This is a genomic window from Streptomyces sp. NPDC054849 (assembly GCF_053610945.1).
In genome coordinates, this window is record NZ_JBSGZI010000061.1 from 1 (window position 1) to 48,082 (window position 48,082).

The 48,082-nt window shown below is 72.3% G+C and carries 33 protein-coding genes; 23 read left to right on the forward strand and 10 right to left on the reverse strand.

All coding sequences use genetic code 11. The features are described from left to right. Positions 1 to 90 precede the first annotated feature (90 nt). Positions 91 to 504: an STAS domain-containing protein gene (locus tag ACWGIF_RS24070; protein ID WP_453500551.1), complete on the reverse strand. Its 414-nt coding sequence runs from the start codon at positions 502 to 504 to the stop codon at positions 91 to 93. A gap of 387 nt (positions 505 to 891) precedes the next feature. On the opposite strand from ACWGIF_RS24070, the gene ACWGIF_RS24075 reads away from it, so the two are divergent. Beyond that, positions 892 to 1,332: a DUF5133 domain-containing protein gene (locus ACWGIF_RS24075; RefSeq protein ID WP_453500552.1), complete on the forward strand. Its 441-nt coding sequence runs from the start codon at positions 892 to 894 to the stop codon at positions 1,330 to 1,332. A 132-nt stretch (positions 1,333 to 1,464) separates the two neighbouring features. On the opposite strand, the gene ACWGIF_RS24080 is transcribed toward ACWGIF_RS24075, so the two are convergent. Beyond that, the gene (locus ACWGIF_RS24080) at positions 1,465 to 2,412 is read right to left on the reverse strand and encodes a methionyl-tRNA formyltransferase (protein ID WP_453500553.1); all 948 of its coding nucleotides are present in this window, start codon (positions 2,410 to 2,412) and stop codon (positions 1,465 to 1,467) included. A gap of 269 nt (positions 2,413 to 2,681) precedes the next feature. On the opposite strand from ACWGIF_RS24080, the gene ACWGIF_RS24085 reads away from it, so the two are divergent. From ACWGIF_RS24085 to ACWGIF_RS24120, 8 genes are all read left to right on the forward strand, one after another. Further along, positions 2,682 to 4,037, forward strand: coding sequence for a lysine N(6)-hydroxylase/L-ornithine N(5)-oxygenase family protein (locus ACWGIF_RS24085; RefSeq protein WP_453500554.1), 1,356 nt, complete (start codon positions 2,682 to 2,684; stop codon positions 4,035 to 4,037). A gap of 120 nt (positions 4,038 to 4,157) precedes the next feature. After that, positions 4,158 to 5,216 carry a FecCD family ABC transporter permease gene (locus ACWGIF_RS24090; RefSeq protein WP_453500555.1) on the forward strand — a complete coding sequence of 353 codons (1,059 nt, stop codon included), beginning with the start codon at positions 4,158 to 4,160 and terminating at the stop codon, positions 5,214 to 5,216. After that, complete coding sequence (locus tag ACWGIF_RS24095; protein WP_453500556.1) at positions 5,213 to 6,274, forward strand: FecCD family ABC transporter permease; 1,062 nt, start codon at positions 5,213 to 5,215, stop codon at positions 6,272 to 6,274. The genes ACWGIF_RS24090 and ACWGIF_RS24095 overlap by 4 nt, the downstream gene beginning before the upstream one ends. A gap of 38 nt (positions 6,275 to 6,312) precedes the next feature. Then, positions 6,313 to 7,152, forward strand: coding sequence for an ABC transporter ATP-binding protein (locus tag ACWGIF_RS24100; RefSeq protein WP_453500557.1), 840 nt, complete (start codon positions 6,313 to 6,315; stop codon positions 7,150 to 7,152). 114 nt (positions 7,153 to 7,266) lie between these two features. Continuing rightward, the gene (locus ACWGIF_RS24105) at positions 7,267 to 8,325 is read left to right on the forward strand and encodes an iron-siderophore ABC transporter substrate-binding protein (protein ID WP_453500558.1); all 1,059 of its coding nucleotides are present in this window, start codon (positions 7,267 to 7,269) and stop codon (positions 8,323 to 8,325) included. Between the two features lie 2 nt (positions 8,326 to 8,327). Further along, positions 8,328 to 10,130, forward strand: a complete 1,803-nt coding sequence (locus ACWGIF_RS24110) for an ABC transporter ATP-binding protein (RefSeq protein WP_453500559.1) — start codon at positions 8,328 to 8,330, stop codon at positions 10,128 to 10,130. Positions 10,131 to 10,267: 137 nt separating this feature from the next. Then, positions 10,268 to 21,211 carry an amino acid adenylation domain-containing protein gene (locus ACWGIF_RS24115; RefSeq protein WP_453500560.1) on the forward strand — a complete coding sequence of 3,648 codons (10,944 nt, stop codon included), beginning with the start codon at positions 10,268 to 10,270 and terminating at the stop codon, positions 21,209 to 21,211. Next, positions 21,198 to 22,898: an ABC transporter transmembrane domain-containing protein gene (locus ACWGIF_RS24120; protein ID WP_453500561.1), complete on the forward strand. Its 1,701-nt coding sequence runs from the start codon at positions 21,198 to 21,200 to the stop codon at positions 22,896 to 22,898. The genes ACWGIF_RS24115 and ACWGIF_RS24120 overlap by 14 nt, the downstream gene beginning before the upstream one ends. A 129-nt stretch (positions 22,899 to 23,027) precedes the next feature. Here the strand turns inward: ACWGIF_RS24120 and ACWGIF_RS24125 are convergent, their stop codons facing one another. Further along, a complete protein-coding gene (locus tag ACWGIF_RS24125; RefSeq protein ID WP_453500562.1) occupies positions 23,028 to 24,146 on the reverse strand; it encodes an alpha/beta hydrolase-fold protein in 1,119 nt (372 codons plus the stop codon). A 93-nt stretch (positions 24,147 to 24,239) separates the two neighbouring features. Between ACWGIF_RS24125 and ACWGIF_RS24130 the strand changes: the two genes are divergently transcribed. Both ACWGIF_RS24130 and ACWGIF_RS24135 read left to right on the forward strand, forming a co-directional pair. Beyond that, on the forward strand, positions 24,240 to 24,452 hold the full coding sequence (locus ACWGIF_RS24130) for an MbtH family protein (RefSeq protein WP_453500563.1): 213 nt from the start codon (positions 24,240 to 24,242) through the stop codon (positions 24,450 to 24,452). A 66-nt stretch (positions 24,453 to 24,518) separates the two neighbouring features. Beyond that, positions 24,519 to 26,096: an amidohydrolase gene (locus ACWGIF_RS24135; RefSeq protein ID WP_453500564.1), complete on the forward strand. Its 1,578-nt coding sequence runs from the start codon at positions 24,519 to 24,521 to the stop codon at positions 26,094 to 26,096. A 22-nt stretch (positions 26,097 to 26,118) separates the two neighbouring features. Here the strand turns inward: ACWGIF_RS24135 and ACWGIF_RS24140 are convergent, their stop codons facing one another. Beyond that, the gene (locus tag ACWGIF_RS24140) at positions 26,119 to 26,514 is read right to left on the reverse strand and encodes a hypothetical protein (RefSeq protein WP_453500565.1); all 396 of its coding nucleotides are present in this window, start codon (positions 26,512 to 26,514) and stop codon (positions 26,119 to 26,121) included. Between the two features lie 320 nt (positions 26,515 to 26,834). On the opposite strand from ACWGIF_RS24140, the gene ACWGIF_RS24145 reads away from it, so the two are divergent. Next, a complete protein-coding gene (locus tag ACWGIF_RS24145) occupies positions 26,835 to 27,692 on the forward strand; it encodes a 2OG-Fe(II) oxygenase (RefSeq protein WP_453500566.1) in 858 nt (285 codons plus the stop codon). Positions 27,693 to 27,794: 102 nt separating this feature from the next. Here ACWGIF_RS24145 and ACWGIF_RS24150 read toward each other — a convergent pair whose 3' ends face one another. Beyond that, complete coding sequence (locus tag ACWGIF_RS24150) at positions 27,795 to 28,097, reverse strand: YybH family protein (RefSeq protein WP_453500567.1); 303 nt, start codon at positions 28,095 to 28,097, stop codon at positions 27,795 to 27,797. On the opposite strand from ACWGIF_RS24150, the gene ACWGIF_RS24155 reads away from it, so the two are divergent. Continuing rightward, positions 28,096 to 28,371, forward strand: coding sequence for a winged helix-turn-helix transcriptional regulator (locus ACWGIF_RS24155; RefSeq protein ID WP_453500568.1), 276 nt, complete (start codon positions 28,096 to 28,098; stop codon positions 28,369 to 28,371). The two genes, ACWGIF_RS24150 and ACWGIF_RS24155, sit on opposite strands and share 2 nt — an antisense overlap. Here the strand turns inward: ACWGIF_RS24155 and ACWGIF_RS24160 are convergent. The 4 genes from ACWGIF_RS24160 to ACWGIF_RS24175 all read right to left on the reverse strand — a co-directional run bounded on the left by ACWGIF_RS24160 (position 28,368) and on the right by ACWGIF_RS24175 (position 31,999). Further along, the gene (locus ACWGIF_RS24160; protein ID WP_453500569.1) at positions 28,368 to 29,204 is read right to left on the reverse strand and encodes a class II glutamine amidotransferase; all 837 of its coding nucleotides are present in this window, start codon (positions 29,202 to 29,204) and stop codon (positions 28,368 to 28,370) included. The genes ACWGIF_RS24155 and ACWGIF_RS24160 overlap by 4 nt on opposite strands. A 341-nt stretch (positions 29,205 to 29,545) precedes the next feature. Then, entirely contained in the window at positions 29,546 to 30,055 is a 510-nt protein-coding gene (locus ACWGIF_RS24165) for a hypothetical protein (RefSeq protein ID WP_453500570.1), read from the reverse strand. 181 nt (positions 30,056 to 30,236) lie between these two features. Further along, entirely contained in the window at positions 30,237 to 31,178 is a 942-nt protein-coding gene (locus ACWGIF_RS24170) for a DMT family transporter (RefSeq protein ID WP_453500571.1), read from the reverse strand. 86 nt (positions 31,179 to 31,264) lie between these two features. Then, the gene (locus ACWGIF_RS24175) at positions 31,265 to 31,999 is read right to left on the reverse strand and encodes an ArsR/SmtB family transcription factor (protein ID WP_453500572.1); all 735 of its coding nucleotides are present in this window, start codon (positions 31,997 to 31,999) and stop codon (positions 31,265 to 31,267) included. Positions 32,000 to 32,355: 356 nt separating this feature from the next. On the opposite strand from ACWGIF_RS24175, the gene mdlC reads away from it, so the two are divergent. The 10 genes from mdlC (at position 32,356) to ACWGIF_RS24225 (ending at position 47,316) form a co-directional block, all read left to right on the forward strand. Continuing rightward, a complete protein-coding gene (gene mdlC, locus ACWGIF_RS24180) occupies positions 32,356 to 33,972 on the forward strand; it encodes a benzoylformate decarboxylase (protein WP_453500573.1) in 1,617 nt (538 codons plus the stop codon). Between the two features lie 89 nt (positions 33,973 to 34,061). Further along, entirely contained in the window at positions 34,062 to 35,492 is a 1,431-nt protein-coding gene (locus ACWGIF_RS24185) for an FAD-binding oxidoreductase (RefSeq protein ID WP_453500574.1), read from the forward strand. Next, positions 35,489 to 36,844, forward strand: coding sequence for a cytochrome P450 (locus tag ACWGIF_RS24190; RefSeq protein ID WP_453500575.1), 1,356 nt, complete (start codon positions 35,489 to 35,491; stop codon positions 36,842 to 36,844). The genes ACWGIF_RS24185 and ACWGIF_RS24190 overlap by 4 nt, the downstream gene beginning before the upstream one ends. Positions 36,845 to 36,864: 20 nt before the next feature. Further along, positions 36,865 to 38,274: a hypothetical protein gene (locus ACWGIF_RS24195; protein ID WP_453500576.1), complete on the forward strand. Its 1,410-nt coding sequence runs from the start codon at positions 36,865 to 36,867 to the stop codon at positions 38,272 to 38,274. 10 nt (positions 38,275 to 38,284) lie between these two features. Then, positions 38,285 to 40,234 carry a peroxidase family protein gene (locus ACWGIF_RS24200; RefSeq protein WP_453500577.1) on the forward strand — a complete coding sequence of 650 codons (1,950 nt, stop codon included), beginning with the start codon at positions 38,285 to 38,287 and terminating at the stop codon, positions 40,232 to 40,234. Further along, positions 40,231 to 40,491 (forward strand): hypothetical protein, encoded by a 261-nt coding sequence (locus ACWGIF_RS24205; protein WP_453500578.1) that lies wholly within the window; start codon positions 40,231 to 40,233, stop codon positions 40,489 to 40,491. The genes ACWGIF_RS24200 and ACWGIF_RS24205 overlap by 4 nt, the downstream gene beginning before the upstream one ends. Before the next feature lie 121 nt (positions 40,492 to 40,612). Continuing rightward, a complete protein-coding gene (locus ACWGIF_RS24210) occupies positions 40,613 to 43,537 on the forward strand; it encodes an AfsR/SARP family transcriptional regulator (RefSeq protein WP_453500579.1) in 2,925 nt (974 codons plus the stop codon). Positions 43,538 to 43,704: 167 nt separating this feature from the next. Continuing rightward, complete coding sequence (locus tag ACWGIF_RS24215; protein WP_453500580.1) at positions 43,705 to 44,370, forward strand: response regulator transcription factor; 666 nt, start codon at positions 43,705 to 43,707, stop codon at positions 44,368 to 44,370. A gap of 119 nt (positions 44,371 to 44,489) precedes the next feature. Continuing rightward, positions 44,490 to 45,128, forward strand: coding sequence for a DUF4255 domain-containing protein (locus ACWGIF_RS24220; protein ID WP_453500581.1), 639 nt, complete (start codon positions 44,490 to 44,492; stop codon positions 45,126 to 45,128). Further along, positions 45,121 to 47,316, forward strand: coding sequence for an ATP-binding protein (locus ACWGIF_RS24225; RefSeq protein ID WP_453500582.1), 2,196 nt, complete (start codon positions 45,121 to 45,123; stop codon positions 47,314 to 47,316). The genes ACWGIF_RS24220 and ACWGIF_RS24225 overlap by 8 nt, the downstream gene beginning before the upstream one ends. Positions 47,317 to 47,390: 74 nt before the next feature. Here the strand turns inward: ACWGIF_RS24225 and ACWGIF_RS24230 are convergent. Further along, the coding region (locus ACWGIF_RS24230) for a peptidoglycan-binding domain-containing protein (RefSeq protein ID WP_453500583.1) at positions 47,391 to 48,082 on the reverse strand (692 nt) is incomplete at its 5' end.

Genomic DNA, 48,082 nt, shown 5'->3' on the forward strand with positions numbered 1-48,082 from the left:
GATCCATGGCCGCGACTGACGTTTCCCCACGGTCAGACCAACGACCATCCGAACCGAAAGTCACATGATCAACAGCTTCTGTTAGGACCTCTAAGGCCGGGACGGCAGGTCGGCGAGGAGGCCGGCGGCCCCGCTCCGCCGGCGCTCGGCGCGCTCCTCGATCAGGCGGCGGAAACCCGACACGGCGTAGCGCTCGCCCGCGGCCGAGCCCGGGCCGGGGATCCCCGCGACCTCGGCCATGAGCTGCTGGGGCTGCGGCTGCCAGCCCACCACCAGAACCCGCAGGCCCATGCACTCCGCGCGCCGGTGCAGGTCGAGGACGAGCAGCAGGCCGGCCACGTCCATGAACGGCACCTCGTGCGTGTCGATCATGGCCACGGAAATGTCCTCGGTGACCGCGTCCAGGGCTCGCCTCAAGGGGTGTTCGGCGGCGGCGTCCAAGTCGCCCACCATGCTGATCAGAACCGTACTGCCGTTACGCTGCGCCACTGTCTCCAAGGCCATGACCGCAACCTTCCCGTCTCCTGCCTGTGCACCCGGCCGGGCGCATCGGTCCGGACGTCCCCTGCCGGAGGCGGTGTGGCCTCTTGTGTGCGGGAACGGCAGGCCGGGGCGGACGGCGGCCCGGTGCGGGGCACGATAACAGAATGTCATCTTTCTGCCTCGCCGGGTGAGGGTGTCGGGGTTCGCGGCGAAGTGACCAAGCGTATGCGCGTGCATACCGGGCGCGTCGGGGTACATCATCCATAGTTCCCGATCGGCTCCGCCGGCCTTCGCTTGAAGGGATGATCCCGCTTGGCTCCTCACATTTCTTCCCCGACGATCGAAAATCCCTCCGATGTAGCCGGTGTGGCCAGGGTGCGGGCCACGCCTGTCGGCGGGGATCCGACGGTGGCGCGGGCCATCGGGATGATCATGGCCATCACTCCGTGTTCGGCGCGCGACGCCCGCCTCGTCCTCGCGTCGGCGGCCGCCGCGGCCCACGTGTCCGAGGCCGAACTGGCCGCCGCCATGGTGGCCGCCACACAGGGAGTGGCGACCCCCGTCCACGTCGAGCGCGCGCTGCGCCACGCCGTGGACTGCGCCCGCAGCCCGGAGTCGCCCTCGCCCGCGGTGACCGCGCCGGTGGCCATGCGCGCGAGCCGGGCCGGGACCGAGGAGGTCCTGGCCCGGTTCAGGGCCTGTCAGGCGCGCCTGGCCGCGGAGCCCGGGAGCGAGGAGGCGCGCCGGGAGATGGACGACGTGACGTACACGTTGTGCGTGCTGATGGGCCGGTCCCGCGCCCACGAGGCGGTACGGGTCGCGATGGACCGTCTCGCGATGTCCACATAGCACCGCGGCGCGGGGCGGTCACCCGGCCGGAACCCGCCGCGCGGACCGGGGTACTCGCGGCGGGTTCCGGGGCGTCGGGCGTCGGCTTCGGGATGCCGCGGACGTCGGGGGGCGGGTGTCGGCGTCGCGGGGTCAGGGCCGCCGGGTCAGATATCCGCCCATGGAGGTGAAGTACTCGGACGCGGGCAACTCCCGGCCGTCCTCGGTCCGTACGCGCGTGATGGCCAGGCCGTGGTTACGGCCGGTGCGGGCGTCGGCGCCCGCCACGATCACCACGCCGTCGCCCTCGCGGTAGAAGATACGGCCGGGCGTGCCGCCGTACCGGCCCTGGGACACGAAGGCCGCCAGGACCTCCAGCCGCCTGCCCTTGTGGAAGGTGAAGGCGCTGGGGTACGGCTCGGACTGGGCGCGGACCAGACGGGACAGGTCTTCTGCGGGCCAGGTCCAGTCGATGCGGATGTCCTCGGTGGACCGCTTGTGGAAGAAGCTCGCCTGGGACCGGTCCTGCTTGGTGAACTCCGTGTGCCCGGAGGCGATGAGGTCGAGCGCGCCGACGGTGACGGGGGCGATGAGGTCGACGGTCTTGTGGAAGAGGTCGGTGGCGGTGTCCGTCGGGCCCACCGGCACGGACTCCTGCCGCACGATGTCACCGGCGTCGAGTTCGTCGTTCATCATGTGCGCGGTGACGCCCACTTCGGTCTCACCGTTGATGAGGGCCCAGATCAGGGGCGAGAAGCCGGCGTACTTGGGCAGCAGCGAGTCGTGCACGTTCAGCGTGCCGTGGCGCGGGTGGCCGAAGATGCGCGGAGGGAGCCACGTCCGCCAGTTGTTGGCGACGATGATGTCCGGGTCGGCCTCCTTGAGCCGCTCGAACAACTCGTCGTCGTCGGGACGGTTGCGGATCAGCACCGGGACACCGTGTTCCTCGGCGAGGTCGGCTACGGAGTCGCTCCAGATCTTCTCGTAGGCGTGCTTGCTCTTGGGGTGTGTCACCACCAGAACCACGTCGTGCTCGGAGTCCAGGAGGGCTTGAAGGGTTCGGTGCCCCCAGGTCTGGTAACCGAACATGACGACCCGCATAGGTTCCTCCTCAGGACAGGGATTGACCAACGTCAAGTAAAGCAAGGCTTGCCTAAGTGCGCAATGGCCCCTATCTGTAGGCGAGTTGACGGGCGCAGGCGTTCGGGCGCCCGATTTGTCCATCGACAACTTCCGCGGGATCAGCTTAGCCTTGCCTAAGTACCGGGTCGTGGTTCCGTCGGCATGCCCGACGTCCGTATGTCCCGGTGCTCGACCGACGGCTGCCTGCCCGCCCGGCACGGCGGCTGCCCTCGCACGATGGGAGTGACATGGCACAGGCTCGTCCTGACGACGTCCCGTTGATTCACGACTTCATAGGCATCGGCTTCGGGCCGTCCAACGTGGCCATGGCGATCGCGGTCAGCGAGCACAACGCACGCGTCGGCGGGCCGGATGCGATCAGCGCTCGGTTCTTCGAACAGCAGCCGAACTTCGGCTGGCACCGCGGCATGCTCATCGACGACGCGACCATGCAAGTGTCCTTCCTCAAGGACCTGGTGACGCTGCGGAACCCGGCCAGCGAGTTCAGCTTCCTGTGCTACCTGAAGAGCAACGGACGGCTGATCGACTTCATCAACCACAAGAACCTCTTCCCGCTGCGCGTGGAGTTCCACGACTACTTCGAGTGGGCCGCGGCCAAGGTCGACGACATGGTCTCCTACGCCCACGAGGTCGTAGGGGTCACGCCCGTCACCCGCGACGGAGTCGTCGAGTACCTGGACGTGACCGTGCGTTCGGGAGAGGGGCTCGCACGCCACCGCGCCCGCAACCTCGTCGTCGGCACCGGCCTGCGTCCCGTCATGCCGGACGGCGTGGAGCGCACCGACCGCGTCTGGCACAACTCGGATCTGCTGACGAAGGTCGACGCCCTGGAGGGGTCCGCCCCCTCCCGGTTCGTCGTCGTGGGCGCCGGGCAGAGCGCCGCCGAGAACGTCGCCTACCTGCACCGGCGTTTCCCCGAGGCCGAGATCTGCGCCGTCTTCTCGCGCTACGGGTACAGCCCCGCCGACGACAGCGGCTTCGCCAACCGGATCTTCGACCCTGCGGCGGTGGACGACTACTTCACGGCTCCCGAGAGCATCAAGCGCAGGCTGATGGACTACCACGGCAACACCAACTACTCCGTGGTGGACATCGACCTGATCGACGACCTGTACCGGCAGATGTACCAGGAGAAGGTCCTCGGCACCGAGCGTCTGCGCTTCCTCAACGTCTCCCGCCTGACCGATGTCAAGGAGACGCCGGCCAAGGTCCACGCCACGGTGCAGTCCCTCGTCACCGGAGAGGAGACACCCCTGGACGCGGACATCGTGGTCTTCGCCACCGGTTACCGCCCCGCCGACCCGCTCGGCCTCCTCGGCGAGGTCGCCGACCGCTGCCTGCGCGACGAGGAGGGCCGCGTGCGGGTCGAGCGCGACTACCGCATCGCGACCGACGCCGGCCTGCGCTGTGGCATCTACGTGCAGGGCGGGACCGAGCACACGCACGGCATCACGTCATCCCTGCTGTCCAACACCGCCGTCAGGGTGGGCGAGATCCTGGACTCACTCCTCGGCCGGAGTCTCAAGCCGGTGTCCGACGAGGCGCGGACGGTCGTCGAGGAGACCGGGAGCACGGCCCGCTAGCCGGTCCGTCCACTACCGGCTCGGGCCCACACCGCCTCGCCGTGGAGAGCCGGGCCGGCCGGTGGCGGATTCCATTGACCAGGCGTCCTCCGGTGGATCGAAGGGATAACGTACAGCGACATGGGCACGATTGCAGTGGAGCGCCCCGTGCCCAAGGGCACAACCACGGCCCGCAGGCGACGGGTTGTGGGTACGGTCACGCTCGTGTTGGTCCTCCTGACCGCAATGGTGGTGTCGTTGGGCGTCGGTGCGCGCGGGCTCAGTCCGTCCGAGGTATGGAACGGGTTGTCGGCGGCGCCGGGCTCCGACCCGCGGCTCACCGAGATCAGACTCATCGTGCACACCGTGCGGGTGCCCCGGACCGTGCTGGCGGTCGTGGCGGGCGTGGCCCTGGGGGTCGGTGGGGCGCTGATCCAGGGGTACACGCGCAACCCGATCGCCGACACGGGCCTGCTGGGGGTGAATGCGGGTGCCTCGTTCGCGGTGGTGTCGGTGATCGCCGTGTTCGGGTTCGCCAACCCCTTCCATTACGTCTGGTTCGCCTTCCTGGGGGCGGCGGTCTCGGGTGTCGTCGTGTTCGGGCTGGCGAGCATCGGCCGCGGGGCCGGCAACCCGTTGACGCTCGCACTCGCCGGGCAGGGGGTCACCGTGTTCCTCGCGGCGATGACCATGGCCGTCGCGCTGTCGGACAAGGCGTCGCTGAACGCGCTGCGCTTCTGGAACTCGGGCTCCGTGGCCGGCGTCGGATTCGACGTCATCTGGCCGGTGACGGCGTTCATCGCGGCGGGTCTGGTGCTGGCGCTGACCACGTTGCCCGCCATCAACCTGCTCAACCTGGGCGACGACGTCGCGCGGGGCCTGGGGGTGAACATCGCACTGAGCCGGAGCATCGGCATCATCGCCATCACCCTGCTGGCGGGCGCCGCGACCGCGGCATGCGGCCCCATCGCCTTCCTCGGTCTCATGGTGGCCCACGTGGCGCGTTATCTGACCGGGCCGGACTACCGCTGGCTGGTGCCGTACGCGGGGCTGCTCGGAGCCGTCGTCCTGCTCGTCTGCGACATCGCGGGGCGCTTGGCGGTGCGCCCGGGCGAGTTGGACGCGGGGGTCGTCGTGGCCCTCCTCGGCGCCCCGTTCTTCGCGGCTCTGGTGTGGCGCGGAAAGTTCAAGAGCGCATGAGCGGAACCGACGTGAAGCCCTCGCTGGCGCCGGGCGTGCGGCTCGGCCGTGTGTCGTTCGTATGGCGGCCTTGGCTCGTGTGCGTGACGCTGCTGCTAATGGCGGCGACCTTCCTGGTGTTCTGCCTGTCCATCGGCGTCGGGGACTTCCCCGTCGCTCTGCCCCAGGTGATCAGCACGATCCTGGGCGGGGGTGAACACGTCGACAAGTTCGTGATCATGGACCTGCGGATGCCACGCGCCCTTGCCGGATGTGTCGTGGGCATCGCGCTCGGAGTGTCCGGGGCGATCACCCAGGCCATCGCGCGCAATCCGCTGGCCAGTCCGGACATCCTGGGGATCACCGGCGGCGCCGGCGCGGTCGCGGTGTTCCTGGTGACGGTGTCGGGCGGCACCGCCGCGGCGGTCGTCGACTCGGTCGGTTTGTCCGGGGCGGCGCTCACGGGCGGTCTCGGCACGGGTCTCCTCGTCTACTTCCTGGCGTGGCGGCGCGGCGTCGACGGATTCCGGCTCATCCTCATCGGCATCTCGGTGAGCGCCGTGATGGAGGCCATCACGACCTGGCTGCTGGTCACCGCCGACATCCGGGACGTGGCCCGTGCCCAGGCGTGGCTGATCGGCTCCCTGGACAACCGGTCGTGGGACGACGTCCGCGTGGCGCTCTGGTGCACGGTCGTGCTGACGGCCGTCGTGGCGTTGGTCGCGTTCCAGTTCAAACCGCTGCACCTCGGCGACGACGTGGCCGCGGGCCTGGGCGTCCGGTACGCCAGGGTGCGCGCCGTCCTGCTGCTGTGCGCGGTTCTGCTGGCCGGCGTGGCGGTGAGCGCGGCCGGCCCGGTCCCGTTCGTCGCGTTGGTGGCGCCGCAGGTGGCGATGCGTCTGGCGAGGTGCCCGACACCGCCGATGGTGGCCTCCGGCATGGTGGGAGCCCTGCTGCTGACCGGCGCGGACCTGGTGGCGCGCACGGCGCTGCCGATCTCCCTCCCGGTCGGCGTGGTCACCGCCGCGATCGGCGGCCCCTTCCTCGTGTACCTGCTGGTACGGGCGAACATCCGATAGTCGACACATCTTCGAGCAGGCTTGGATCAGGGGGACTTGTGGCCGTTTCACACCTCACCGGGATCGCATCCGCGAGTGATGACACCACACGGCTGGCGGCCAGGGGAGTCACCGTCGGGTACGGCGGACGAATCGTCATCGACGATCTGCACGTGGCGATCCCGCCCCGGGTGATCACCACCATCATCGGCTCCAACGGCTGCGGGAAGTCGACTTTGCTGCGGACCCTCTCGCGGCTGCTCAAGCCGACCAAGGGGACGGTGGTGCTGGACGGCGACGACATCGCCCGGCTCAAGACCAGGGACGTGGCGAAGAAGCTCGGCCTGCTGCCACAGGCGCCGGTCGCGCCGGAGGGGCTCACCGTGGCCGACCTCGTCGCCCGTGGCCGCCACCCCCACCAGAGCTGGCTTCGGCAGTGGTCGTCGGACGACGCCGCCGTCGTGGAGCGTGCGCTGGCCATGACCGGGGTGTCCGACCTGGCCGACCGTCCGGTCGACGCGCTGTCCGGCGGGCAGCGGCAGCGCGTCTGGATCTCGATGACGCTGGCTCAGGGCACCGATCTGCTGCTGCTGGACGAGCCGACGACCTACCTGGACCTGGCGCACGCGATCGACGTGCTGGACCTGGTGGACGACCTGCACGAGTCGGGATGCACGGTGGTCCTGGTGCTGCACGACCTCAATCTCGCCACGCGCTACAGCGACAACCTCATCGTGATGAAGGCGGGGTCGATCCTGGCGCAGGGGCACCCGCGCGACGTGATCACCGCCGAGTTGCTGCACGAGGCGTTCGGGCTCCGGGCCAAGGTCATCGACGACCCGGTGGGGGACAGGCCCCTCATCGTGCCGATCGGCCGGACCCACGTCCAGCTCGGCTAGATTGGACAAAGATACGCCCCAAGTAAGGCTAGGCTAGCCTCACTTGACGCGATACTGTTTGCCTGCCCTCGGGCGGGGGTGCAATGGACACAGCACGAAAGCAAGGGATTGCGGATGCTTCTCCATCGAACGACTCGTAAGACGTCCTGGGGGCGGCTGACGGCGGTACTGACCGCCGCGGCCCTCGGTGTCGGCCTCCTCGCCGGCTGTGGTTCCGACAAGGCGGACCAGGCCGACAAGAAGAGCGACAACGCCCCGGCTGCCGCGGCCGGAACCTTCCCGGTCACGGTGGAGCACGCGTTCGGATCCACGGAGATCACCAAGGCTCCCCAGCGGGTCGTCTCCGTCGGCTACACCGACGATCAGGCCATCCTGGCGTTCGGCATCAAGCCGGTCGGCATGGTCGACCAGTACCCGAACCCGCCGGGCACGACTCCCGACATCAACACCCAGTGGCCCTGGGTGAAGGACAAGTGGGGCGACACCCGCCCCGAGGTCGTCATGAACAACGGCGACGCCGGCCCGAACTACGAGAAGATCGCCGCCCTGCGACCGGACCTGATCATCGCGGTCTACTCGGAGATCGACCAGGCCGCCTACGAGAAGCTGTCCAAGATCGCACCGACGGTGGGTCGCACCAAGGCCGAGAAGGAGCCCTTCAGCGCTCCGTGGCAGGACAACGCGGTCCACATCGCCAAGGCGCTGGGCCAGGAGTCCAAGGGCACCGAGCTGGTGAAGGGCATCCAGGACAAGCTCGACACGGCCAAGAAGGCGCACCCCGAGTTCGCGAACCAGACCGCCGTAGCGCTTTCCTGGTACAAGGACTCGGTGGCGCCGTTCACCACCACCGACGTGCGCGGACGGCTGGTGACGGGTATCGGCTTCAAGGGCCAGACCGAGATCGACAAGATCGCGGACGGCAAGTTCTACACCACGCTGTCCCCCGAGCGCATCGACCTCGTCGACGTCGACCGCATCTTCGTCATCGCCGACAAGGCGGACCAGGAAGCACTGAAGAAGTTCGAGCTGTTCACCAACCTGAACGCGGTCAAGAACGGGAAGGTCTCGTACCTCCTGGACAGCGAAGGCCCGGCGGTCGGCGCGGCCATGTCCCAGGGCACCCTGCTCTCCCTGCCGTACGCGATCGACGAACTCGTCAAGTCGGTCGGCTAGGTGTGAGCATCACCGATACGCGCGTCGCCCCGTCGACCCTGCGCACGACGACCGGACGCGAGGCCACCCGCTGGGTCGTCGCGCACTGCCGCGAAATTCCGTGGCTGACGTCCGCCACCGTGCTCACCACGGTCGCCGGGGCGGCGCTCCAGATCCTCCCGCTCCTGCTGCTCGGGCGGGTCGTGGACGGGGTCGTCGAGGGTGCGTCCCGCTCGATCCTGGTCACGACAGGGGTGTTGATGGTGACCGCCGCGCTGCTCGGCGCGGCGGCCACGGCGGCGTCGACCTACCTGATCGGACGGCTGGGCGCGGACCTGCTCGCCCGGCTGCGCGAAGGCGCGGTCCGGGCGGTGCTGGGGATGCCGAGCGCACGGATCGAGCAGGTCGGCCGGGGGGACGTGCTCTCCAGGGTCGGTGACGACGTCGCCGTGCTGTCCCGGGGCATCCGGACCGCCGTCCCCACCGTGTTCTCGGCGGGAGTACTCGTCGTCATCGCCACGGTCGGCATGTTCGGCCTGGACTGGCGGCTCGGTCTGGCCGGCGCCGGCGCGCTGCCCGCGTACGCGCTCGCCCTGCGCTGGTACCTCCCGCGCTCCGCCCCGCTCTACCAGCGGCAGCGGTCGGCCCAGGCCGACCGCGCCCAGGCGCTGATCAGCGGACTGAACGGGATCGACACGGTCCGGGCCTACCGCCTCGAAGGGGCCGTCCGCGAGAAGGTCACCACCGAGTCGTGGCGGGTGCGCGAACTCGGAATCGAGGTGTTCCGGCTCTTCGGCCGGTTCGTCGGCCGCGAGAACCGCGCCGAGTTCATCGGACTGGTCCTGATCATCGTGGTGGGGTACGCCCTGCTGGAGGCCGATGCCGCCACCCTGGGCGAGGTGTCGGCGGCCCCGCTGCTGTTCCACCGTCTGTTCACCCCGTTGGGCTCCATCATGTTCACCTTCGACGAGGCGCAGAAGTCGGGCGCCAGCCTGACCCGTCTGGTCGGAGTACTGGGGGAGGACGCGGAGGACCGGCTGGTGGGCGCCCTGGCCGTCGCGCCGGCGGGCGATCCGCCGACGGACGACGTGCCGTACCCGGTCACGGTGGAGGGACTGACCTTCACCTATCCCGACACCGAGGAGCCGGTCCTGCGGGACGTCAGCCTGACGATCCCGGTCGGCGGCTCGCTCGCGCTCGTGGGAGCGACGGGCGCGGGCAAATCGACGCTCGCCGCGCTGATCGCGGGCATCGGGACCCCGCAGGCCGGATCGGTGCGCATAGGGTCCACCGACCTCTCCGGACTCGACGAGGCCGGGGCGCGGGCCCTGGTGAGCATCCTGACGCAGGAGACACACGTGTTCTCCGGTCCGCTCGCCGACGACCTGCGGCTGGCCGCGCCGGAGGCGACCGACGACGAGCTGATGGACGCCCTGCGCACGGTCGGCGCCGACGGATGGGTCGACGCGCTGCCCGACGGGCTGCACACCCTGGTCGGCGAGGGCGGCGAACGCCTGGACGTCACCAAGGTCGCCCAGATCGCCCTGGCCCGGCTGGTGCTGGGCCGGGCGCCGGTGGTGGTGCTCGACGAGTCGACGGCGGAGGCGGGCAGCGAGGGTGCGGCCGAGCTGGAGCGGGCCGTGATGGCGGCCTGCGCGAACCGGACCACGCTGTTCGTGGCGCACCGGCTGACGCAGGCGATGGCGGCGGACCGGATCGCCGTCCTCGACGCGGGACGTGTCGTGGAGCACGGGACCCACGAGGAGCTCGTGGCCCTGGGCGGCCGGTACGCACGACTGTGGCGGGCCTGGCGAGAGGGCAGCTAGGTGCGCATGGCGAGAGGGCAGCCGGATGAGCAGGGTGAGCCGGTGAGCCGGGTGGGCTGGGGGCCGGCCAGGTCGGGGAGCCAGGTGAACCTGGTGCGGATTGGGTCAACTTTCTTATCTGGAAGGTGCGTTGAGTCTTGAGGACGGAATCGACCGCTGGTCTCGTGCTGCTCTCTCCCGCACGCCTGGCAGGCGTGCGCCGACGAGCCGGTGACTACTCCGACAGGACCATCGCCGAAGCGTGCGCCATCGGGCTGTCGTTCTGGGCGACGGGCCGCAGCCCCGAGGGTATGGAGCTCACCCCCGCCACCCCGTTCGCCGACCTCCTCGGATGGGCTGACAACGGCGGCTCCGGACCAGCCGGTTGGGAGACCGGCGCCGACGGCCGGAGCATCGCCGTCCCGGAAGGCGTCGCACCGGCCGCCGCGCAGCTCGCGCTGGACGACCTCGCCGACTTCCCGGACCGGCCCGTCGGCACCATCGGCCCGTCCGGCGTGCCGGCGAGGATCGAGCTCCTGGCCGAGTGGAACGACACCCGGGCGGACCGGGTCCGCCCGACCATCGTGGAGATGTTCCGCGAGCACGCACGGACCAGGCCGGAAGCGGTCGCCGTCGTCGACGAGCACCGGACGCTGACCTACCGTCAGGTCGCCGAGCGGTCGAGCCAGCTCGCCCACCACCTGATCGAACGCGGCCTCGGCCCCGAACAGGTCGTCGGCATCTCACTGGGCCGCTCCGCCGACATGGTGGTCGGACTGCTCGGCGTCCTCCAGGCGGGGGCCGCGTTCGTGCCGCTCGACCCGCAGTGGCCGGCCGCGCGCCGAGCCGTCGTCGTCGCCGACGCCGGCGTCGTACTGCAGCTCAACGACTCGGGCCAGCACGACCCGGGCGAACCGGAAGCCGTGGCCGTCGACCTCGGCGCCTGGCGCTTCGGTTCCCACCCCCGCGAGGGGACCGGGATCACCGTCCCCGGCGACGCCCTCGCCTACGTGATCTTCACCTCCGGCTCGACCGGCCGGCCCAAGGGCGCGATGATCCGACACGAAGCGATCAGCGAGCGCCTGCTGTGGCAGGTCGACGAGATCCTGCACTTCGGCCACGACGACGCCTCGCTCTTCAAGGCCCCGCTCTCCTTCGACATCTCCATCAACGAGATCTTCCTGCCGCTGGTGTCCGGCGGCAGGCTGGTGGTCCTGCGGCCCGGCGGCGAACGCGACCCGCACCACCTGCTGAGCGTGATCGCCGAGCAGCGCGTCACCTTCACGTACCTGGTGTCGTCCATGCTGGACGTGCTGCTGGAGATCGCGGGCGACTCCGGACGGCTGGACAGCCTGCGGCACGTCTGGTGCGGCGGAGAGGTGCTCACCCCGGAGCTGTACGAGAGGTTCCGCACCCGGCTCGACATACCCATGTACCACGGCTACGGCCCTGCGGAGACGACGATCGGCGTTTCGCACGTCATCTACCGCGGCGCGGCGGAACGCCTGTCCACGTCGATCGGCAGGGCCAACCCCAACACCCAGCTGTACGTGCTGGACGCCGAGCTGCGCCCGGTCCCCGTCGGCGTCGGCGGCGAGCTGTACGTGGGAGGCTTCCTCCTGGGGCGCGGATACGTGGGCGCGCCCGGCCTGACGGCCTCCCGGTTCGTCGCGAACCCCTTCGCCGCGGACGGGTCCCGGCTGTACCGGACCGGTGACCTCGCGCGGTTCGCCCCGGACGGATCGCTGGACTTCCTCGGCCGCGCCGACAACCAGATCAAGATCCGCGGCATGCGGCTGGAGATCGAGGACGTCGAGGCCGGCCTCGCGGAGCACCCCGGGGTACGCCACAGCTGCGTCGTCGCGAAGAAGAACACGGCGGGCGGCACCTACCTGGTGGGCTACGTGATCCCCGCCGCCGGGAGTGAGGACCTGCGGACGGACGAGGTCAAGTCGTGGGCCGCCGGGCACATGGTGGAGTACATGGTGCCCGCCCACATCGTCGTGATGAAGGAGTTCCCGCTCACCGCGAACGGCAAGCTCGACCGTGGCGCGCTGCCGGAGCCCGCGGTCACGACGGGCGCGTCCGTCCCGCCCGCCACGGAGAACGAGCGCCTGGTGTGTACGGCGGTCGCGGCGCTGCTGCGGCTGGACGAGGTCGGCGTCGACCAGGACTTCTTCCAGCTCGGCGGGGACAGCATCCTGGCGATATCCCTGCTGAGCGCGCTGCGTGCCGTAGGGCTGCACGTCACCGCGCGGCAGATCTTCACCCACAGCGTCGTCGGCGCGCTGGCGGCCGTCGCCGGCCGCGAGGGCGCCGCCTTCGTGGACCACGGTGACGTCCCGACCGGTTCCGTCGTGGGATCACCCATCGTGCAGTGGCTCGGCGAGACCACGGACGCGATCGACGGCTTCGTGCAGTCGGTGGTGCTGAACACCCCGGAAAACCTGACCGCAGACGCCCTGGGGGAGATCCTCTCCGCCGTGGTCGCACGGCACGACATGCTGCGCGCCAGGCTGGTGCGCGGCGACCGCTGGAGCTTCGAGATCCCGGAGGCGGACCGGGCCTTCGACGGATGGCAGGAGAGCGACCGGCCGCTCGACGAGTGCGTCGTGCTCGCCACGTGCGCGCTGGACCCGGCGGGCGGCGCGATGCTGCGCGCCGTCTGGCGCCGTGACGATCGGCAGCTGGTCGTGGTCGTCCACCACGTGGTGATCGACGGCGTGTCCTGGCGGATCCTGATGGAGGACTTCGCCACGGCGTGGGAGAGTATCGCCTCGGGCACGCCGGTCGAACTGCCGCCGGTGGGCACGTCGTTCCGGCGCTGGACGCAGCTGCTGGAGCGTGCGCCGTTCGACGCGGACCGCGCCCACTTCCAGCGCCCCCTGCCGGGGCCGGACGCACCCGTGGGCAGGCGGGGCCTGTCCGAAGCCGACACCGTCGCACGGGAGCGGACGACGGCCGTCTCGGTCGGCCCCGACGTCACGGCCGCGCTGCTGGGCGAGATTCCCGCGAAGTTCCACGCGGGCGTGAACGACGTGCTGCTGACCGCGCTCGCCGTCACCCTCGCCCGGTGGCGCCGCGACCTCGGGCAGGACCAGACCTTCGCGCACATCGAACTGGAGGGCCACGGCCGCGAGGGACGGTTCGTGGCGCAGGCCGCGGGCTTCGAGCCGGACCTGTCACGGACCGTGGGCTGGTTCACCACCCTGTTCCCGGTGACCGTGGACCCCGGTGCCGCCGAGGACCTCACCGCTCCCGCGTACCTGGCCGCCGCCCTCAAGGCGGTCAAGGAGGACCTCGCCCGGGTGCCCTCCAACGGTCTCTCCTACGGCGCCCTGCGCTACCTGAACGAGACCGGGACCGACGCGCCCGCCCCCCAGGTGCTCTTCAACTATCTGGGCCGCTTCGACGCGGGAGCTTCGGGCGACTGGGAACTCGCCGGAGCCACCGGTCAGTTGGGAGAGAAGCGCGACCCGCGGATGCGGCTCCCGCGCGCCCTGGAGTTCAATGCGATCGCCGAACCCGCCTCGACGGGCCAGTACGAGCTGGTCACCACCATCTCCTGGCCGGACGGGATGCTCACCGACGAGGATGTCGCCACCATCGGCGCGTACTTCCGGGAGGCCCTGACCGGGCTCGCCGCACTCGACGGGGGCGGTCACTCTCCCAGCGACTTCGGCCTGGTGGCGCTCACCCAGGCGGACGTCGACGAGCTGGACGGACCGGCCCTGCGGGACGTCCTGCCGCTGACCCCGCTGCAGGAGGGTCTGTACTTCCACTCGGTCTTCGACGACGACTCCGCCGGCCACTACGTCGAGCAGCAACTGCTGACGCTGGACGGAGAGGTGGACGCCGACCGGCTCGCCGCGGCGGCCACCCGGCTGTTCACGCTGTTCCCCAACCTGGCCGCGCGCTTCACCGCCCTCTCCGACGGCCGCGTGGTCTCCGTACTGGAAAGCGGCGTGGAGGCGTCGTTCATCACCCTGGACCGCCCCGGCATCACCGACGACGAGATCCGCGACCACGCCGAGCGGGACCGTCGCGCGGGCTTCGACCTGGCCACAGGCCCGCTGATGCGGTTCACCCTCATCCGTGCGGGCTCCGGCCGCAGCGTCCTCGTGCAGACCGTGCACCACGTCATCGCCGACGGCTGGTCGGTGCCGCCGATGCTCCGTGCGCTGCTGACCGAATACCACGCGCCGGGCACCGTCCATGCGCGCGGCGGCTTCACCGACTACGTGCGCTGGCTCGCCGAGCGCGACGACGACGAGAGCGACCGGGTGTGGCGCGAACAGCTCGCCGGCCTGCCCGGGGCCTCGCTGGTCGCCGAGGGGCACACGCCCTCCGACCGGTTCGCCGACACATCCGTGGAGGCCGGGGACGACATCGACGAGGCCGCCCGGTCGGCCGGTGTGCCGCTGAGCGCGGCCGTGCACAGCGCCTGGGCGGTGGCGCTGGGCGAGGTCATGCACAGCAGGGACGTCGTGTTCGGTTCCACGGTGTCCGGGCGCGACGCGGACGTCCCCGGCATCGAGGACATGGTGGGTCTGTTCATCAACACGATCCCCGTGCGCGCCGGATGGGCGGCGACCACCAGCGCGCGCGACCTGCTCGCCTCGGTGCGGGAGCACCAGAGCGCGGTGCTGGCGCACCAGCACGTCTCGCTGGCACGCATCAGCCGCCAGGCCGGCGCCGGCCCGCTGTTCGACACTCTGGTGGTGTTCGACGTGGCGACCGATGTGGAAGGCCTGCGCGGGCCCGACGACGCGCTGGTCATCACCGACATCGTGAACGAGGGCGCCCCGCACTATCCGCTGACGCTCGTGGTCGAGCGCGCCTCCGACGGCCGTCCCCGCTTCAACCTGATCTACGACGGCGCGCTGCTGCGGGAGGCGAGCGCCCGAGCGCTCCTGGAGACGTTCACCCGGACCCTCACCGGCCTGCTCACCCGCCCGGACGCCCTGGTCGACGACCTGGCGGCCGGGGGCGCCCGGCGTCCCGCACCGATCACCCCGACGACCCTGGGCGCACTGTTCGACGCCGCCGCGCACCGTGACCCGGCCGCCACGGCCGTCACCCGGTGCGCCCTCGACGGCGGTACCCGGTCGTTGACCTACGGCGAACTGGCGGACGCGAAGAACGAGCTGGCCCGGGCCCTGCGCGCGGCAGGTGTCGGGCCGGGCGAACGGGTCGCCGTGGCCGTGCCGCGCTCCCTCGAACAGGTCGTCGCCCTGGTCGCCATCGTCACCGCGGGCGGCGCGTACGTGCCGTTGGACCTCGCGTACCCGGACGAACGGCTGGAGTACGTACTCGCCGACGCCGCTCCGCAGGTCGTGCTCGTGGACCGCGAACAGCGTGACCGCTTCACGGAGCTGCTGGCCCGGGCGGGCGTGCCGGCCCGCGTGCTCGTGCAGGGGGAACAGCCGCCGCACGACGCCAGGGACGCCCGGGACGCCACCGGCCCCCGGGACGCCGCCGGGCCCGAGGCCGCCTGGCACGACCCCGCGTACGTCATCTACACGTCCGGCTCGACCGGTCGGCCGAAGGGCGTCGTCGTCCCGCACTCCAGCGTGGTGACGCTGCTGGCGAACACCCGGCCCGCCATGGACTTCGGCCCGCACGACGTGTGGGTCCAGTTCCACTCCTACTCCTTCGACTTCGCGGTCTGGGAGCTGTGGGGCGCACTGGCGCACGGCGCCGAACTGCTGGTACCGGAGTACGGGCTGACCCGCTCCCCGGTCGACTTCCACCGGCTGGTGCGCGAGCGCGGAGTGACCGTGCTCAACCAGACCCCCTCGGCGTTCTACCAGTTCATCGAGGCCGACCGGCACTCCGGCGAGCCGCTCCCCGCCCTGCGCCGGATCATCTTCGGAGGCGAGGCGCTGGACCTCGGGCGGCTGCGCGGCTGGGTCGACCGGCACGGAACCGCCTCACCCGAGCTGGTCAACATGTACGGCATCACCGAGACCACCGTCCACGTCACCCACCGGGTGCTGACGGACGAGGACTTCGGCTCCGGCGACGGCGTCAGCCCGATCGGCGCTCCGATTCCCGGACTGGTCACCTACCTGCTCGACGACCGGATGCGACCGGTGCCGCCGGGCCGCGTGGGCGCCATCTACGTCGCCGGCGACCAGGTGTCGCTCGGCTACCTGGGCCGGCCGGGACTCACCGCCGGCCGGTTCGTCGCGGACCCCTTCGCGGGCGGCGGCTCCCGGATGTACCACACGGGTGACCTCGCCCGCCGCACGCTCGACGGCGAGCTGGAGTTCGCCGGCCGCGCCGACGACCAGGTACAGCTCAAGGGCTTCCGCATCGAACTCGGCGAGGTGGAGTCCGCGATCAGGGAACTCGACGGCGTGGTCGACGTGGCCGTCACCGTCGCGGACACCGGCGACCACCTGGTCGCGCACGTCGTGGGCGGGGTGCCCGGCGACCTCGCCGGCCTCCTGTCCGCGAAGCTGCCCGTGCACATGGTGCCCGGGCGGGTGCTGCCGATCGACGCGCTGCCGCTCACGGTCAACGGCAAACTGGACCGCAGGGCCCTGACCGAGCGGGTCGCACGGCAGGACATGCCGGTGGCCGCGAGCGGCTCCGCGCTCGCCGCACTGGTCGGCGTCTTCACCGAGACGCTGCCGGGCACCGCCGTGGACGGTGACAGCGACTTCTTCCGGGCGGGGGGCGACAGCATCCTCGCCATCACCGTGGTCAACCGGGCCAGGGCGCTCGGCCTCGCGATCGCTCCGCGGGACGTCTTCCTGCTCAGGACCCCGCGCGCGCTCGCCGAGCACCTGGCGACGAGCACCCCGCAGATCGCGGGGCCCGCACCGGCCCTCCGCGAGGACGGCCCGCTGACTCCGACCCCGATCATCCTGCGCCAGCGGGAACTGGGCGGCTCCCTCGTCCGGTTCGCCCAGGCCCGGACGCTGGTGGCGGATGAGGGCACCGGCTTCGCCGACGTCGAGCGCGCCGCGAACGCCCTCGTGGCCGCGCACCCGGCCCTGCGGCTGCGGCTGCGCGTCGAGCACGGGGTGTGGGCGCTGCGGACCGAACCCGCCCGCGAGGTCACCGTCGTCCGGACGGACGCGACCGGCACGGCGACGGGTGCGGCGACCGACGCGACGACCGCGGCGAACGAGGCCGCCGGACGGCTCGACCCGGAGGCCGGGGACGTCATCGCGTTCACCTGGCTGGAGGCGAGCCGGACCCTGGTGGTCACCGTCCACCACCTCGCCGTCGACGCGGTCTCCTGGCTGGTCCTGCTGGACGACCTGGCCGCAGCCCTGCGCGGGACGCCCCTGGCGCCGCCGACCACGTCCTACGCCGAGTACGCTCAGGCCCTGGCAGACCGGGCCACCCACGTGATCGACGACCTCGGGGACTGGGTCACCACGCTCCAGGCGCCCCCTCTGCTGCCCACCGTCGAGGGCCTGCGCGAGACCACCGTCGTGCTCGCGCCCGACGTGAGCGACCGCGTGACGCGTACCGCGCCCCCCGCACTCGGCGTCGGGCTCACCGAGCTGCTGTGCGGAGCGCTGCGCGCCGCGCTGACCCGGGTGCAGTCCGCGCCCACCGACCTCGCGATCGATCTGGAGCGGCACGGCCGGGTCCCGGCGCTGCCCCACCACGACTACACCCGTACGGTCGGCTGGTTCACCTCCATCGCGCCCGTGCGGCTCACGGCGCACACCGATCCCGTCGCGGCGGCGCGCGAGGTCGCCGCACGCCAGCCGGACGAGGGCGCGCACGTGGCCTACGGCCAGCTCAGGTACCTCAACCCGCAGACGGCCCCGCTGCTGAGCGCCCGCCCGCAGGTGCTGTTCAACTACCTCGGCCGGGGCGGCGAGTCACAGGCGCCGCAGCTCACCGCAGGCGACCAGGGCAGCCCCTACGCCGTCGAGGTCAACGCGTGGACCGACGCGGCAACAGGAAGCCTGCACGCGGCCTTCACACTCGCCGAGGGCATCCCCGACGAGATCACCGAGTACTGGCGGACCGCACTGGAACGAATCGCGGACGCCTCCACGACGGCCGAGCGCACGGCGCCGGTCACCCCCCTCCAGCGGGGCCTGTTCTTCCAGGCCCAACTGGCCGGCCCGGCCGGACAGTACGTCGCGCAGAGCTGGTTCACCTTCGACCGGCGCCTGGACGCCGACGCGCTGGCCGAGGCCATGGCGTGGGTGATCGCGCGGCACCCGGTCGTGGGCGCCGGCTTCACCACCGACGACGACGGGAACGCGGTGCAGGTCCTCGCGGCCGGCCGGCGGGTCGGCGTCCGCACGCTCACCCTCGCGACGGACGCCGAGGTCGACGCCCTGCTCGCCCGGGACCGCGACACATGCTTCGACCCGGGTGAGCCGCCGCTGATCCGCCTGACCGTGGTCCGTCTGCCCGACGACCGCGACGGCCTGCTGCTGAGCTACCACCTGCTGCTGTGGGACGGCTGGTCCCGCGAGATCGTGCTGCGGGACCTGTTCGACGCCTACGAGGCCGCCGTCGCGGGTGAGCTGTCGGCCCCGGCGCCGGCCACGCCGGGCTTCGAGGACTACGCCCGGGCGCTCACCGCCAAGGACCCCGCCGTATCGGAACGCTTCTGGGCGGAGCACCTGACCGGGCTGACCGGCCCGACGCTGCTCGCCGGGGCCGCGCCGGCCCTGGTGGAGGGTCTGCCGCCCACGCTCCTGCACACGCTCTCCGCCGAACAGTCCCAGCTGCTGCGGGAAGCGGCCCGGGCGCACGGCGTCACGCTCAACTCGGTGCTCACCGGCGCGTTCGGCCTCCTGCTGGGCGCGCGTACGGGCCGCGGCGACGCCGTGTTCGGCGTGACCGTCTCCGGCCGCGAGGGCGAGGGCCTGTCCGACATCGTCGGCGTCCTGCTCAACACCGTGCCCCAGTGGACGCGGGCACGTCCCGGTGACACGGTCCGCGAGTACCTCTCGGCCGTGCAGACGGCCAGGGTCGCGGCGATGGAGCACGAGCACCTCGGGCTCGGCGAGATCCAGCGGGCCAGTGGACACGACACGCTGTTCGACAACCTGTTCGTGCTCCAGAACTTCCTGGACATGGACGCCTTCGCCGAGATGAACGCCCGGCACGGCATCACCGCGGTGCGGGCCGACGACTCCACGCACTACCCCTTCACCTGGGTCGTCACGCCCGGCGACCGGCTCACGGTCAAGCTGGAGTACCGCGACCACGACACCCCGGCCGCCCGGCGGCTCCTCGACGACTACCTGCGTGTGCTCGACGACCTGGCCCGGTCGACCGGGCCGGTGGGCGCGCTGCGCGGCCTGGGGCCGGAGCCCGCGCCCGCGGAGCGCACCGACGTCGGAACGGACACCGTGGTCGACCGGTTCGACCAGGCGGCGGACCGTGATCCGCAGCGCGTCGCGCTCGTCGCCCACGGCTCGACCATGACCTTCGCCGAACTGCGGGACCGCAGCCGTGCGGTGGCGGGCGTCCTCGCCCGGCGCGGCATCGGACCCGAGAAGACGGTGGGCCTCGCCGTTCCGCGCTCCCTCGACTCGATCGTCGCGCTGTTCGCCGTGCTGCGCACGGGCGCCGCGTACGTGCCGCTGGAGCTGGACCACCCGGACGAGCGGATCGCCGCGATCGTCGCGGACGCCCGCCCCGAGGTGATCCTCACCGTGAGTGCGGTGTCGCCCCGGCTGACCGGCGACCTGATCGAACTGGACCGGCCCCTTCCCGAGGCCGAGCCGTTCACGACGTTCGCGCCGGACGACCCGCACCGCCTGCGCCACCCCGCGTACACGATCTACACCTCCGGATCGACCGGTCGGCCGAAGGGCGTGGTGACCGAGTACGCGGGCCTGACCAACATGCTGATCAACCACCAGCGGCGGATCTTCGAGCCGGTGCTGGCGGAGCACGACCACCGCGTCTTCCGTATCGCGCACACCGTGTCGTTCGCGTTCGACATGTCGTGGGAGGAACTGCTCTGGCTCGCCGACGGCCACGAGGTGCACATCTGCGACGAGGAACTGCGCCGTGACGCCCCCCGCCTGGTCGAGTACTGCCTGGAGCACGGGATCGACGTCGTCAACGTGACCCCGACCTACGCACAGCAGCTGGTGGCCGAGGGCCTGCTCGACAACCCGGCACGACGGCCGGCGCTGGTGCTGCTGGGCGGCGAGGCCGTCACCCCGACGCTGTGGCAGCGGCTCACCGAGACCAAGGGCACGGTCGGCTACAACCTGTACGGACCCACCGAGTACACCATCAACACCCTCGGTGTCGGCACTTTCGAATGCCAGGACCCGGTGGTGGGCGTGGCCATCGACAACACCGACGTGTACGTGCTGGACCCCTGGCTGCGGCCCCTGCCCGACGACGTCCCCGGGGAGCTGTACGTGGCGGGCATCGGCATCGCCCGAGGCTACCTCGGGCAGCCCGCCCAGACCGCGGACCGGTTCGTGGCCTGCCCGTTCGGAGCGCCCGGCGAGCGCATGTACCGCACCGGCGACCTGGTCGTCAGGCGGCCCGACGGGAACCTGATGTACCTGGGCCGCACCGACCAGCAGGTCAAGATCCGGGGACACCGGGTCGAACTGGGCGAAGTGGAGGCGGCGTTCGCCGCGCACCCGGCGGTGCGGTTCGTCGCCGCGGTCGCCCAGCCCGACCCGCAGGTCGACGGCGCGTACCGGCTGGCCGCCTACCTCGTGCTCGGCGACGGCGACCTGGCGGCGGTCGCCGCCGAGGTCGGCGCCGGGTTGCCGGACTTCCTGCGCCCGACGCACTACGCCCAGGTCGACGGCATCCCGCTGACGGTGAACGGGAAGGCCGACACCAAGGCGTTGCCCGAGGCCAAGCCGCTCGGCGCGCTGACGACGGCGGGGGAGCGCGGCCCGGAGACCGAGACCGAGACCGTGGTCTGCGAGTGCTTCGCCGAGGCACTGGACCTGGACGACGACGAGGTGAGCGCGGTGAGCGACTTCGTGTCCCTCGGAGGGCACTCCATGCTGGCGGTGCGGCTGATCGGGCTGGTCCGCCGGGAGTACGGTCCTGTGATCACCATCCGTGATCTGTTCACCCTGCGAACCCCGGAAGCGATTGCCCGCCACCTCGATGAAAACTCCTGACACGCAGCGGCCCCGCCCGGGGTCCGACATCCTCCGCAGTGCACTGCGCCGCAACGTCGGCGCCATGACCGGGGGCACCGTTCTCATGGGCCTGTACCAGGCCGGTGAGACCGCCTTCCCCATCGCGCTCGGCCTGATCGTCGAGCACACGATGCAGGACCGCAGCCTCGGCGCGCTCGCCCTGTCGATCGCCGTGCTGGCCGCGATCATCACGACCGTGTCGCTGTCGTGGCGGTTCGGGATGCGCATCCTGCAGAAGGCCAACACGACCGAGGCGCACCGCTGGCGGGTGCGGGTCGCGGACTGCGGACTCCAGCCGGTGGCCAGGGACGTCGACCTCAAGTCCGGCGAGGTGCTGACCATCGCCACCGAGGACGCCGACCAGACGGCCGACATCATCGAGGTGGTGCCGCTGCTGATCAGTTCACTGGTCGCGGTGCTGGTCGCGGCGGTCGCGCTGGGACTGGCCGACATGCGGCTCGGCCTGCTGGTGATCGTGGGCACCGTCGCGATCCTGTCGATCCTGAGCGTGATGTCCAGGAAGATCGGCTCCAGTACCCGTGAACAGCAGGCCCGGGTGGCGCGGGCGGGCGCGAAGGTGGCCGACCTGATCACCGGCCTGCGCCCGCTGCACGGATTCGGCGGCAACCACGCGGCGTTCCGGTCCTACCGGAAGGTCAGCACGGAGGCGAAGCACCAGGCGGTCACCGTGGCCATGGTGAACGGCGCCTACACGGGCACGGCCAACCTCCTCAACGCCTCCCTCGCCGTCAGCGTGACCCTGACGGCGGGCTGGCTGGCCTTCGACGGCCTGATCACCATCGGGGAACTCGTCATGGCCGTGGGGCTGGCGCAGTTCATCATGGAGCCGCTCAAGATGTTCTCGGACATGCCGAAGTACGTGATGATGGCGCGGGCGTCGGCCGAGCGGATGGCGCTGGTACTGGTCGCGCCGCCGGTCACGACGCCGGGCCCGGAGCGCCCGGCCGCCGGCGGAACCCTCGAGATCGACTGCGTCCGGTACGGAACCCTGCGCGCGCTGAAGTTCCAGGTTCCCGCAGGCGAGTTCGTGGCGATCGCCGTCTACCAGCCGCGCGCGGCGGCCGACCTGGCCTCGATCCTGGCGGTGACGGTCCCGCCCGGCGCGTACGAGGGGGTCGTGCGGGTCAGCGGGGAGGAGCTCGCCGGCCTGTCGATCGAGGCGGTCCGCGAGCACATGCTGGTGAACCCGTATGACGGGGAGATCTTCGCCGGCACCCTCCGGACGAACATCGATCCGTCGGGCACCAGCCGGATGGTCGCCGAGGCGGTCGAGGCGTCCATGCTGACCGACGTCGTCGCCCTCCACCGGGAAGGACTCGACTACGGGGTGCGCGACCGGGGGGCGAACCTCTCCGGCGGCCAGCGCCAACGGCTCTCCCTGGCCCGCGCCCTCGCCGCCGACGCCGACATCCTCGTCCTGCACGATCCGACCACGGCCGTCGACGCGGTCACCGAACAGCTCATCGCGCGCAACATCGCGGAGCTGCGCCGGGGCCGCACCACGGTCGTCATCACCAGCAGCCCGGCCCTCCTGGACGCCGCCGACCGGGTGCTCGTTCTGGACGAAGGCGTCATCACGGCCGAGGACACCCATCGCAACCTGCTGGCCACCGACCAGGACTACTGCCTGGCCGTGGCCCGGTGACCGCCCGGACGGGACCGGGCCGGCCCCGGGATACGGACCGGCCCCGGGATACGGGCCGACTCCGGGATACCGGCCGGTTCCGGGATACGGGCCCGACCCGAGGGCCGGGCCCGATCCGAAGGAGACGGACTACATGAGCGCCCAGGCGACGTCCCTGAGCAGGGCGTGCCGCCAGCCCGCCCGGTCGTGGCCCGATGCCGACCGCGAGACCCGCACGGTCGCACCGGCCTGTGCGGTCAGGGTCTCGGTCAGCTCGCAGTGGGGCAGCATCCGCGTCTCGTGCTCCCCGACGTCGAAGGCGACCCGAAGACCGGACAGATCGGGGTGCTCACGAAGGCGCGCGGCGATGGCACCGCCGACCGGGCCGCCCAAGGGGTCCGCCGGCTCCGCGGCGCCGGGTGTCCACCAGAACGACGCCGACTGGCAGGCGACGCGGGACACGAGGTCCGGGAACTCCAGCGCCGCGTACATCGCGCTCAGCCCGCCGAGGCTCTGCCCGGCGACCACGAGACGGTCCCGGTCCGCGGGTACGCCGCTGTCCGCGACCAAGGGCAGCAGCTCGTCCCGGACCGCCTCCCACAGTTCGGGCCTGCACCCGAACTCGGCCTCCCGGTCCCGGGTCGGCAGGAAGACGAGGGTGACCGGCGGCATCTCGCCACGGGCCACGGCCGAGTCGAACGCGGTCATGGCCGGGTGCAGGTACAGCCAGTCGTCCCCGTCGAGCAGGAGGACCACGGGTCCGCCTCCGCCCGCAGCGTGGACCCGTACGGTCCGCCGCCCGCCGAGGCGTCCGCCGGCCCAGCGGAGCCGGGTGCGCGGGACGGGCAGGATGTCGGCGGCGCCGACGGCGGGCCAGTGCGGCTGAGCCGGGGCGTCCGGGGTGGCGGCGATGGACCGGTCACCGCCTGCACCGACCGGGTTGAACGGATCGGCGTACGCCGTGTCGCCCGCGAGGAACTGATAGGTCACCCGAAGCCGGGCGGGCATGCGGACCTCGGCGTACCAGCAGTCGGTGTCGCCCCACCGGCGCAGCGGCACCGGCTCCGACCAGCTCTCGAAGTCGATCCTCGCGGGGGAGTCGCGCCACAGGAACAGGGTCACCCAACCGCCGCCGTCGGCAGCCACCGACGCTGGTGTCCCCGCAGCCGCCCAGAACGCGTCGGTACCGGGCGGGGCGGACAGTCCGTACGCGGCGAAGGCGGGTTCCGTGCCGGCGCCGCGGCCGGAGACGGGATCGGTCAGACGCATACAGATCTCCTTGTGAGCAGCAAGGGGAAAGACTAAGCTCGTCGCAATTAGGCGAGCCTAACCTAAGCATGACGTTCTCGGGGAGGAACGAACGTGAGCACCAACCCATTTGACGATGCCGAAGGCCGCTTCCTGGTCCTGGTGAACCACGAGGGCCAGCATTCGCTCTGGCCGTCCTTCGCCGAGGTGCCCGGTGGCTGGACGGTGGTCTTCGACGAGAACACCCGGGAGGCCTGCCTGGACTTCGTGGAGACCAACTGGACGGATCTGCGCCCCCGTTCCCTGGCCGGGTCGATGGAGGCCTGACCCGTCGCAGCCGATCCCGGTACGGCGCCGACCGCGCCGGCCGGCCTTCACCGGGGGACACCGCCGATGCTCTGCACCAGACTGACCAACGCCCGCTTCCTCACCATGGACCCGGATCACCCGGTCGCCCACGAGCTGGGCATCTGGCGGGGCCGCATCGTGGGCCTGGACGCGGCTGTGGCCTCACTGCCCGCACGTGAGGTGATCGACCTTCAGGGCGCCACCGTGCTGCCCGGGTTCATCGACGCGCACGTGCACCTGCCCTGGACCGGCCTCAAGCAGAACACCGCGAGCATCGCGGGCTGCACGCGGGTCGACGAAGTGCTCGCGGTCGTGGCACGGGCCGTCGCCCGGAAGAACGCGCCCGGATCCTGGGTCAGTATCGTGGGCTACGACCAGCGGGCCCTCGGGCGCCATCTGACCGCCGCCGAACTGGACACGGTGAGCCGGGGGCACAAGCTGTACGTCCTGCACGACTCCGGGCACGGCTGCGTCGTCAACACGGCCGTCCTCGACATGCTCGCCGCAGACGTCCCGCACGAGAACGGCTTCCTCGCCGAGGGGGCGATGGGCGCCGCCCGGGCGCTGCGACTGCCCTATTCGCAGGAGGAGTTGGCGGAGGCGATCGGCCGCGCCGCCCGGACCTGCCTGGCCGAAGGCGTCACCGCCTGCGCCGAGGCGGGCATCGGCGGCACCCTCTTCGGTCACAGCCCTGTCGAGCTGGGGGCCTATCAACTCGCCCGGGAGAAGGGGCTGCTGCCCCTGCGGGTGCAGCTCATGGTCTCCGCCGACCGGCTGCGTTCGGTCGCCGCGCACGAAGCCGACGGCATCCCCAAGGCCCTCGACCTCGGCCTGCGCAGCGGATTCGGAGACGACTGGCTCTCCGTGGGCGCGCTGAAGGTCTTCACCGACGGCGGCATGATGGCCCGTACCGCAGCGCTCAGCGCCCCGTATGAAGGACTGCACCACGCCGGCCAGTTGCAGGACGACCCCGAGGCGATCAGGCAGTCGATCGTGGACGGCCACCTCGCCGGCTGGCAGCTCGCCGTACACGCCATCGGCGACCGCGCGGCCGATGTGGCACTGGACGCCCTGGAACGGGCCCAGCGCCTGCGACCCCGTCCCCGCGCCCGGCACCGCATCGAACACGCCGGCCTGATCCGGCCGGACCAGCTCCCGCGCTTCGCGCAGCTGGGCGTCAGCGCGGTCGTCCAGCCCAACTTCCTGCGCTACTTCGGCGACGACTACGCGACGATCATGGGCGAGGAGCGGGCGCCGTGGCTGTACCGGGGCAGGGGTTTCCTCGACCACGGCGTCACCCTGGTCGGCAGCTCCGACCGGCCGGTGACGGACGGCTCCCCGCTGCGTGCCGTCCAGTTCATGGCCGAGCGGGCCTCCGCGTCGGGCCGGCTGATCGGCCCGGACGAGCGCATCAGCGTCGACGAGGCCCTGCACGCCTACACCGTCGCCGGCGCGTACGCCTGCCACTGGGAGGACGGCGCGGGCAGCCTCACCCCGGGCAAACGCGCCGACCTGGTCGTGCTCGGCGACGACCCGCGGCGCGTCGAGGTCTCCCGGATCGGTGACATCGGGGTGGTGGAGACGTACGTCGACGGCCGCGAGACCGGCAAGCCGGCGGTGTGAACGGGCCGACGGGAGTGCCCGGTCAGACGGACGTGAAGACGTCCTCGTGCGCACCGTCGAGGACGAACCCGTTGTCGAGGCGGACGCGGACCGTGGTGCGGAGCCTGTCCTCCTGGTAGGCGGTCCACGCGGGTTCCAGGGCGGCGACCTTCTCTTCGAGCTGGTTGCGGCTCTCCGGGGGCATCTGGTGGCCGAAGGCGTCGAGGAGCCCCTTGAGCCGCTCGTACTCGCGCACCTCCTCGCTCTGCTGCCGGTCGTGCTCGTGCACCCGCTCGACGGTGCCCTCGGTGCCCGACGCCAGATACAGGATCCCGGCGCCGGCATCCGCCGACGTCGCGGAATCCTCCGCCGGGACCACCGAACCGGTCAGTCTGAGGTCCACCGCCAGCATCACCCTCTGGCCTTCTTCGAGCGTCATCGATCCTTCATCCCTGCGGTCGGCCGTTCGGTGCACGCGGTTCGCCTGCCCGGTTCGTGACCGTACACGGATGCGGGCCGGTCACCGCGTCCCGGTGGCATCGACCGGTGCGCCAGTCGGCGACGGCCGGCGGGTCCGTCTCGGCGAGGAGACGAGGGCGTCCGGGCCCATGGCCACCGTCCCGTCCTGCGTCTCCACCGCGCAAGAGCCCGGGTGGATCTGCCCGCGGCAGTGAGCACATGGGAGCGGAGGGGTGTACTCCTGTGCGCCCCCATGTGCTCCTTCGACGGCTCCGGCCGCTCCGCGTACGGTTCGGGGCCATGAGCGGATACGCGACGGAACCAGCCACGCCGACGGAAATCAGCACTCAGGTCCTCCCGCCCTCCGATCAGTGGTCCACGACGCCCGTGGTACCGGCACCGGTCTGCCGCTTCGAGAACTTCCTGGGCGCCGAACGCGCCGACACCCTGCTGAAGTACGCGATCTCCCAGGAGGCCGACTTTTACGCGGGTACGGTTCTGGACCCCCTGTCGGGCCAGGTCTCCCACAAGGGCCGCAGCTCCCTCGTCCTCCCCGTGACGAGCTCCGTGTTCAGCGCCCACCTCGCCGACTGCCTGCCGCTCGTCCAGGAGATCCTCGGCCACCAGGCGGCCCTCACACAGACGCTGACCGTCCTGACATCGCACGGTGAGGGGGGCCACTACGGCATCCACACCGACGCCTCACGGGTCCGCGACGTCGGCACGGCCCTGTCGGCGGTGTACTACCTCCACCGCCGGCCCCGTGGCTTCGAAGGCGGCCAACTCCGGCTGTACGACACCCTGCTGGGCGGCAGTGGGGCCCAGCCGGCGGACTCCTATCGCACCATCGAACCCGAGCACGACACCATCGTGTTCTTCCCGGCCGGCGCCTTCCACGAGGTCGTCCCGTCCACCTGCCCCAGCGGGCACTTCGCCGACCACCGGTTCACCCTCACGACGTGGATCAGCACCAGCGAGTCCGGAACGCCGGTGCCGGACGGCCCGTCCCGGATCTGGCACTGGCTGGCCCGCGCGGCCGAACGCACGCGCCCGCTCACCGACGTCACGCACGACCACGACGGCGCCAGCCCCATCGCCCTTCCCCCATCCGACCCCGCCACCCGACTCACCCTCCCGGCACCCCGTACCACCATGTGACTCGCGGTCCCCGGAGTCCGAGGAGAAGAAGCCGTCCATCCGGCGGCGTCACCCTCGCCGCCGTCCACCAGGCGGACTCCTGAGCCCGGCCCTGCCCACGGGTCAGGCGGGAGAGGTGCCGAACGGGTTGTCGACGACGTAGCGCCACAGGCCGTCCGGACCGCGGCGGGCGACGTCCGTGGCGGTGCCGGCCAGACGGACGGCCGCGCCGTCGGGGCCGGTGCCCTCGATGCTCCAGTCGACGATCAGCAGCGCGATGTCGCCCGCCGTGTACGCACCAATCGGAAAGCCACGCAGGCCCGTAGGACGCCGAGCTGGTTCGGGACGCCGGCGGGCGTACCCGGCGCCCGGAGCGGACTGCCCGGTGGAACGGGCGCTCGCGGCGGTGTCAGGGCGCTGGACCATGCTCGTCCTGCGCGAACTGATGGGCGGACCCCTGTCGTTCGGGGCGCTGGCGGCGCGGCTTCCCGACATCAGCCCCAAGGTGCTGACCGAGCGGCTGCGGACGCTGGAGGAGCGGGGCCTCGCGGTACGGGAACGGCTGACCGGCTTTCCCGTGCGCACCCGCTACGGTCTGACCGCATCCGGCGCGGCCCTGCGGCCCCTGCTGGTCGAGCTGTACCGGACCGGGGTGGAGCTGGCGCAGGCAGGGGCGGGGGAGGAGAAGGACGCGTTCTAGACGGGTTCCGGGGCGAAGGGGTGCATGGCGTCCGCCCCGGGCCGTACGACGCCGTAGCAGCTCTCGGGTACCTCGTTCCAGACCCCGGGCAGATCGCCGAGGGGTTCGGAGACGATGAGGCGCGTCTCCTCGGAGACGTCCTGAAGGAACGCCACATCCGGGTGCAGCCTGCGCAGGGTGTCGACCCGGCTGCTGTAGAACAGCGACCGGGAGGCACCCTGGCTGGAGTAGCGGAAGGCCCACACGCTCTCGCCGTCGGTCACGGCCACCGTCATCTGGATCGGGAACTCGACGCCGTGCTCCCGGCCGACGCGTTCGACCAGCCCCACCATCCGGGCGACGGCGCCCGGCGGGTCCTGCTCCAGGCCGAAGGTGACCGCGAGGTAGAACATGACCTCGGAGTCGGTGGTGCCCTCGATGTCGGAGAACAGTGCCGGGTCGATGACCAGGGCGAGGTCCCGGCGCATGCGGTGGAAGCCGGCGATGGAGCCGTTGTGCATCCACATCCAGCGACCGTGCCGGAACGGGTGGCAGTTCGTCTGCTGCACCGCCGTGCCCGTCGACGCCCGGATGTGGGCGAAGAACAACGGCGAGGTCACATGGTCCGCGAGCTCCCGCAGGTTGCGGTTGTTCCAGGCAGGGCCGACGTCCTTGAGGAGCGCCGGGGTGGCGGTGGTGTCGTGGGTGTACCACCCGACCCCGAACCCGTCGCCGTTCGTCGTCTCCACGCCCAGTTTGGAGTGCAGGCTCTGGTCGATCAGCGAGTGGGCCGGTTTGTACAGGATGGTGTCGAGCAGCACGGGCGATCCCGAATACGCGAGCCATCGGCACATGACCGGTCACCTGAGTTCTTCCGCGGACGCTGGTGTTCGCCGCTCGGTCCAGCCGCGCGGAACGGCAGGACCGACCGGTCCCCGCGGCCGTCGGCCGGGGGTCTTTTCAGCAGTCTCATTCTCACGTCCCCCGCTGCTGATCGCCATGCGGGCTCCGGCGGGGGCCGGGCGGCGTACCGTCCACGATCCGCCGCCGCGGTCGGGACCTTCCGTGCGGCGGGGGTCGGGCGAGAGCAGTACGGGCCCCTCGGAATCCCGCTGTGACACCTGCCGGGCAGAGTGGCGGACAGCCGCCGCGCACGGCGCGCCACCGCTCTCCGCCCATGCGGCGGGCCCCGGCCTCAGTAGCGCAGGGCGGTGCCTACCTGTGCGGACACCGTGCCGGACAGTTTGTGCGTACTGCGGGCCGTGCCCTCGCCCGTGCCCTTCCCGGCCACGTTCGAGACCGTCGTCACCACGGTGTCGACCAGGGTCCCGCTCTCGTCCCTGAACTCGACCTGCACCGCGAAGGACTTCACCGCGTCGTCGGTGTTGCGCACCGTCACGGGGACGGTCGTATAGCCGTCCGGGTCGGTCGCCACCGCACCCAGGGACGCCTGGTCCTTGGCGTCGACCCCGTTCTTGACCTCGGCGAGCTTGTCCTTCGCCACGGCCGCGGCGGACTCGGCGGCCTTCGCGGCCTCGGCGGCGGCCGACGAGACGGCCTCGCCCGCCGACTTCACCGCGGACGCCGCGCTCGACACGGCGCCGGACGGGGTGCCCTCGCCGTTCGAGCAGCCGGCCGCGCCGAGCGCCACCACCGACAGCACCACACCTGCCACACCACGCGTCCACGCGATCGCCGCCACCACGCCTCCAAGCGTCCGAGTGCTCCGGACTCCCCAGTCAACGGCCCCTCGGCCCCGATGCCCACTGGACCGGGCATCCGGGTGAGGCGCGCGGTGACGCGCCTCACCGGTCGTGAAGGACAGGCAGGGCGGGGTGGAGAGGATCCGATCAGGCATCCGATCAGGCATCCGGGCGGGTATCCGGTCAGGTCCGGCCTGCGCGGAGCCGGCCGCCGCGGGAGGGGGTCCGAGGGGTGCGCGGTGCGTACCGGGAGACCGCGACCCCGGCGAGGCAGAGCACTCCGCCGAGCAGCGTCAGCCACGCGGGCACCTCGCCCAGCAGGGCCCAGCTCAGGAGGACGACGATGGCCGGTACGGCATAGGTCGTCGCGCCCAGCCTGCCGGCGGGCATGCGCGCCAGGGCGTAGGTCCACGTGGTGAAGGCGAGGGCGGTCGGCACCACGCCCAGGTAGACCATGTTCAGAGTCGCCGAGAGGGGTGCCTTCGGCAGTTCCGAGAGCAGCTGCCCCGCGAAGGGCAGGCAGACCACGGTCCCCGTCAGGCAGCTGTAGGCGGTGATCTGCAGGGGTGTTCCGTAGGAGAGCGCGGGCTTCTGCGCGATGACGCCGGTCGCGTAGGCCACCGCCGCGAGCAGGCAGAGTACGACTCCGAGCACCGAGGTGGAGCCGCCGCCACCGGACGACATGGACAGGCCCACGACCACCGCTCCGACGAAGGAGACGGCCATGCCCGCCAACAGCCGCGGCGGCAGCGCCTCTCCGAGGAGGCGGGCCGCGAGGAGGGCCATGAGGATCGGCCCGGTGTTCACCAGCAGGGACGCCGTGCCCGCATCGACCAGGCGCTCACCCCAGTTCAGGGCGACCGTGTAGCCGCAGAACCACACCACGCCCGACACCAGGATTCCGCGCCAGGCCTCGCGGGGCGGCAGGCCCTGGCGGCGGACCAGGAGCAGGATCCCGAGCACCAGTGAGGCGGCCAGCAGTCTGCCGAGGGCCAGGGCCCCGGGTGAGTAGGCGGCGCCCGCACTGCGGATGGAGACGAAGGCGGAGGCCCACGCGAAGACCGTGAAGGAAACGGCGCCGACCGTGAGCATATGGGGCGGGATCAGACCCTTGCGGAACGTCATGCGCTCCACCCTACGACACAACGCTTCGGTGTTCACCGAAGTATTTTCGCGGAACCTGGACGCGCGTACCCGCCTCGGGGGCGGGCTCAGCTCCATGCGTCCGGAGCGATCCCCAGCAGGTCTGCGAAGGCCCGCTCCCCGGCCGCGGTCACCTCCAGCCCCCGCCCGCCGGCTGCCGGGCGTGCCACCCATTCCTCCTGCAGCGCCCGCGCGCACAGCCGGGCCCCGGCGACGCCGCCCAGGTGGCGGCGCCGCTCGGTCCAGTCCAGGCAGGAACTCGCCAGGGGTCTGCGTCCCTCGTGGGCGAGATCCACGCCGGCCCCCGCGTACCAGGTCCGGCCCTCCTCCGTCAGCTCGAAGACGCCTTCCGTGCGCAGCAGCCCGCGCCGTTCCATCGCGTCGGTCACCGCCATGCCGAACCGGCCCGCGAAGTGGTCGTAACAGGTCCGTGCGCGGGCCAGCGGGTCCGGTGCGGCGATCACGGGTACCGTGTGCGCCGCGTCCCGGTCCGGCACCGCGTACGAGGCGAGCTGGTCGAGGAGGCGAGCGGTCGCGGCGTCGGCGATGCGCACATAGCTGTGGCGGCCCTGCCGCTCGGTCACGCAGATGCCCGCGCCGAGCAGCCGTGACAGATGGCCGCTGACGGTGGACGGCGCCACCGCGGTGATCCGGGCCAGCTCGCCCGCGGTCCAGGCGCGGCCTTCCAGCAGCGTCATACAGATGGCGGCCCGCGTTTCGTCGGCCAAGGCCGCGGCGAACGCGGCAAGGCGGGCCGCGGGTGCGGGTTCCTCCGCAGGTGCCCCGGAATGCAACTCGTTCATGGTCCCAGGATGCCCCAATGTTTCGGCGAGTACCGAATGATTGCGCCGGGAAAGTCGGACTCGCGGTTCCCGACCCCGCTCAAGGCGGCGCCGTACGGGGTGGCGGTCCCCGAGGGCGCCGCATGCGCCCCCAGTCGATCCCGCGGGCTCCAGTGCGACCCATGCCTACGGGGGACATCGGTCGCGCCGGGTGGACGGGGCGTCAACCACGGTGAACGACGCGGGCGGCGCGGGTGGCGCCCTTCGTGGCGTTCCCATAGCAGGGCGAACCCACCCGTGGGAGCGTTTTGCCAAGATCCACTGAGCGTGCTGTCTTGATCACCGTCAGTTGTCCCCGGCTGCGCGGAAGGATCCACATGCGCACGGTTCGAGAAGCGGTCCTGGACGTCTTGCGGGCACGCGGCATGACCACGGTGTTCGGCAATCCGGGCTCGACCGAACTGCCCATGCTCAAGCAGTTCCCCGAGGACTTCCGGTACGTACTGGGCCTCCAGGAAGCCGTCGTCGTCGGCATGGCCGACGGCTTCGCCCTCGCCTCCGGCACCACCGCCCTGGTCAACCTGCACACCGGCCCCGGCACCGGAAACGCCATGGGCGCCATCCTCAACGCCCGCGCCAACCGCACCCCCATGGTGGTCACGGCAGGCCAGCAGGTCCGCGCCATGCTCACCATGGAGGCGCTGCTCTCCAACCCCCAGGCCACACTCCTCCCGCAGCCCGCCGTCAAATGGGCGTACGAGCCCCCGCGCCCCGCGGACGTGGCCCCCGCGCTCGCCCGCGCCGTCCAGCTCGCCGAAACCCCGCCCCACGGCCCGGTCTTCGTCTCCCTCCCCATGGACGACTTCGACGCCGAGCTCACCGAGGAGGAGGACCGCGGCGCCCGGACCGCCGCCGCCCGCCGCGTTACCCACGTCACCGGCCCGGCCCCGGACACCCTCCAGGACCTCGCCGACCGCATCGCGGGAGCGCGCTCCGCCGTGCTCGTCGTCGGCGACGACGTGGACGCGTCCGGTGCCTGGGACGCGGTGGTCGCGCTCGCCGAGCGCACCGGGCTGCCCGTCTGGGCGGCCCCCGTCTCCGCCCGGGTGGCCTTCCCCCGCAACCACCCGCAGTTCCGCGGGGAACTCGTCCCGGCCATCGGCCCGCTCACCCGGCAGCTGACCGGCCACGACCTGGTCGTGGTCATCGGCGCGCCCGTCTTCCGCTACTACCCCTACATTCCGGGCTCCCACCTGCCGGACGGCGCCGAGCTGATCCTGCTGACCCGCGATGCGGAGGAGGCCGCCAGGGCCCCCGTCGGCGACGCGGTCGTCGCCGATCTCGCGCTTACCGCCCGCGCCCTCGCGGACCGGTTCGCCGACCCGCTCCCGGCCGGCGGCCCCGCGGCCCGGCCCGAGGAGCGGGTACAGGTCACCGACGGGCCCGAGGGAGTGCTGACCCCCCTCGCCGCCATGACGGCCATCGCCCAGGGCGCTCCCGCACACACCCTCTGGGTCAACGAATCGCCGTCCAACGTCCCGCAGTTCCACGAGGCCACCCGGATCAGCACCCCCGGCTCGTACCTCTTCTCCGCGGGCGGCGGCCTCGGCTTCGGTGCGGCCGCCGCCGTCGGCGCCCAGCTCGGCGCCCCCGACCGGCCCGTCGTCGCGGTCATCGGCGACGGCTCCATCCACTACGCCGTCCAGGCCCTGTGGACCGCCGCCACCTACAAGATCCCCGTCACCTTCGTCGTCCTCAGCAACGCCCGCTACGCGATCCTCCAGTGGTTCGCGCAGATCGAGCACGCCCAAGGCGCCCCCGGGCTCGACATCCCGGGGCTCGACATCACCTCGATCGCCACCGGCTACGGCGTCCGCGCCCACACGGCCTACGGAGCCGGGGAGCTCACCAAGCTCGTACGGGACGCCGCGGCCCAGCAGGACGGCCCGGTGCTCATCGACGTACCGATCACCACCGAGCTCCCCTCCTTGTAAGCGCCGTGCGCGGCCGCCCCTCCACGCCGCCCCCGTTTCGCGGCCCCTCCACACCCCCCACCACCGCCACCACCTCCAGAAGGCCCGGTATGCCCACCGACCCCACCGTCTCCCCCCACACCACCGGCGTCACCGTGCTCCTCGACCGACTCGGCGCCCGGCTCCCCGCCGACGCCCTGCGCACCGACGCCGACGCACTCGCCGCCCACACCCGCGACGCGGCACCCTTCTCGCAAGCGGGCACCCCCGCCGTCGTCACACTCCCGCACACCGCCGAGCAGGTCGCGCACATCCTGCGCACCGCGTACGAACTCGGCGTCCCCGTCGTCCCGCAGGGCGCCCGCACAGGACTCGCCGGCGCCGCCAACGCCATCGACGGCTGCGTCGTCCTGTCCACCGCCCGGATGGACCGGATCCTGGAAATCGACCCGGCCAACCGCCTCGTGCGCTGCGAGCCCGGCGTCATCACCAAGCATCTGAACGACGCAGTCGCCGCGCACGGCCTGACCTATCCGCCCGACCCCGCCTCCTGGGAGCGCTGCACCATCGGAGGCAACATCGCCACCGGCGCCGGCGGCATCTGCTGCGTGAAATACGGGGTCACCGCCGACTACGTGCTCGGCCTCGACCTCGTACTCCCCGACGGCCGCCGCATGCGCACCGGACGCGACACCGCCAAGGGCGTCGCGGGCTACGACCTGACACGGCTGATCGTCGGCTCCGAAGGCACCCTCGCCGTCGTCGTCGGCGCCACGCTCGCGCTCCGGCCCGCCCGCCCGGCCGCGCTCGCCCTGCTCGCCCAGTTCCCCGGCCTCACCGCAGCCGGGGACGCCGTCGCCGCCATCACCGCCGCCGGCCACATCCCGTCCGCGCTCGAACTCCTCGACCGGGCGACGTCCCAGGCCGTCGCCGACCACGGTCACGGGCTGCTGCGGCCCGGCAGCGCCGCCACCCTCATCGTCGAGAGCGACTCGGCCGACCCCGCGAGCGACCTCCACGCGATGGAACTGCTCTGCAAGGAGGCCGGAGCGGACCACGTCCACGTCGCCTCCACCCCCGAGGAGTCCCGGCAGGTCATCGAGGCCCGGCGGCTGGTCAGCCCGGCCCTCGGCGCCTTCGCCGCGACCCTCGGCGGCAAACCCACCGCCTTCATCGAGGACGTGGCCGTACCCCGCTCCGAACTGCCCAAGTTCATCGGCACGATCGAGGAGATCGCCCGCCGCAACCGGCTGCGGATCTTCACTCTCGGACACGCCGGGGACGGCAACCTCCACCCGACCGTCGTCTTCGACGAGTCGGACCCGGATGAGTTCCGCCGCGCCGAGAAGGCGTACGACGAGATCATGGCCGCCGGGCTCGCCCTCGGCGGTACCAGCACCGGCGAACACGGCATCGGCACACTCAAGCGCGACTGGCTCGCCCGCGAACTCGACCCGGCGAGCCTGGAGTTGCAGCGCGGACTCAAGCGGCTCTTCGACCCGAAGAACCTGCTCAACCCGGGAAAGGTCGTCGAGGCATGACCGAGAACGAGACCCAGGCCGCGCCCTTCCTCTCGCCCCGCATGGCCGGGCCCGTCCGTGCGGGCCGCACCGAGGCCGTGCGCTTCGCCGCCACCCATACCCTCCCGGCCTTCGTCCGGGGCTTCGTGAACGCCCGTCCCCGTGTCGTCGCCGCGTACGCGGCCCTGAACCAGCCGGCCTGGTCAGCCGCCACCCTGCGCGCGATGCGGGCCCGGCACGGCGGTGCCCCCGTGCTGGTCCGCGGGCTGTCCGGCTCGGTGCTGGTCCTGCTCGACCAGGCCGACCTGCGCCAGTTCTTCGCCGAGCCCGTACGCACCCTCGCCCTGGACGCCCCGGAAAAGAACAAGGGACTGACCGTCCTGGAGCCCACCGGAGTGATCTGCAGTCACGGCGATCTCCGCGAGGAACGGCGCAAGATCAACGACGAGGTCCTTGCACCGGATCGGCCCGTCCACCCCGACTGCGCTCACTACCAGCGCATCATCGAGGAGGAGAGCCTGGCGCTCACCGCCCGCGCGACCCTCGACTTCGCCCGGATGAAGCAGGCGATGGGCCGGATCACCCGCCGAGTGGCCCTCGGCGACCGAGCCACCGGTGACGAGGAGCTGACCGGCTGGCTGTACGAGCTGCGCAACGCGGGCAACTGGATGGGCCTGCTCAAGAGTCGGAACAAGGCCGATCGAGCGCTGTACGCGAAGGCCGCGGCCCGCGTCGGGGAGTACGCGGCCGACGCCTCCGGACACGCCCTGGCCGCCCGGGCACTGAGCCGACCTGCGGGTGCGGACACCGACCCGCTCGGTCAGGTGCACCATTGGCTGCTCGCCCTCGACGGCATCGCAAGCGTCGTCGTCCGGACCCTGCTGCTGCTCGCCGCCCACCCCGCCGAACAGGAGGCCGCCCACGCCGACATCGCCACCGGTGGACGCGAACTGCCCCGGCTGCGTGCCTGCGTACAGGAATCGTTGCGGCTCTATCCGCTGGTCCCCGACCTGGTACGCGTCACCCGCGCCGAAACCGAATGGGGCGGCGTGCGCCACCCTGCCGGGACCTCCGTCCTGGTCCCCATCGGCTTCCACCAGCGGGACACCGCCCGCGTACCGGCCGCCGACCTCTTCGTACCCGGCCGCTGGCTCGAGGCGGACGCCGACCAAGACCTCCGGATGGCTCCCTTCAGTCACGGCGGAGGGCGCTGCCCCGGCGACCAGCTCGGCCTGCTGCTGACCTCGGCCGTCTGCGCGCAGGTGCTGCGCGGCCACCGGATCATCGGGGGCCGCCCCGCCGTCGACCCGCACCGACCGCTGCCCGGAACGGTGGACACGGCCGCGATCAGGCTCCGCCTGGCCCCGCGCTGAGACCTGGAGAGAGCCCGCTCATGCCCGAAGCCGTCACTGCCTCCACCGCCCCCACCGCCCCCACCGTTCCTCCCGCCGCAGGCGGCGAACCGGACGTGGCCGCCCTGCACCAGCTGTGCCGCGACCTGGCCGAGGCCGCCGACGCCGTACGCGAGGCCTCCCGGCACGCCTCCGAACTCGCCCTCGGCACCCGGCTGCCGCTGGCGGCCCTCGGTACCTCCGGCCGCGCCCGCACCGCGCTGCGCACCCTGCTCCGTACCCTCACGGACCCCAAGGGGCTGGGCTGGGCCGCGAACGGCCGCGGGCTCGCCCGCGCCGGCCGCCTCGCCGGAGTCTTCACCAGCCGGGAGAGCCTGGCGGTCAGCCTCGCCGTCACCGGCCTCAAGGCACGTGTCCGCGCGGCCGCCGTCGAACACCCCGAGCTGCTCAGCGACCCCGACACCGCACGAGTCCTCAAAGCCATCGAGGAGGACCGGCAGCGCGAGGCGATCCGCGCCTTCAGGAAGATCACCGGCAGCCAGGGTGCCGAGCGGGCCTTCGCGCTGCTCGCCCCCTCCTTCGCCGACATCCTGGCGTGGAACGCGCTGACCGACGAGAACCCCTTCAACGACGAGGCCGGCTGGGAGATCGCCACCGGCCGCACCCTGACCACCGCCGAACCGCTCATGGGCGTCAGCGGCCAGGTCTGGGCCCTCCTCGACCGCGGCCCCGGCCGCGCCGTGCCGAAGCAGCCCGAGCCGGGCATGCTGGAGCGCCTCGACACCTCCGGCACCATCAGCGGATACATCCGCAACATCGGCGCGGTCGGCACCGGCGGCACCCTGCTCGTCCAGCGCGTGTCGGGAGCCGACGATGTGACGCGGTACGTCGTCCAGCTCGCCGGAATGTCGGCTGACGGGGTCAGGAACGAGAGCCCGCAGGACCTGCTCGGCGCCGTCCACGCGGTGGCCAGACCCAGCACCCCGTACTCCCGGGCCGCCACCCGCGCCCTGCGGCTGACGATCCCCACGGGCGCCGAGATCGCGCTGGTCGGCCACAGCCTGGGCGGGATCACCGCGATGAACCTGGCCGCGGACCGGGACTTCTGCGCGCTCTACCGGGTCACGCACGTCGTCGCGATCGGATCGCCCATCGACGGGAAGCGGCCTGCGGACCCGGGCACCCGGGTGTGCTCGCTGATCAACGAGCACGATGTCGTGCCGAGCCTGGAGGGACGCTCCTCGGTGTCCCCGTACGCCCTGCCCGCACAGTTCACCGAGTTCACCTGGACGGACGACACACACGCCTTCCCGCTCTGCCATGCGGCCGAACGGTACGCGCACAACCTCCGGTTCGACGCGCCGGAGGCGAGCGCCCATGTCGACGCGGAACTCACGCCGTTCCGCGGCCGGGTCACCGACACCCGGCTGTTCCAGCTCTACGACCGCTGAGGACCTCACGATGACACACACGAAAGACACGACGGACACCACACCCACGACGGACACCACACGCCCAACAGGCACGACGGATACGGCGACGGCCGGGCCGGAGGGGCCCGCCGTCCCCTCCGCCGCCCTCCCCCCGCAGAGCAGGCGTCCCGCGCCCGCCGGGTACGGCCCGCCCGGGCTCCTGGAGCGCCTCGGCTCGGCCGCCTTCGCCCGGATCAACCGGTCCCGCGACTGGTGGGAGCTCCCCGGCCCGGTGGCCCTGCTGAACATCCGGGTGCTCCGCGACGACCTGCGCCGCCAGAACCTGCACGACACCTTCGGCGCGGGCGGCGAGCGCCCCCGCAGGGCCACCCCCACCCTCGCGCCGTTCCGCTCGTACGACGGCTCCGGCTACGACCCGGACGACACCGACATGGGCAGGGCCGGCACCCGGCTCGACCGCAACGCGCCGCTGCACATGGTCTTCCCGGACTCAGACGAAGACCTCATGACGCCGAGCCCCCGCGAGATCAGCCGGCAGCTGCTCGCCCGCAAGGCCTTCACGCCGGCCCCCACGCTCAATCTGCTGGCCGCCGCGTGGATCCAGTTCCAGAACCACGGCTGGGCCAACCACGGCGACAACGAGAAGGCCGAGCCCTTCACCGTCCCGCTCGCCGCCGACGACGACTGGAGCGGAGGCTGCCCGATGCGGGTGAACCGTACCCGCCCCGACCCGGTCGCCCACGCCGCGCCGGACGCCCCGCCGACGTACGAGAACACGGTCACGCACTGGTGGGACGGCTCGCAGATCTACGGCTCTGACGAAGACCGGTGCCGCTCCCTCCGTACCGGGGAGCACGGCCATCTCATCCTCCAGGAGGGACGCCTGCCCTCCGACCCCCGGCCCGGCATGACCTGCCTCGACCACACAGGCATGAACAGCGACTACTGGACGGGACTTTCGCTGCTCCACACGCTCTTCGCCAAGGAGCACAACGCGATCTGCGACCAGATCCGCTCCCATCACCCCACCTGGGACGACGAGCGGCTCTTCCACACCGCGCGGCTCGTCAACACCGCCCTCATGGCGAAGATCCACACGGTGGAGTGGACCCCGGGCATCCTCGACACCCCCGTGCTGCATCGCGCGATGAACGCCAATTGGTACGGAGTGCTGCCCCGCTGGGTCTCCAAGCGGTTCGGCCGGATCGGCGGCGGCGAGATGCTCAGCGGCATCCTCGGCTCGCCGACCGACCACCACGCGGCGCCGTTCTCGATGACGGAGGAGTTCGTCTCCGCGTACCGGCTGCACCCGCTGATCCCCGACGAGGTGACACTGCGCGACCACACCGGGGGCTCCGTCCGGGAGGTGATCGGCTTCGACGACATGCAGGGCGAGACCACCCGCACCGCCATCGACGCGTACGGGATGAGCGACCTCCTGTACACCTTCGGCACCGAGCACCCGGGCGCGCTCGTCCTGCACAACCACCCCGACGCGCTGCGCAACCTCGCCCGGCTCTCCGGCGAGCACATCGACCTCGGGACCGTCGACATCCTGCGCGACCGCGAGCGGGGCATCCCGCGCTACAACGCCTACCGGCGGATGCTGCGCAAGCGCCCGGTCGCCTCCTTCGAGGAGCTGACCGGCGGCCACCCGGGGGACACACCGCTGCTCGAGGAGCTGTACGAGGGCCGGCTCGACCGGGTCGACACCCTCGTCGGCAACCTCGCCGAGCCCCGCCCGGCCGGATTCGGCTTCAGCGACTCCCTCTTCCGCATCTTCATCCTGATGGCCAGCCGGCGCCTGAAGAGCGACCGCTTCTTCACCACCGACTACCGTCCCGAGGTCTACACCGCAGAGGGCCTGGAGTGGGTCGACCGCAACTCCATGGTCACCGTACTGCTGCGCCACCACCCCGAACTGGCCCCGGCCCTGGCCGGCGTGACCAACGCCTTCGCCCCCTGGAGGTCCCTGTGACCACGATCCCGGCGGCGCGCGCCGCGCTGCGCCACGCCCCCGTGGACGGGCTGCGCACCCACTCCACGGCCCTGCGCCACCACGCGGAACGGCTGCGCGCCTCGGCCGCGGCGCTGGACTGGAACGGCCCGGAGGCGGACGCCTTCCGCCGCCGCGTGGAGGACCTTGCCGAACGCTGCGCGACGGCGGCGGACGGCCTGACCCGGTCGGCCGCCCACCTGGACGCCCACCTGGAGGTCCACACCCGCCGCCTCTGACCTCGTCCTTCGCGGGGAACCGGTGGTGGCCGGATCCGGACGAACCCTCTGCTCGAGTCTGTGAAGATCATCCTTCCTGGGGATTGCATTCATCGCAGAAATCGCAGAAAGGGGGGCCACCGTGAGGAATTCCGCCCCGCCGTACTTCTCGCTGCTCGGGCCGGTACAGGCCTGGCAGGACGAGCAGCCGCTCGCACTGGGGCCGCCGCAGCAGCGTCTGCTCCTGTCGATGCTCGTGGTGCGGCGGCCGGGGGCCTGCGAGCTGGACGAGCTGATCGACGGGATGTGGGGCGAGGAGGTTCCCAGAACGGCGGTGGGCACGGTCCGGTCGTACGTGTACCGGCTGCGCAGGGTGGTGGGCCCGTGCCTGGCGACCGAGGGGCGCGGGTACGCGCTCGGCGTACCGGACACCGCGGTGGACCTGACCGTCTTCGAGGCCGAGGTGGCCCGGGCCCGCGCACGGGTGGCCGCCGGGGACCTCGGCAGCGGGGCCGAACTGCTGGAGGGCGCCCTGCGCCGGTGGCGCGGAGTGCCGCTGGCCGGTCTGCCCGGCCCGTTCGCCCGGATCCAGCGGGAGCGGCTGACCGAGCTGCGGCTGTCCGTCCTGCTGGAGCGGCTGGAGTTGGACCTGGCCCGGGGGCAGCATGCGCGGCTGGTTCCCGAACTGTCCCAGCTGTGCGCGGAACATCCGCGCCACGAGGGACTGCAGCGCCTGCGCTCCACGGTTCTGGAGCGGGCCGGCCGGGCGGGCGATGCCCGTGCGGTGACGGCCACACCGGGGGAGCCGAGCGCAGGAGCGGGACGCGGCGGCGGCTCCGGTGGCGGCTCCGGCGGCGGTGAGCCCCGTGGGTCCGCTGCGGGTGGCGCCGGGGGCGCCGTACGGACGGCTCCACAGCGGGCCGACGCCGGCGCACCCGCCCAAGCCGATGTGGCGGCGCTGCCACCACCCGCGCAACTCCCGTACGCCACCGGCGATTTCACCGGTCGCGGCCACGACACCCGGGACCTCCTGCGCGCCCTGCGTCCGAACGGCAACGAGACGGTGGTGATCTCCGCCGTCGGCGGGATCGGAGGAGTCGGCAAGACCACCCTCGCCCTGCACGCCGCGCACCGGCTGCGCGAACTCTTCCCCGATGGGCAGCTCTACGCCAACCTCCGGGGCGTACGGGAGGACCCGGCGCAGCCCGGAAGCGTTCTCGCCTCCTTCCTGCGGGCCCTCGGCGTCCTGGACTCCGCGATTCCGGAGAACATCGAGGAGCGCGCCGCCCTGTACCGCTCCCGGCTGGCCGGCCGGCGCGTCCTGCTCGTGCTCGACGACGCCCGCGACATCGCGCAGATCGAGCCGCTGCTGCCCGGGTCCTCCGCCTGCGCCGTCCTGGTGACCAGCCGCAGCACCCTGCCGGAACTCCCCGCCGCACTGCGCATCCGGCTCGACGTGCTGGCGCCCGCCGACGCCGTGACCCTGCTCGGCCGGATCATCGGCGAGGCGCGGATCGCGGCCGAGCCCGCCATGGCCACCGCCCTGGCGGAGCTGTGCGGCGGGCTCCCGCTGGCCCTGCGCATCGCCGCATCCCGGCTGGCCACCCGGCCGGGCTGGTCCCTCGCCGCGTTCCTCGGGCTGCTGGAGGGCCGACGCTCCCCCTTCTCCGCCACCGCGGGCGGCGAGGACGGGGTGGAGGCCTGTTTCCGGCTGAGTTACGAGCTGCTGGGCGCGGCCGAGGCCCGGTTGTTCCGGCTCTTGGCGGTGCCCGAGCAGGAGGACGCGGACGTCGCCGACGCTGCGGCGCTCGCCGGGCTCCCCCACGCGCGGGCCGAGGAGTACCTGGAGCGGATGACCGGCCTAGGGCTGCTGGAATCCCCCGCGCCGGGGCGCTACCGCTTCCACGACCTGCTGCGGGCCTTCGCCCGCGCCCGGTCGGCGGAGGAAGACGGTCCGCGTGAGCAGGCGGCCGCGCTGGTCCGGCTCTGCGACCACTTCCTGGCATCCGCCCGCAATGCGTACACCGTCGAACGCCCCGGCCATCCCGTGGCCAGGCTGCTCGCCGCGACGGTTTCGGCGGGCACCCCCGCATCCGCACCCGGGCAGGGCCAGCGGGTGTTCACGGCGCGGCACCAGTCCGTCTTCGCGGTCGCGGTGCAGACGGTCCGGGCCGAACCGCCGTCCGTGGTGCTCGTGGCCGACCTCGTCCTGGCCCTCGACCCGGTGCTCGACGGCGCGTTCCTCTGGAAGGCGATGGTGGAGCCCGCCCGTCTGATGCTGCGGCTCGCGCGCGAGCAGACGCAGACCCGGGCGGCGGGCCGCCTCGGGTACATGTTGGGCGGGGCGCTGTACCAGCTCGCCGAACCCGACGAGGCCGAGCAGATCCTGCGCGACGCGGAGCGCGATGCGCGGATCTCGCAGGACGTGGAGGTCCTGACCGAGATCCGCAACTGCCGGGGACTGGTCCGGTACGGACGAGGCGACTACGAAGAGGCCCTCACCCTGCAGCGGCAGGCCGTCGAGACCGGTGAGCAGTGCGGCAACACCTGGGGCGCCGGCAACGCGCGCGTCTGCTGCGCGCTCAGCCTGGCCGCGGCAGGGCGGCTCGACGAGGCGGCCGCGTACGGCCGCAGCGGCCTCGTGTCCGCGCGGGCGGCGGGAGACGCCTTCCGGCAGATCTACGCCCTGTACGCGCTGGGCGGCATCGCCCGGATGCAGGGGCGGCCCGACGAGGGCATCGCGGGTCTGCGGGAAGGGGCGGAGCTGGCCGCGCGCCACCACTATTCCGCTTTCGAGGTGTTCCACGTGCTGGAGGAGACCTTCTGCCATCTGGCGGCCGACCGGCCCCGGGACGCGGTGCTGACCGGTGAGCGGTGCCTGGAACTGGCCCGCACCAAGGGCTGGCTGTTCGCGGAGGCCCGGGTACTGCGGCTGATCGGCACGGCGCTGGCGGCCCTCGGAGAGCGCGAACGGGCGCGGGAGCATCTGACCCGGGCCGTCGCGCTGCTCGAACCGCTCAGGCCACCCGAGGCCGAGGAGGCGCGCGCCGTCCTGGCCACCCTGTAGACCGCACGGGTCCTGTCCTGAAGTCCTGGCGCGGGGTCCTGTCCCCGGGACCTGCCCTGGGCCGGGCCGGGACGGCCCCGCCCCGGCACCCATCGTTCACCCACCCGCTGTTGATCGCGTTCCGCCACCGTGTGCGCAGCACCGTCGCACAGGGAGGACCAACACGGATGCCGGCACCGAACCACCGCATCACCGTGACCATCCACGCCACCGATCCGCTCAGCCGGGCCGGGGTCGTCAGTCATCTGCAGCACCAGCCGACCGTGGAGGTCGTGTCGAGGTCGCGGGAGCGCGACGGGCTGGGGCCCGCCGCGACCGTGGCCGTGATGCTGATCGACCGGGTCGACGAGGAGTCCGCCGCCGCGTTGCGCCGGGTGCTGCGCGGCGGAGAGCAGCGGGTGGTGCTCATCGCAGGCGAGCTGCGCGAGCCGGATCTGCTCACGGTGGTGGAGTACGGAGTACGGGCCATCGTGTGGCGCCACCAGGCTACCGAGGACACCCTGGTCAAGGCCGTACGTCAGGCGGCGCACGGGGAGGGGGTTCTGCCGCCGGACCTGATCAGCCGGGTCCTGGGCCAGGTCGGCCGGCTGCGCCGGTCGCAGACCGCGGCGGCCTGTTCCGGGGCGGGGGGTACTCCGATGTTCGGCATGGCGCCGCGCGAGACGGACGTACTGCGCCTCCTCGCCGAGGGACTGGACACCCGGCAGGTCTCCGAGAAGCTCGCCTACTCCGAACGGACCGTCAAGAACATCCTGCACGCGCTGATGACCCGGCTGCAGCTCAGCAACCGGGCCCACGCCGTGGCCTACGCCCTGCGCGAGGGCTACATCTGACCGGGCTCGGACCCGCGCTCCGCGACCACCGCGCGGAGCGAACCGTCACGTCCGCGGGCACCCGCCCGCTCCCCGCCGGGCCCCTGCGGGCTCCGGCCGTACCGAGGACACCACATCACATGATCCACGAGATCGACGAGGCGCTGCAACGCCTCCTGCGCCGCGGCGCACTGCCGCAGGGGACGGGCGAGATTGCCCTCGAAGCCCCCACCCGGGAGTGGGCGGCCCGACGCAACACCCCGACACTCAACGCGTACTTGTACGACATCCGTGAGGACGTCGCCCGTCGGGAGCGTGGCGCGTACGCGGAGCGTGACGAGAACGGGATCGTCCGGCAGCGGCGGCAGCCACCGCGCTGGTTCCGGCTCTCCTACCTGCTCACCGCCTGGACCGCGCGGCCCGAGGACGAGCACCGCATGCTGTCCGCGGCGCTGGCGGCGCTGCTGCCCCACGAGGTGCTGCCGAAGGAGGACGTCCCGAACTCGCTGCGGGCACACCGGGAGGCGATCGCGCTGACCGTGGGTGTTCCGCCCGCCGAGTCGCGTTCGCTGGCGGAGGTCTGGTCCGCGCTCGGCGGCGAGCTCAAGCCCTCGCTCGATGTCGTGATCACCCTTCCCTTCCCCGTCACGCCCGCCTACCCGGTGGGGCCGCCGGTCACCGAAGGTGCGGTGGTCACCGTACGGGGGAAGTCCGGTGCACCGGACGACTCCCGCCCCCGGATGCTCCGTACGGCGCTGCGCGGGAGGACGGGTGAGTGACGCGGCGCACGCCCTGCTGAGGCGGCTGGCGGCCCTGCGGGCGGTGGCGACGGAGCTGGTCGCCCGGCGCTCGGCGGACGATCCGGCGGCACACGACCCCCTGCGCGGGCTGTACGTGTCGCAGGAGACGGCGCTGCGCGCCGGATCCGGCAACGGGACGGGGGACGTGCCGCTCGCATGGGACGCGCCGGAGCCGGGGGAGGCGGGGGAGCCGGGGGAGCCGCGGGAGCCGGGGGAGTCGGCATGGCCGCAGCCCCCCGCGGGCGGGGAGTCCGGTCCTGGCGGTGGCGAGCCCGTCGCCGGCGCAACCACGGGACCGGCCGGTGACGCACCGGACACGGGCGGCGCCGCGAATCGACTGGGCGCCTTCGTACGGGACTTCGGGCTCTCGGCGCTGGATCTGCGGATCCTGCTGGCGGCCCTGGCCCCGGACGTGGACCGCCGCTTCGAGCCGCTCTACGGCTACCTGAACGACGACGTGGGCCGCCGACGGGCCACCGTGGCGCTCGCCCTCGAACTCGCGGGAAGCGGCCCCCACCTGCCGCAGGCCCGGGGCCGCTTCCACGCCTCCGCGCCCCTGATCGCGGGCGGGCTGCTCGAGCTGGAGGACGAGGCCCGCCCCCTGCCGGGGCGGGCGTTGCGGGTTCCGGAGCGGGTCGTGGCACACCTGCTGGGAGACGACCGTCTCGACGAGGAGTTGTGCCGCCGGGGGGTCACGCTGCTGAGGCCCACCCCGGATACGCGGGTCCCCGCGCCGCTCCCCGCGCCGGCTCCGGCTGATCCGCCCGATCCGGCGGCCCTGCTGGCCCGCTCGCGGCGCCCCGTCACCGTGCATCTGCGGGAGAAGCGCGGCGGGGACTCGGCCGCCTCCGTGGTCACGGCCCTGCGGGCGGCGGGCCGGACGGTACTGCTGTACCGGCCCCGCGCTCAGGACCTGCGGATCGGACCCCTCCTGCGCCGCGAGGCCAGGCTGCGCGGAGCCGGCACGGCAGTGGTGGTCACCGCTCTGCCGGAGGACCCCGGCGGGCTGATCTCCTCGGTCGCCGCCCCCGACGTCACCTCCGTCTTCGCGGGTCACGAGCCCTGTGACCCGGACTGGACGGCAGGAGTGGCGGGCGTCTCGCTGCTCGCCCTGGAGGCCTCGGCGACCGGATCCGCCTCAGGGGCCGGCGCGTCCGCCGACCGCTGGCGCGCCGAGCTGCCCGGCTTCGAGGGCGATGTGGCCGACGCCGTCGCCTCGTACCGGCTGGGCGGGGAACAGATCGCGGCCGTGGCCCGGACCGCCCGGGAACTGGCGGCCCTCGAAGGCGTCGCGCTCGATGCGCGGCACGTGCGTCTCACCGCGCGCCGGCTGTCGGCCCCCCTGCTCGGACGGCATGCCCGGCAGGTGCGGCCGGCCGTAGGATTCGCCGACCTGGTGATGCCGGAGTCGCCCCGCTCCCAGCTGGTGGAACTGGTGGGGCGGGCCCGCCACCGGGACGTCGTGCTCGGTGACTGGAGGCTGCGGACCGGTGGCGGACGGGGCCGGGGTGTCGTGGCCCTGTTCGCCGGGGAGTCCGGCACCGGAAAGACCCTCGCGGCCGAGGTCGTGGCGGGGGAACTGGGCCTGGACCTCTATGTGGTGGACCTTTCCTCGGTGGTGGACAAGTACGTCGGCGAGACCGAGAAGAACCTCGAACGGATCTTCTCGGAGGCGGACCGCACCGACGCGGTACTCCTCTTCGACGAGGCGGACGCCGTCTTCGGAAAGCGCTCACGGGTACAGGGCGGGAACGACCGGTACGCGAACCTGGAGAGCGCCTACCTGCTGCAGCGGCTGGAGTCCTTCGACGGCATCGCCGTCCTCACCACCAACCTGCGCGCCAACGTGGACGAGGCTTTCACCCGGCGGCTGGACCTGGTGGTGGACTTCCCCTTCCCCGACGCCGAGCTGCGCGCGCGACTGTGGCGCCAGGCTTTGGCCGGGGCGCCGACCGAGCCCGGCATCGAAGCCGGACTCGAGCGGTGCGCGGCGCAGTTCGAACTCGCCGGCGGCTCGATCCGGTCGGCCGCCCTCACCGCGTGCTACGCGGCCCGCGTACGGGGCGACGGTCCGGTGACCGCCGACGACGTACGGGACGGGGCGAGGCGAGAGTACGTCAAGGCGGGCCGCCTGGTGCCGGGGAACGCCGACGCCTGGGCCCCGTGACGGGCAGGTGCGGGAAAGCCCCGTGACGGGCAGGTGCGGGAAAGTCCCGGGCGGTCCGCCGCCCGGGACTTCGCTCAACGTCCCGGGCGTCCGGTGCCGTTGACGGACCCACCGAGCAGGGCGTTGACGGTCTGCGTGTCGGCGACGCCCGTCACCGGAAGCTTTACGGACTGCTGGTACTCGCGCACCCGGTCGCGGATCTTGGCGTCGAAGGTGGTCGGGGCTGCCTTCTGCCCGCCCGACGTGAAGTAGTCGACGCCGAGCTGGGCGAACGCCCGGTCCGCCTGGAGGTCGCTGTCGGAGATGCTGGCCTGCGTGGCCCAGCGCAAGGCCGCGTCGAGCCGGGTGACCTCGAAGTTCTTCGACCCGTACGTCAGGCGGTCGGCGGTGACGCCCTGCATCCACAGGGAGGGGAGCGTGGCGCGGCCGAGTGTGCCCAGGGGGTCGGTGGCGGTCAGGGCGCGGGTGGTCTTCCGGTCGGCCATGACCGCGTTCTGGTAGCAGATGAGCGAGGCCTCGGTCTGCGGGTCGATCACACCCTCCTTCCACTGTCCCTTGAGGGTGCAGACGTTGTTGCCGAGTGCGGCCAGCCGTCGCTGGGCGAAATGGACGGCGACGTCGGCCTGGTAGCCGGCCCGCCAGGGCGGTCCCTGCTTCGCGGTCTGCGGGCTTCCTGCCGGGGGCGGCGCGCCGCCGCCCCCGCCCGGCTGGCTCCCACCACCCACGCCCCCGGCGGCCGCCCCGCCGACGTCGCCGCCCCCCGGTG

What these genes read in the sequence shown, in the direction of transcription:
- ACWGIF_RS24070 (WP_453500551.1), bottom strand. Translation starts at nt 504, where the DNA reads ATGGCCTTGGAGACAGTGGCGCAGCGTAACGGCAGTACGGTTCTGATC.
- ACWGIF_RS24080 (WP_453500553.1), bottom strand. Translation starts at nt 2,412, where the DNA reads ATGCGGGTCGTCATGTTCGGTTACCAGACCTGGGGGCACCGAACCCTT.
- ACWGIF_RS24085 (WP_453500554.1), top strand. Translation starts at nt 2,682, where the DNA reads ATGGCACAGGCTCGTCCTGACGACGTCCCGTTGATTCACGACTTCATA.
- ACWGIF_RS24090 (WP_453500555.1), top strand. Translation starts at nt 4,158, where the DNA reads ATGGGCACGATTGCAGTGGAGCGCCCCGTGCCCAAGGGCACAACCACG.
- ACWGIF_RS24095 (WP_453500556.1), top strand. Translation starts at nt 5,213, where the DNA reads ATGAGCGGAACCGACGTGAAGCCCTCGCTGGCGCCGGGCGTGCGGCTC.
- ACWGIF_RS24105 (WP_453500558.1), top strand. Translation starts at nt 7,267, where the DNA reads ATGCTTCTCCATCGAACGACTCGTAAGACGTCCTGGGGGCGGCTGACG.
- ACWGIF_RS24120 (WP_453500561.1), top strand. Translation starts at nt 21,198, where the DNA reads ATGAAAACTCCTGACACGCAGCGGCCCCGCCCGGGGTCCGACATCCTC.
- ACWGIF_RS24125 (WP_453500562.1), bottom strand. Translation starts at nt 24,146, where the DNA reads ATGCGTCTGACCGATCCCGTCTCCGGCCGCGGCGCCGGCACGGAACCC.
- ACWGIF_RS24135 (WP_453500564.1), top strand. Translation starts at nt 24,519, where the DNA reads ATGCTCTGCACCAGACTGACCAACGCCCGCTTCCTCACCATGGACCCG.
- ACWGIF_RS24140 (WP_453500565.1), bottom strand. Translation starts at nt 26,514, where the DNA reads ATGACGCTCGAAGAAGGCCAGAGGGTGATGCTGGCGGTGGACCTCAGA.
- ACWGIF_RS24145 (WP_453500566.1), top strand. Translation starts at nt 26,835, where the DNA reads ATGAGCGGATACGCGACGGAACCAGCCACGCCGACGGAAATCAGCACT.
- ACWGIF_RS24155 (WP_453500568.1), top strand. Translation starts at nt 28,096, where the DNA reads ATGCTCGTCCTGCGCGAACTGATGGGCGGACCCCTGTCGTTCGGGGCG.
- ACWGIF_RS24150 (WP_453500567.1), bottom strand. Translation starts at nt 28,097, where the DNA reads ATGGTCCAGCGCCCTGACACCGCCGCGAGCGCCCGTTCCACCGGGCAG.
- ACWGIF_RS24160 (WP_453500569.1), bottom strand. Translation starts at nt 29,204, where the DNA reads ATGTGCCGATGGCTCGCGTATTCGGGATCGCCCGTGCTGCTCGACACC.
- ACWGIF_RS24170 (WP_453500571.1), bottom strand. Translation starts at nt 31,178, where the DNA reads ATGACGTTCCGCAAGGGTCTGATCCCGCCCCATATGCTCACGGTCGGC.
- ACWGIF_RS24175 (WP_453500572.1), bottom strand. Translation starts at nt 31,999, where the DNA reads ATGAACGAGTTGCATTCCGGGGCACCTGCGGAGGAACCCGCACCCGCG.
- mdlC (WP_453500573.1), top strand. Translation starts at nt 32,356, where the DNA reads ATGCGCACGGTTCGAGAAGCGGTCCTGGACGTCTTGCGGGCACGCGGC.
- ACWGIF_RS24185 (WP_453500574.1), top strand. Translation starts at nt 34,062, where the DNA reads ATGCCCACCGACCCCACCGTCTCCCCCCACACCACCGGCGTCACCGTG.
- ACWGIF_RS24190 (WP_453500575.1), top strand. Translation starts at nt 35,489, where the DNA reads ATGACCGAGAACGAGACCCAGGCCGCGCCCTTCCTCTCGCCCCGCATG.
- ACWGIF_RS24195 (WP_453500576.1), top strand. Translation starts at nt 36,865, where the DNA reads ATGCCCGAAGCCGTCACTGCCTCCACCGCCCCCACCGCCCCCACCGTT.
- ACWGIF_RS24200 (WP_453500577.1), top strand. Translation starts at nt 38,285, where the DNA reads ATGACACACACGAAAGACACGACGGACACCACACCCACGACGGACACC.
- ACWGIF_RS24215 (WP_453500580.1), top strand. Translation starts at nt 43,705, where the DNA reads ATGCCGGCACCGAACCACCGCATCACCGTGACCATCCACGCCACCGAT.
- ACWGIF_RS24220 (WP_453500581.1), top strand. Translation starts at nt 44,490, where the DNA reads ATGATCCACGAGATCGACGAGGCGCTGCAACGCCTCCTGCGCCGCGGC.